The following is a 54,159-nucleotide window of genomic DNA, read 5'->3' on the forward strand; positions in this document are numbered from 1 at the left end:
GTTTTATGGCGGGTAGCTGCGCTACCCAGCGGGGATGAATCCCCTCGCCACGATTCAAAGCTCGTGGGTGCAGGTGTAATTCGGTTGTTTGCGTTGCTGGCAGGGTGCCACAATCGCGTTTTCCAGCGGCTTCACGATCAGGTGGATCACATGGATGGCCCAAGATCTCGCAATGGCATGGATTTTTGCATAGCCGGACAAGTGCGCACTGACCGACTGCAGCAACTGTTTCGCCAATCCGTTTCCGCGGTGTTTGGTAGTTACCTCGCGGCCATCATGTTGTGTTGGCTGTGTTGGGATCGCTTTGAGCACAGCACGGTTGTCTGGTGGCTGGCCATATTAAGCGGATCGACGCTGCTGCGGATCGCGATGTTCGTTGCCTATTTTCGCAGCGACGAGGTTCAGCGCACGCCTCAACGCTGGGAGCGCAGATACTGGTTCTCGCTGGTGTTGTCCGCGAGCATCTGGGGCGGTGGCGCGCTTGTTTTGATGCCGCAAGACGATCTCCTCTCGCAAGCTCTCGTCATGCTTTTTACCGTGGGAATGACTGTCAGCGCGGTGTCCTGTTATTCCGCCTACCGGGATATGACACTGGTCTCCATTGGCCTGGTGCTGTTTCCGTGCACGGTCTGGCTGCTGTTCCAACCATCGCCGATTCAGGTCGGCATGGCACTTTCGATCCTGGTGTTCGCGGCTTTTGCGGCCCGCGCTACCCACAAAATGTCCCAGGCACTGGAAACCGCCTTTCGACTTACTCGCGAGATGGAACAGGCGAACAGCATTTCAACCCGCGCCGCACAAACCGATGAACTGACCGGCCTGAAGAGTCGACGGGCTTTTTTCGAGCATGCCCAGCAGCTTTACGACGAATGCAAAACCAACCGATTGGGGTTGTGCGCCGTCATGTTGGACATGGATCACTTCAAGCACATCAACGATACCTACGGCCATCAGGTCGGGGATCAGGTTCTACGCCAGATGGGCGTGGTCATCAGCTCGTCATTTCGGGCCACGGATATCCACGGTCGGCTCGGTGGCGAAGAGTTCGCCATTTTGCTTCCGGATACGTCCATTGACGTTGCTACAGAAATCGCAGAAGAGCTTATCCAGAGTATCGCTGGCTTGATGATCGAGCCTGTCCATCGCATCACCGCCAGCCTTGGCGTGGCGTCGACGGAGGCGGGTCACAAGGATCTGCATGGCTTGATGAATAACGCTGACAAGGCGCTATATCGGGCGAAAGCGTTGGGGCGTAACCAGGTTGCCGTCGCTCACTAGGGTGGTTCGTTCCACCCCGTCATCCTACTTGTGAATTCCCTTTCTCCAGGGGCCCGCCATTGCGCTGGCTCGGCCAGCACCCCTGCCACCTTCGTTCCCTTGGCTCCCCCCTCAATGCGCGCGGGCTGGCACCGCTGCGTCGCTAAAAACTAAATTTCATTACTTATCAACGGGTTATAGAAATCTGAGAATATTTATGAAAACTTATCTTGCGCGCGAAGTATTTGGACGTTAACTTTAGCGCCACTGGTTAGCGCACAAACATTTAGCGTAAACAGAGCTCAATCAAACCCATCAGGAAAAAGGAAAACACACCATGAACGTTCTCTACACCGCAGTCGCAACCTCCACCGGTGGCCGTGATGGCCGTGCTGTTTCCAGCGACAAGATCCTTGACGTGAAACTGGCCACGCCAAAAGCCTTGGGCGGTGCCGGTGGTGAAGCCACCAACCCTGAGCAGTTGTTCGCAGCCGGCTATTCCGCCTGCTTCATCGGCGCACTGAAATTTGTCGCCAGCCAAAGCAAACGCAGCATTCCGGCTGACGCCTCGATCACCGCACACGTCGGCATCGGCCAGATCCCTGGCGGTTTCGGTCTGGACATCGACCTGCACATCAGCCTGCCAGGTCTGGATCAAGCCGATGCTCAAGCGTTGGTCGACGCGGCTCACCAGGTTTGCCCGTACTCCAACGCGACCCGCGGCAACGTCGACGTCCGTTTGCACGTCGCCGTCTAACTCACTCATCTACGAATAAATAAGGATCAGGACATGAACACTTTCAGCAAAACACTCGTTGGCTCGCTTCTGGCACTGTCGCTCGGCAATGCGTTTGCGACTTCTTTTGTTCAACCTACTTTCGCTGAGGGCGGTTCGGATCGTCTGATCGAAAAACGAATAGCCGAAGGTGGCTCCGATCGCCTGATCGAGAAACGTATAGCCGAAGGTGGCTCGGATCGGCTGATCGAGAAACGCGTAGCCGAAGGTGGTTCCGATCGCCTTATCGAGTTACGCGTAGCCGAAGTGGGCTCGGAGCGCCTGGGCGAGAACGGCTAGCTGAAGGGGCTCGGATCGCCTGCAAAGAGGGTGGGCTGAACAATCCTTTCAACGCTACGAAAGTTGGTCAAATCAACCAATGTTGCTTCCAAAAGAAAAAACGCCGCTTCTCTCGGATGAGGAAGCGGCGTTTTTTTGCAGGGTGTCATAACGATCCCGTGGCAGGGTATTTTGCTCATGCGTCTGATAACGCAGCTAAACGATGCTATCCACCACACCACCATCAACTCGCAGCGCCGCTCCGGTGGTGGCCGAGGCCTGTTCCGAGCTGGCGTAGATGATCATGTTGGCGACTTCCTCGACGCGCGCCGCGCGCTGGATGATCGAGGTGCTGCGGTGCTCGTTGACGAAATCTGCCGCGACCTTTTCCAGGCTTTCCCCGCTGCGCTCGACGTCCGCCTGGAGCATCTTGGCAACGCCTTCGGACAGTGTCGGACCAGGCAACACCGAGTTCACCGTCACGCCCGTGCCGGCGAGGCGTTTGGCCAGGCCGCGAGCAATTGAAAGCTGGGCGGTCTTGGTGAAGCCGTAGTGGATCATGTCGGCGGGAATGTTCACGCCCGACTCCGACGAGACAAACACGATCCGTCCCCAACCGCGCTCGACCATGCCTTGCGCGTAGGCCCTGGAAACACGTACACCCGACATCACATTGGTTTCGAAGAAACGCTGCCATTCGCTGTCCGGCGTCTCGAAGAAGTCCTCCTGTTTGAAAATGCCCAGGTTGTTGATGACGATATCGAAGCTCGGATGCCTGGCGATCAGCGCTTGGCAGCCAGCTTCGTTGCTGAGATCGCCAACAAAACCTGTAGCCCTGGAAGCAAGATTGCCCAGGCGCTGCAACGCGTCCTCCACGCTACTCTCGCTGCGCCCGTTGATGACGACCTGGGCACCGGCTTCCAGAAAGCCTTTGGCGGTCGCGAAACCGATACCGCTGGTGGAACCGGTGACCAATACGTTACGTCCGGTGAAGTCGATGTTCATGAGCGTGACTCCTTAATGGATGAATCAGGGGGTGCGGTACTGTTGGTTGGACGATTTTAACGACAAATAAATCTGTTGCCTTTACACATACCCTCACACCCTATCTAGCCCATCCGAATGATGGCCTTTTGATTTCATGCGAATCTCGCTAGAATTCGTGCCCTCTCCGTGAGCGGCATGTAGAAATTTACGCAAGGAAGTCGATATGCAATTTGCAAAAGTCATAGGCCTCACCTTGGCCTTGAGTCTCAGTGGATGCGCCAGTTTCACCAACGATGAAGTTGCACCTGTCGATATGCCTTCGATGGCGGGTTACTCGAACAAGCCAAACGTCTATGTCGACTTCGATTTCTATCAGGGCGACCCCGACAATGCCAAGGCCACTGAGGTACCGCAAGCTCGCGACATGCTCAAGCCCGAGCTGAAACGCACTTTCGATGAATCAGGGCTATTCGGACGCGTGGTCTTTGACGAGTTCCAGAAGCAACCAGGCGACTACAGTCTGCGGTTGAAGGTTTACAACCATGCGCCAGGTGGTGGGCAGATGGTCATGGCGTTCATCAGCGGCTTTACGTTCATGATCATTCCTGCGCTGGCAACCGACCAGTACACCATGAGCCTGGAAACGCTGGATGAGCATGGCCAACCATTGGGCAAGGCCAGCAATCACGATGCGGTCAATACGTGGATGGGCATCTGGTTCCTGCCGTTGGCAGGTAACACGCCCAAGGCTGCCGTCACCGACACTTTCAATCGGCAAGTCAATGCGCTGTTGAAGAACTGGGTCGACAACAACCGCATGAAATATTCAGCTGTCGGTACCCAAATCCCACGGGGCTGACACTCAGAAAAAAGAGCCGCAATTGCGGCTCTTTTTTTGCTCACTTCAATGCTTGAGTGAACTGTGGATCGCTGTACAGGCTCTTTAGCAAGTCCTGCAACATCGGGTTGTAGTTGTTCGCGGCAGCCGGAATGGCGATCGGACCGAAGAAACTGCTGTCCCAGTCACGCTGCACATCTTTAGTGGTTTCGTACACGACCTGATCACCTTTACGCAACGTGAACCGTGCAGCCAATTCGCCGTGGCCGCTACCCACACCTGCGGTGAGCTGGCTCTTGATCAATTGAACCTGCAGCTGACGGTCAGCACGGGCGTCGAGCAGGCCAGCTTGCCGGAGTTCATTGTTGATCGCTGCCTGGATGTGCAGCGGAACACTGCCTTCGGGCGAGGAAATCGGGTTCAAGCGCACCATCAAAGACCCCTGGCCCGAATCGGCATTCACCTGTGCTTCGCGCAGAGGCTGCATGGGTTCATTTTTCCTGAGCTGCTGAACGTTCTGAAAATTGGGTTCATAGCGGGTCATGGTCACGCCGCAACCTTGGAGCAGCAGCGCGCAGAGCGGTAGAGCCAGGTAGAGCTTCTTCACAGCAAATCCTTATGTGCTTTTTTGAAGAGGCATTATCCGATGGTAGCTTTTAGCCATCAACCGGTACGACGATCGCTGAGGGTTTTTCTGCTCGGTGGGGTCGGCGTTGTAGCTGGGGCGGGGTGTCTGGCGGAATGATTGGGGCTGCTGCGCAGCCCAGCGGGAGCAAGCTCCCTCGCCACAAGGTGGGGTGTAGTCAGGTGGTTTCGTGGTGCGCCGTCCAAAGCAGGTCGTCAGTACCACCGCGCCTCACCCGGCGGGCGTTTCTTGAAGCGTTTCATGCTCCACATGTACTGGCTCGGGTAGGCCCTTACGTAACGCTCGACCACTTTGCTCATGGCGGCGCAGGCGGTTTCGGTGTCGGTGCTGTACATCTCGTCCGGGGCGGCTTCGAGGATGACTTTGTAGCCGGAGCCGTCCGGCAGGCGCAGGGCGTGGAGGAAGACGCCGACCGCCTTGCCGCCGGCGAGCATGTTCGGCACGAACTTGCTGGTCAGGGCCTGGGTGGCGAAGAAGGGCACGAAGATGCCGGCGGATTCGGACGGCTCAGGATCGGCGGGGATCCCCACCTGGCCGCCCTTGCGCACTTCCTTGATGACGCTGAGGATGCCTTCCTTGGTGGATGCCGCGACCTTGTTGCCCAGTTGCACGCGTTGCTTTTGCAGTAATTCATCCACCGCCTTGAGCTTGGGCGGCCGGTAGAAAATGATCGGTTTGCACTGGCTGCAATAGAAGTGGTTGAGCACTTCCCAGTTGCCCAGGTGGCTGGTGATGCCGACCACGCCTTTGCCCGAGGCCAGCGCTTCCTTCAGTACTTCCAGGCCTTCGACTTCGCGCACCAGTTCGATGGAGCGCTGGGCCGGCCAGATCCAGGCACAGGCGCTTTCGGTCAGGGATTTACCGATGTCCTTGAGGCTCTGGCCCACCAGGCGTTCGCGCTCGGCCGGGTCCATCTCGGGAAAACACTTGGCGAGGTTGATCCGCACCACGTCGCGGGAACGGTTGGGTAATTTCCACATGAGCCAGCCAATGGCCGAGCCCACCGCCTGCACTGCTCGCCAAGGGAGCAGCGCAAACAACCGCAGAGCGCCGACCAGCAAGGCGCCTTTCAACTTATCCACAGGTCACTCCTGAATTCATGGGCCATGGTGCGAGCCGGCTATTCTAACCGCCGTTTACCAACTCGGCGTAGCGGTCGCAGTCCCGGGTGTGGTCCATGACCATGCCCGAGGCCTGCATCAAGGCGTAGCAGATGGTCGGGCCGACGAAGGTGAACCCGGCTTTTTTCAGGCCTTTGCTCATCGCCAGCGCCTCGGGGGTGATGGCCGGCACTTCGGTGCGGTCCTTGAAGTGGTTGATGATCGTTCGGTCACCCACGAACGACCAGAGAAACGCCACCGGATCTTCCAGCGCCAGCCAGGCCTGGGCATTGCGCCGGGCCGCCTTGAGCTTGAGGCGGTTGCGGATAATGCCGGGGTCGAGCATCAGCTCATCGATTTCGGCGTCGCTCATCTGCGCTACCCGTTGCACATCGAAGCCGTAGAGCACTTCCCGGTAACGTTCGCGTTTGCGCAAAACGGTGATCCAGGACAGACCGGCCTGGAACCCTTCGAGCAGAAGCAACTCGAACAAACCCTGCGCATCGCGCAGCGGCGTCCCCCACTCCTGATCGTGATAAGCCATGTACAACGGATCTTCGGAACACCAAAAGCAGCGTGGCATAAGGCTCCAGGGGGCGTGCGCACGAACGAATCGGGTATACTCCCGCTCTTTAAATCGCAGCCCAAGAAACAGGTGAATTTCGTGAGCCAGCCTACGCCAGCCGTGCGTACCTTCCAAGACTTGATCCTCGCCCTCCAGCAATACTGGGCCGAGCAAGGTTGCGTGGTACTTCAGCCCTACGATATGGAAGTAGGCGCCGGCACTTTCCACACTGCCACGTTTCTGCGTGCCATCGGCCCGGAAACCTGGAACGCCGCTTATGTGCAACCAAGCCGCCGCCCGACTGACGGCCGCTACGGCGAAAACCCGAACCGCCTGCAGCATTACTATCAATTTCAGGTCGTGCTGAAGCCGAACCCGGAAAACTTCCAGGAGCTGTACCTGGGCTCCCTCAAACACGTCGGCCTCGACCCGCTGGTGCACGACATCCGTTTCGTCGAAGACAACTGGGAATCGCCGACCCTGGGCGCCTGGGGCCTGGGCTGGGAAGTGTGGCTCAACGGCATGGAAGTGACCCAATTCACCTACTTCCAGCAAGCGGGCGGCATCGAATGCTACCCGGTGACCGGTGAGATCACCTACGGCCTGGAACGCCTGGCCATGTACCTGCAAGGCGTGGATTCGGTCTACGACCTGGTATGGGCCGACGGTCCGTTCGGCAAAGTGACCTACGGCGACGTGTTCCATCAAAACGAAGTGGAGCAATCGACCTACAACTTCGAACACGCCAACGTCGACAAGCTGTTCGAGTTGTTCGATTTCTATGAAAGCGAAGCCAAGCGCCTGATCGAACTGGACCAGCCGTTGCCGCTGCCGAGTTATGAAATGGTCTTGAAGGCATCCCATACCTTCAACCTGCTGGATGCACGCCGGGCGATTTCCGTCACCGCGCGCCAGCAATACATCCTGCGTGTGCGTACCCTGGCGCGTTCCGTCGCGCAAGCCTACCTGCTGGCCCGTGCCAAGCTGGGCTTCCCGATGGCGACCCCGGACCTGCGTGATGAAGTGTTGGCTAAGCTGGAGGCTGCACAATGAGTGCTCAAGATTTTCTGGTTGAACTGGGCACCGAAGAACTGCCACCCAAAGCCCTGAACACCCTGGCCGATGCATTCCTGGCCGGCATCGAGAAAGGCCTGCAAGCCGCTGGCCTGAACTTCGAAACCAAGCACGTCTACGCCGCGCCGCGCCGCCTGGCCGTGTTGATCACCGCCTTGGCGACGCAACAGCCGGACCGCAGCATCAACCTCGACGGCCCACCCGTGCAGGCTGCGTTCGATGCCGACGGCAACCCGACCCAGGCCGCCTTGGGCTTCGCCAAGAAGTGCGGCGTCGATCTGAGCGAAATCGACCAGAGCGGCCCGAAGCTGCGCTACAGCCAGAGCATCAAGGGCAAGCCGACCGCCAGCCTGTTGCCGACCATCGTCGAAGACTCCCTCAATGACTTGCCGATTCCCAAGCGCATGCGCTGGGCTGCGCGCAAGGAAGAGTTCGTGCGTCCGACCCAATGGCTGGTGATGCTGCTCGGTGACCAGGTCATCGATTGCACGATCCTCGCCCAGAAGGCCGGTCGTGATTCTCGCGGTCACCGTTTCCATCATCCGCAGAGCGTGCGCATCACATCGCCGGCCAATTACCTGGCCGACCTGCGCGCTGCCTATGTATTGGCCGATGCCAACGAGCGCCGCGAGCTGATCAGCAAGCGCACCGAAGAACTGGCGACCGCCCAGGAAGGCACGGCCATCGTGCCGGCCAGCCTGCTGGACGAAGTGACCGCCCTGGTGGAATGGCCAGTGCCACTGGTGTGCTCGTTCGAAGAACGTTTCCTTGAAGTGCCCCAGGAAGCGCTGATCACCACCATGCAGGACAACCAGAAATACTTCTGCCTGCTGGACGCCGAAGGCAAGTTGCTGCCGCGCTTCATCACGGTGGCCAACATCGAAAGCAAGGACCCGCAGCAGATCATCGCTGGTAACGAAAAAGTCGTACGCCCGCGTTTGACCGATGCCGAGTTCTTCTTCAAGCAAGACAAGAAGCAGCCCTTGGAAAGCTTCAACGAGCGCCTGCGCAACGTGGTGTTCCAGGAAAAACTCGGCAGCGTCTACGACAAGGCCGAGCGCGTATCGAAACTGGCAGCATTCATCGCTCCACGCATCGGCGGCGATGCCCAGCGTGCTGCACGTGCCGGCATCCTGTCCAAGTGCGACCTGTCCACCGAGATGGTCGGTGAGTTCCCGGAGATGCAAGGCATCGCCGGTTACTACTACGCTCTCAACGACGGCGAGCCGCAAGATGTTGCCCTGGCGCTGAACGAGCAGTACATGCCGCGTGGCGCCGGCGCTGAATTGCCGACCACCCTGACCGGTGCGGCCGTGGCGATCGCCGACAAGCTCGACACCCTGGTCGGCATCTTCGGTATCGGCATGCTGCCCACTGGCAGCAAGGACCCGTACGCACTGCGTCGCGCAGCGCTGGGCGTGCTGCGCATCCTCATCGACAAGCAACTGGACCTGGACCTGAACGACGCCGTGGCTTTCGCCGTGAATGCGTTCGGCAGCAAGGTCAAGGCTGCCGGCCTGGCCGACGCGGTGCTGGAATTCATTTTCGACCGCCTGCGTGCGCGTTATGAAGACGAAGGCGTCGACGTCGCGACCTACCTGTCGGTGCGCGCCCTGAAACCAGGTTCGGCCCTGGACTTCGACCAACGCGTACAAGCAGTGCAAGCCTTCCGCAAACTGCCGGAAGCAGCAGCGCTGGCGGCGGTGAACAAGCGTGTGTCGAACCTGCTGAGCAAGGCCGAAGGCAACATTGCGGCCGTCGTTGAAGCCAAGTACTTCGACAACGCCAATGAGTTCTCCCTGTACTCGGCGATCCAGCAGGCGGACCAGGCGGTCCAGCCGATGGCGGCGGCGCGTCAGTACAGCGAAACCCTGGCGCGTCTGGCGGCATTGCGTGAACCGGTGGATGCGTTTTTCGAGGCGGTGATGGTCAATGCCGAAGACGCCAATGTGCGAGCCAACCGCTATGCGCTGCTGGCGCGTCTGCGTGGGTTGTTCCTCGGTGTCGCCGATATTTCGCTGCTGGGGTAAGTCTTGAAACTGCTGATTCTCGATCGGGACGGAGTGATCAATCATGACTCCGACGCTTACATCAAGTCGGTGGAGGAGTGGTTGCCGATCCCCGGTTCCATCGAGGCCATCGCGCAGTTGAGCAAGGCCGGCTGGACGGTGGCGGTCGCCACCAACCAGTCGGGTATTGCCCGCGGTTACTACGAACTCGCCGTCCTCGACGCCATGCACGAGCACTTGCGTGAGCTGGTGGCCGGGCAGGGCGGCGACATCGGGCTGATCATTTATTGCCCACATGGGCCGGACGATGGCTGCGATTGCCGCAAGCCCAAGCCCGGCATGCTGAAAACCATCGCCGCTCACTATGACGTTGCGCTGTCGGGCGTGTGGTTTGTCGGCGACAGCCTCGGTGACCTGGAGGCGGCGAAGGCCGTCGATTGTCAGCCAGTTTTGGTCAAGACCGGAAAAGGCGAAAAGACTCTGGGCAAGACCCTACCGGTGGGCACCTTGATTTTTGACGACCTGGCGGCGGTTGCCGCTGAACTTATCCACAATTAGAGCTCCCAAGACATCCTGATCAAGGATTGTTCGGGAAGCGCTTGAACAGGCGGGCATTGCCCGCAATGGTAAACGCCGCTATGTCGATATTGCAGGCCATCAGAAGCTTTCTCTTTTACCTGCTGCTGGGCACCAGTTCCTTGTTGTGGTGCTCCTTGAGTTTTTTTATCGCGCCTTTTTTGTCGTTCCGGGCGCGCTACCGTTTCATCAACGTGTACTGGTGCCGCTGCGCACTGTGGCTGAGCAAGGTGTTCCTGGGCATTCGCTATGAAGTGAAGGGCGCGGAGAACGTGCCGGACCGGCCCTGCGTAATTCAGTCCAACCATCAGAGCACCTGGGAGACCTTTTTTCTCTCGGCTTATTTCGAACCGTTGAGTCAGGTTCTCAAGCGTGAACTGCTGTTCGTACCGTTCTTCGGCTGGGCCATGGCGATGCTGCGCCCGATTGCCATTGATCGCGACAACCCGAAGGTTGCCCTCAAGCAGGTAGCGCAAAAAGGCGATGTGCTGCTCAAGGACAACGTCTGGGTACTGATCTTTCCCGAGGGCACCCGCGTACCCTACGGGACGATCGGCAAGTTTTCCCGCAGTGGCTCCGCATTGGCGGTAAACGCCGGCCTGCCGGTGCTGCCGATTGCACACAATGCGGGCAAATTCTGGCCCAAGGCCGGCTGGATCAGAACACCAGGCGTTATCACCGTCGTCATCGGCGCCCCCATGTATGCAGAGGGCAGTGGACCACGCGCGATTGCCGAGTTGAACGACCGTGTACAAGCATGGAATGAGCAGACGCAACGGGAACTTGGCTCGCTTCCTCCGGCCCCCGCTGCGCCGGCGGCAACGGACAAGTTAGCTGTCTGAGAATTGTGGATAACCTGTGTACCGTTTTCTCGGATTTCGTCAGTTTTAGCGATTAACTCGCTGTTTTTAATACATATTTCTTAAACACCTAAAACCTCGTACGAGGTGCATAAGTTTTTATAGCGCACTGAAAAGGTCGCCGCCTGACCAAGGCCGCGATCTTTTTTATTCCTCCAGCAACGGAAAGCGCAGGCTGAACGTAGTGCCTTCGCCTACTACGCTACGGCAATCGATTTGCCCACCATGACGGTCCACGACCGCCTTGACCATCGACAGCCCCAGACCGATGCCATCCACGCCCTGGGCCGAAGAAAACCGTCGGTACTGGACGAACAGATCCGGCAGTTCCTGCGCGTCGATGCCTTTGCCTTGATCAACGACCTCACACGTCAACCAGCCCTGAGCACAACGCACCTGCAACGCTATACACGTGTCGGGCGCACTGTACTTGATGGCGTTCTCCAACAAGTTGAACAAGGCGCGGGTCAGCAGGGGTTGATCAGCGCTGATCAGCGCTTCTTCTTCGTCCAGTCGGTGCTCCAACCGAATACTCCGCGCTTGGGCAACAGGCAATGCCTGGTCGATCACGTCCAGGACCAGCATGGCGAATAGGGTCGGTTGGAACTGATAGGCCTCGGACTCGGCCTTGGCCAACTGCACAAACCCATCGGTCAGTTCCAGGGCGCGGCGCACCTGACGCTCGATCTGGTCGAATAGCGGCTTGTCGGCACCGGCCTGATCCCGCTGCACATCGAGCAGAGCCAGGATCGCCGAATGGGGCGCGCGCAAATCGTGGGAGAGAAAACGAAGCATGACGCTGCGTTGCTCTTCGGCTTCCCGTTCAGCACTCAGGTCGGTCAGGCTGAGCAACCAGCCAATGGGCACATCACCCTCTACCGGCAACAGCGCGGCACGTTCCAGTCGCAAGCTGCGCTCGCGGGTATCGCGAAATTCAACCAGCGGCAACGTGGACAAGCGATGTGCAGGGGAGTGTACCAATGCCGGGTAACCCAACCGCGCCAATTCCTCCAGCACATCACTGCCCGCCAAGGCGTGACCAAACAACTCGCGAGCCTTGCGATTACCCAGCAACAGGTTGCCCTGTGGATCACTGATCATCGTTGCTACCGGCAGGTACTCCAGGCCGTCGGCAATAAATCGGCGCGTGTCCCGGGTTCGGCTCATGGCTTGTTCCAAGGCCATGATCTGACCCTGCAGGCGATCACTGCCGGTGTAGGAAGCGCGCCGGCGCTCCGGGAAGACCTTGGGTTCCGCATCCAGACGCGCCAGCTCCCAGCCGAAATAAGCCAACACTACGCTCAGGCGCCGCCAGTTCCAGACCAGATAACCCAGCAGCATGCCCAACAGGCTGGCCACCGGCGACCACGCCCAACCCTGCGCCCCCAGCAGAGCGCTGAGTAGCAGGGCCAAGCCCATTCCGCCCAACGTCGCGCTCAATGCGAAGTGCGGGCGCAACAGCAGCAAACCCAATACACAGCCAACCAGACATATCGACAGCAATGCTGCGCCCGGCCCGTTGCGTGCCGACTGCAGGCTGAACGAAACCAGCGCGGTCAGCGGGAGCCACAACAGAGTTATCCACAATCCTTCGCGCCTCAATTGTCGAAACAATCGCTGCACCTGGGTCGGTTCACGGCTTTCACGGCGACGCGGAGGGTTCATAAGTACCTTGGCGGAAGATCGGGACGGTTTGTACATGCAGGGTAGCCTCAGCTCACAGCGGCCAAGACTATAACGGACTTGATGATGGCAATGCGGCTACCTTTCACTTCGCGCCGTGAGCCGGTATTGTCGCAGCCAGTGACAGCTCAACGACGACGACCAGCCACCGGCTGCTTTTCATTGCCAGCTGAGCATGTCCGTTACTCTTGAAACCAAGGAATCGCATTCCATGCGTGTCGCCATACTGGACGATGAACCGGCCGAGTTGCGCCGGGTGGAACAGACACTGCAGCAAATTCCCGGCAAGGCAGAGCCCGCCTGGACACTGCACAGTTTCGAACGGGGTGAAGACCTGTTGCGACAACTGCGCAGGGAAACGTTTGACCTGTTGATCCTGGACTGGCAATTACCTGACATCAGCGGCTTGTCCTTGCTGCGCTGGACGCGCGAGCACATGGACTCGCCACCCGCAGCCATCATGCTCACCAGCCGCGACGGCGAGCATGACATTGTCCAGGCCCTAAACGCCGGCGCCGATGATTACGTCAGCAAGCCCTTCCGTCCCAACGAGCTCAAGGCCCGGGTCACCGCAGTGCTACGCCGCCACAACCTGCACCGCACCCCGGCCGCTGAAGTGCTGGTGTTCAATGACCTGGAATTCGACGATGCCGAATTGACCGTCACCCGCGCCGGGATCCCCATCAATCTGACTGAACGAGAGTACCGCCTGGCCCGCTGCCTGTTCGCCAACCTGGGCCGGCCGCTGTCCCGGGAATACTTTTATGAGCGCTTCTGGACCCATGAAGAAATGACGTCGTCGCGCCCGCTCGACACCCACATCTATCGCCTGCGCAACAAGCTCGGGCTGACCACTGATCGCGGCTGGCAGTTGTTGACGATCTACGGGTATGGGTATCGGTTGGAGAGTGTGGCGGCGGGCAGTGAGGCTTCGGTAGCCAGTTAACATAAAAAAAGGCCAACGCATGAGCGTTGGCCTTTTCCGTTGGGGCAGGGCAAGCCGGATCAGAAATCCAGGTTGGACACCGCCAACGCATTGCTCTCGATGAAGTCACGACGAGGCTCGACCGCATCACCCATCAGGGTATTGAAGATCTGGTCCGCGCCAATGGCGTCTTCGATGGTGACTTTCAGCATGCGGCGCGAGCCCGGGTCCATGGTGGTTTCCCACAGCTGATCCGGGTTCATCTCACCCAGCCCTTTGTATCGCTGGATGGTGTGGCGCTTGGTGCTTTCGGCCATCAGCCATTCAAGGGCTTCCTTGAACTCGGTCACGGCTTTCTTGCGCTCACCACGTTGGATGTATGCGCCTTCGTCCAGCAGCGTGCTCAGTTGCGCGCCGAGGGATACGACAGTCTTGTAGTCGTTGCTGCCGAAGAAATCACGGTTGAAGGTGACGTAGTTCGACAGACCGTGGGAGATCAGTTCGACCTCCGGCAGCCAGACGTTACGTTCACGGTCCTCACGCAGGCTGGCTTTGTAGACCAGGCCGGATTTTTCCACGGTACGCAGGCGTACTTCGTACTGGGCCAACCAATCCTGCATCGCTGCGTGATCGGACAACTGCTCCAGGCTGACGGCCGGCAGATAGATGAAGTGCTCGGTCAGTTCCTGTGGGTACAGGCGTGACAGGCGCTTGAGGGTTTTCATCACCAGACGGAAGTCATTCACCAGGCGCTCAAGGGCCTCACCGGAGATGCCTGGAGCATCTTCGTTCAGGTGCAGGCTCGCGTCTTCCAGGGCCGACTGCGTCATGTACTCTTCCATGGCTTCGTCGTCTTTGATGTATTGCTCTTGCTTGCCTTTCTTGACCTTGTACAACGGCGGCTGGGCGATGTAGATGTAGCCGCGCTCGATCAGCTCCGGCAACTGACGGAAGAAGAACGTCAGCAGCAGGGTGCGGATGTGCGAACCGTCGACGTCGGCGTCAGTCATGATAATGATGTTGTGATAGCGCAGCTTGTCGATGTTGTACTCTTCGCGACCGATGCCACAGCCCAGCGCGGTGATCAGCGTACCGACCTCCTGGGAAGAGATCATCTTGTCGAAGCGCGCCTTCTCGACGTTGAGGATCTTGCCCTTGAGCGGCAGGATTGCCTGGGTACGACGGTTGCGGCCCTGCTTGGCGGAACCGCCAGCAGAGTCACCTTCCACGAGGTACAGTTCGGACAGGGCCGGGTCCTTTTCCTGGCAGTCAGCCAGTTTTCCCGGCAAGCCGGCGATGTCCAGAGCGCCTTTGCGGCGAGTCATCTCACGGGCCTTGCGCGCGGCTTCACGGGCACGGGCGGCGTCGATCATCTTGCCGACCACCAGCTTGGCTTCGTTCGGGTTCTCCAGCAGGAAGTCGGAGAAGTACTTGCCCATCTCCTGTTCGACTGCGGTCTTCACTTCGGAAGACACCAGCTTGTCCTTGGTCTGGGAACTGAACTTCGGATCCGGCACCTTCACCGAAATGATCGCGGTCAGACCTTCACGGGCGTCGTCACCGGTGGTGGCGACTTTGTGCTTCTTCGCCAGGCCTTCCTGTTCGATGTAGTTGTTCAGGTTACGCGTCAGCGCCGAACGGAAACCCACCAGGTGAGTACCGCCGTCGCGCTGCGGAATGTTGTTGGTGAAGCACAACAGGTTCTCGTTGAAGCTGTCGTTCCACTGCAAGGCGATTTCCACGCCGATGCCGTCTTCACGCTGGACGTTGAAGTGGAACACCTGGTTGACCGCAGTCTTGTTGGTGTTCAGGTATTCGACAAATGCCCGCAGGCCGCCTTCGTACTTGAACAGCTCTTCCTTGCCGCTGCGCTCGTCCTTGAGGACGATACCGACGCCGGAGTTCAGGAAGGACAGCTCACGGATCCGCTTGGCCAGGATATCCCAGCTGAAATGGATGTTCTTGAAGGTTTCGCTAGAGGCCTTGAAGTGGATCTGGGTCCCCGTGGTCTCGCTGTCGCCAACGACTGCCATCGGCGCCTGAGGCACGCCGTGGACGTAGGTCTGTTCCCAGATCTTGCCGCTGCGGCGAACAGTAAGGATCAGCTTCTCAGACAGCGCGTTCACAACCGACACACCTACACCGTGCAGACCGCCGGATACTTTGTAGGAGTTGTCGTCGAACTTACCGCCGGCGTGCAATACGGTCATGATGACCTCAGCCGCGGAAACGCCTTCTTCTTTGTGTACGTCTACCGGGATGCCACGGCCGTTGTCGCGAACGGTGATGGACTCATCCGGGTGGATGATGATGCTGATGTCGTCGCAATGACCGGCAAGGGCTTCGTCGATGGAGTTGTCGACCACCTCGAACACCATGTGGTGCAGACCGCTGCCATCGTCGGTGTCACCAATGTACATACCGGGACGTTTGCGTACGGCATCCAGGCCTTTAAGCACTTTAATGCTCGTTGAGTCGTACGTATTTTCTTCGCTCAATGCCTTCACTCCCGATGGTCGTGGGTCTGGGTGATACGGCCCTGTTCCACGTGGAACAGAGCGACTGGCGTTTCCGTCTGCCAGCCTTCCCTCAATAATTCGTGGTCTACACAGGTAATGAACACCTGGCAGCGTAAGTCTTCCAGCAAGCGGCAAAGCGCACGGCGGTGGGTCTCGTCCAGTTCGGACGGCAAGTCATCCACCAGATAAATACACTGACCGCGACGGGCCTGGCTGACCAAGTGACCCTGGGCGATACGCAAGGCGCACACCACCAACTTCTGCTGGCCGCGGGACAATATGTCCGCGGCGTTATGTGCGCCCAGTCTCAGGCGCAAGTCAGCGCGTTGTGGTCCGGCTTGGGTATGCCCCATCTGCTGATCTCGCTGCAGCGAGCCTGCCAGTACGGCACTTAACTCCCGGTCCTTGTCCCAACCTCGGTAATAGCTGAGCGTCAGTCCCTCAAGCTCAACCAGTTCGCTCAAGGTCTGTTCGAAGACCGGTTTCAAGGCTTTTATATAAGCGCGGCGGTATTCATCAATTTCGGCGCTGGCCTGGCACAGCTCCCTGTCCCAAACCGCTTGCGAAACGGCGTCAAGTGTACCATGTCGTAGCCAAGAGTTTCGCTGGCGCAGCGCCTTCTGCAAGCGCTGCCACGTGGCCATGAAACGTGGTTCCACGTGGAACACACCCCAGTCGAGAAACTGCCGACGGATCTTCGGTGCGCCTTCCAACAACCGGAAGCTGTCTGGGTTGATCAGCTGCAACGGGAGGATCTCCGCCAGCTGTGCTGCGCTACGAGCGTTTTGTCCATCGATGCGAATCTGGAACTCGCCCTGACGATCCCGTGAAATCCCCAATGCGCTGTGGCCACCTTCAGCCAGTTCAACCTGGCCAAACACCGTGCATGCCAATTGGTCGTACTGAATCACCGGCAATAGACGGGTGCTGCGAAACGAACGGGCAAGCCCAAGCAGGTGCACGGCTTCCAGGACGCTGGTCTTGCCGCTGCCGTTGGCGCCGTAAAGGATATTGATGCGGGGGGAGGGGGAGAAGGTCACCGGGTGCAGATTGCGCACCGCGGTGACCGAGACGCGACTTAAGGACATCTAGCTGATTCTGATTACAGACGCATCGGCATGACTACGTAAGCCGAATCGTCGTTGTCGGACTCCTGCACCAGCGCACTGCTGTTGGAGTCGGACAGGATCAGACGTACCTGCTCGGTGGTCATCACGCCCAGCACGTCCAGCAGATAGCTGACGTTGAAGCCGATTTCCAGGGAGCCGCCGTTGTACTCCACGCCTACTTCTTCTTCCGCTTCTTCCTGCTCCGGGTTGTTCGCCTGGATCTTCAGCTGACCGTTGGCCAGTTGCAGACGAATGCCGCGGTACTTCTCGTTGGACAGGATCGCGGTGCGGCTGAAGGCTTCGCGCAGCGCCTGGCGGTCGCCGAGTACCAGCTTGTCGCCACCCTTAGGCAGGACACGCTCGTAGTCAGGGAATTTGCCGTCCACCAGTTTCGAAGTGAAGGTGAACTCGCCCGTGGTCGCGCGGATGTGATGCTGGCCCAGGACGATGCTGACATTGCCGTCCGGCTCGGTCAGCAGGCGCGCCAGTTCCAGGATGCCTTTGCGCGGCACGATGACCTGGTGACGATCCGGCTGGCCGATATCGGCTTGCATGGAGCACATCGCCAGGCGGTGACCGTCGGTAGCCACGGCGCGGATGATGCCGGCCGAGACCTCCAGCAGCATGCCGTTGAGGTAATAACGCACGTCCTGCTGGGCCATGGCAAAACTGGTCCGCTCGATCAGGCGACGCAGCTTGCTTTGTTCCAGGCTGCAGGTCAGCGAGCCCGGGCCTTCTTCCACCGTCGGGAAATCGTTGGCTGGCAAGGTCGACAAGGTGAAGCGGCTACGACCGGCCTTGACCACGAGCTTCTGCTCATCGACCTTGATGTCGATCAGCGCGTCGTTTGGCAGGCTCTTGCAGATGTCCATCAGCTTGCGCGCCGGCACGGTGATGGAACCCGGATCGGCCGGCTCTTCAAGTTGGACACGACCGACCAGCTCGACTTCCAGGTCGGTACCGGTCAGCGACAATTGCTGGCCTTCGACAACCAGCAGCACGTTGGAAAGTACCGGCAAGGTCTGGCGGCGTTCGACGACGCCCGCGACCAGTTGCAGGGGTTTCAACAGGGCTTCGCGTTGAATGGTGAAATGCATGGTCTAGTCCCTTGCCTTAATAAGCTGCGCTGGTGGTCATCAAGTGGTCAGTGTACGCAGCAGGTTCTTGTAGTCCTCGCGGATGTCCGCGTCGGATTCCTTAAGTTCGTTGATCTTGCGGCAGGCGTGCAACACGGTGGTGTGGTCGCGTCCGCCAAACACATCGCCGATTTCCGGCAGGCTGTGGTTGGTCAGTTCCTTGGACAAGGCCATGGCCACCTGGCGCGGTCGTGCCACCGAACGCGAACGGCGTTTGGAAAGCAGATCGGAAATCTTGATTTTGTAGTATTCAGCAACGGTACGCTGAATGTTATCCACAGAGACAAGCTTGTCCTGCAGCGCCAGCAAGTCCTTCAAGGATTCGCGGATCAGCTCGATGGTGATATCGCGACCCATGAAGTGAGAGTGGGCAATCACCCGCTTGAGTGCACCTTCCAGCTCACGCACGTTGGAGCGAATACGCTGGGCAATGAAGAACGCTGCATCGTGAGGCAGCTCGACCTTGGCCTGGTCGGCCTTCTTCATCAGGATCGCGACGCGAGTTTCCAGTTCCGGCGGCTCTACGGCCACCGTCAGGCCCCAACCGAAACGTGACTTGAGGCGTTCTTCGAGGCCTTCGATCTCTTTCGGGTAGCGGTCGCTCGTGAGAATGACCTGCTGCCCACCTTCAAGCAATGCGTTGAAAGTGTGGAAAAACTCTTCCTGGGACCGTTCTTTGCGCGCGAAGAATTGAATGTCGTCGATCAGCAAGGCGTCCACCGAACGGTAGAAACGCTTGAACTCGTTGATCGCGTTCAGCTGCAACGCCTTGACCATGTCAGCCACGAAACGCTCGGAATGCAGGTAGACGACCTTGGCATTCGGATTCTTCTTTAATAGATGGTTGCCCACCGCGTGCATCAGGTGGGTCTTACCCAGGCCGACGCCGCCATAAAGGAAGAGCGGGTTGTAGCCGTGCTTGGGATTGTCCGCCACTTGCCAGGCGGCAGCCCGGGCCAGTTGGTTGGACTTGCCTTCGACAAAGTTCTCGAAAGTGAAGGTCCGGTTCAGGTAACTGGTGTGCTTGAGCGCGCCTTCGACCTGGACCGTACGTTGTTCAGCGCGTACCGGTGCCTGTTGGGAGCTTGCGCCGGCCATTGGATCGAAGCTGTCCCGGGAGGGCTCTTCGCTGACTTCGGCGACCTTCTGACCGTTGCGTTTGCTCGGGGCAGGCGCGGGCGTCGGTGCGGCATGGTTGTTGACCGGAGCTGTGGCGGTCTGCTGTGCCTGTGACGCAGCGGTGGCCAGCGGCGCATTGGGTGCTGCGCGTGGTGCCGAGCTGCGCTTGCTGCCTATTAACAAGGACAACGCAGGCGCCATGCCATTGCCATGCTCATCGAGCAGTTCCATGACCCGGCCCAGGTACTTTTCGTTGACCCAGTCGAGAACAAAACGGTTCGGTGCATAGACACGCAACTCGTCGCCTTCGGCTTCGACCTGTAGTGGACGGATCCAAGTGTTGAATTGTTGGGCAGGCAGCTCATCGCGCAAAAGCTCCACGCACTGCTGCCAAAGTTCCACTGACACGGATATCCCCTAAGTTGAAAGCCGGTGAGGCAAAAACAAGCGGCCATTGTAGCGACCGGACGTGCACTTATCCACACGCAGCTTGCTCATCGGCCATGATTTATCAGGACGTTAACTGACAGAAAGACGACCAGCGGTCGGTGGATAAGCTCTGTGGATAAGCGTGCCTGAGGTCGTTGCACAACTGGGGGCTAAACTCGGTGGATAACCGCCCTGTGGATAACCATGCATTCCACCCACAGCTTATCCGACAGCGCAGCACAGGCTGGCCACCGCTTTCCCGCCTAGTTGTCATTCTCTGTACATGGCGGACTACAAGGTCTGCGCATGGTTATCCACAGACAAGTGGCGGCGTAGCTTTTATAAGCTTTACAGAAAAGCTTTAAATAATTCCCTTCTTTATTTCTATATCTAGCGCTGTGTGATGAATCCGCCGAAAGCGGGCTGGATATCTATTTAAAGGAAACGCTGGTTGGAAATTGACCTAGAGGCTTGCTTTCTCTAGAATCCCCGGTCTCTTAAAACGGGGGCCATTCCGGCCCGTTGTGGACGAACCAGGTAACACGACATGAAACGTACTTTCCAACCAAGCACTATCAAACGCGCTCGTACCCACGGTTTCCGTGCTCGCATGGCTACCAAGAACGGTCGTGCCGTCCTGTCGCGTCGTCGCGCCAAAGGTCGTGCGCGTCTGGCAGTTTGATAATCCGGCACTGGAGGTGAGTCAGGACTTCAGTCGGGAAAAGCGTCTGCTTACACCCCGGCATTTCAAGGCAGTCTTTGACTCCCCTACCGGCAAGGTTCCGGGGAAAAATCTCCTGCTCCTTGCGCGCAGCAACGATCTCGATCACCCCCGCCTAGGGCTGGTTATCGGGAAAAAGAGCGTCAAGCTCTCCGTTCAGCGCAATCGCCTCAAACGTCTGATGCGCGAATCGTTTCGCCTGAACCAGGATTCACTGGTCGGCTGGGACATTGTTATCGTCGCGCGCAAAGGTTTGGGTGACGTAGAAAACCCCGAATTGATTCAGCATTTCGGCAAGCTCTGGAAACGCCTGGCTCGTAACAAGCCAGCACCGGTAGCCAACACCGAGACTGTAGGGGTAGACAGCACCGATGCGTAAACTGGCACTCGTTCCGATCCAGTTTTATCGCTATGCCATCAGCCCCCTGATGGCCAGCCACTGTCGTTTCTACCCCAGTTGTTCCTGCTACGCGTATGAAGCCATAGAAAATCATGGTCTTCTGCGCGGTGGCTGGCTGACCTTTCGTCGTTTAGGTCGCTGTCATCCGTGGAATCCCGGCGGTTATGACCCGGTTCCGCCTATCCCTACCTCCCGTTCTTCTTCGATGGCCGAGTAATCATGGATATCAAACGCACGATCCTGATCGTCGCCCTGGCAATCGTGTCCTACGTCATGGTCCTTAAATGGAACCAGGACTATGGCCAGGCTGCCCTGCCGACTCAGAATGTTGCAGCCAGCAATACCGCACCGAGTCTGCCGGATACAACAACTGGCAATAACACCGCCAGCAATGACGATGTTCCGCGCGCGGCGAGCGACACCAGCGCCCCAGCCGAAGCCCCTGTGGCTGCCAGCAAGGATCTGATCCAGATCAAGACGGATGTGCTCGAGCTGGCAATCGATCCACAAGGTGGCGATGTCGCTCAATTGAAGCTGCCGCTGTATCCGCGTCGCCAGGATCACCCGGAAATCCCGTTCCAGTTGTTCGACAACGGTAACGAGCGGACCTATCTGGCTCAAAGTGGCCTGATCGGTGCCAATGGCCCGGATGCAAATCCGGCCGGTCGTCCGGTTTATTCCGCCGAGAAGAAGGTCTATCAGCTGGCTGAGGGCCAGGACCAACTGGTCGTCGACCTGAAGTTCAGCAAGGACGGCGTCAATTACATCAAGCGTTTCACCCTGAAACGCGGCCTGTATGACGTAACTGTTTCCTATCTGGTAGACAACCAGAGCGCTCAGCCCTGGTCGGGTGCGATGTTCGCGCAGTTGAAGCGCGACGCCAGTGACGATCCTTCGTCCAGCACTGCCACCGGTACCGCGACTTACCTGGGCGCTGCCCTGTGGACAAGTTCGGAGCCGTACAAAAAAGTGTCCATGAAGGACATGGACAAGGCTCAGCTGAAAGAAACCGTTCAGGGTGGCTGGGTTGCCTGGTTGCAGCACTACTTCGTAACGGCATGGATTCCGCAGAAGGGCGAAAACAATGTCGTCCAGACGCGCAAGGACAGTAAAGGCAACTATATCGTCGGCTATACCGGCCCTGCATTGACTGCGGCGCCGGGTGCAAAAGTCGAGACCAGCGCAATTCTGTACGCCGGTCCGAAAAGCCAAGCCGTGCTGAAGCAGTTGTCCCCTGGCCTGGAATTGACCGTCGACTACGGTTTCCTGTGGTTCATTGCCCAGCCAATCTTCTGGTTGCTGCAACATATCCACAGCATCGTCGGCAACTGGGGCTGGTCGATCATCTTCCTGACCATGCTGATCAAGGGTATTTTCTTCCCGTTGTCGGCGGCCAGCTATAAATCGATGGCGCGCATGCGTGCAGTGGCACCGAAACTGGCTGCCTTGAAAGAACAGCATGGCGATGACCGGCAGAAAATGTCCCAGGCCATGATGGAGCTGTACAAAAAAGAGAAGATCAACCCGCTGGGTGGTTGCTTGCCGATTCTTGTACAAATGCCAGTATTCCTTGCGCTTTACTGGGTTCTGCTGGAAAGCGTGGAGATGCGCCAGGCACCGTTCATGCTGTGGATCACCGACCTGTCGATCAAGGATCCGTTCTTCATCCTGCCGATCATCATGGGCGCCACCATGTTCATCCAGCAGCAGCTGAACCCGACGCCTCCGGACCCGATGCAGGCGAAGGTCATGAAAATGATGCCGATCATCTTCACCTTCTTCTTCCTGTGGTTCCCGGCCGGTCTTGTGCTGTACTGGGTTGTGAACAACGTGTTGTCCATCACTCAGCAGTGGTACATCACGCGTAAGATCGAAGCGGCCACGAAAAAAGCCGAGGCGTAACTTGCCCTGTGGATAACCACACAAAACGCCCCCTAGTGGGGCGTTTTGCTATCTGCCATTTTTGTCTGGATACCGGTTTATGAGCGCACCGCGTGAAACCATCGCCGCCGTCGCCACCGCCCAAGGTCGCGGCGGGGTCGGCATCGTCCGTATTTCGGGGCCTTTGGCTGGCGTAGCGGCCAAGGCTATCAGCGGCCGCGAACTGAAACCGCGCTTCGCTCACTACGGACCTTTTCTTGACGCTGACAAACATGTCCTGGATGAAGGCCTGGCCTTGTATTTCCCTGGGCCGAACTCTTTCACCGGCGAGGATGTGCTGGAACTGCAGGGGCATGGTGGCCCAATCGTCCTGGACATGCTGCTCCAGCGTTGCCTCGAGTTAGGTTGCCGCCTGGCCCGGCCGGGTGAGTTCAGCGAGCGGGCCTTTCTCAATGACAAGCTTGATCTGGCTCAGGCCGAGGCGATTGCCGATCTGATCGAAGCCAGTTCCGCACAGGCTGCACGCAACGCGTTACGGTCATTACAGGGAGCGTTTTCACAGCGTGTGCATAACCTAACCGAACAACTGATCGGTCTGCGGATCTACGTCGAGGCGGCCATCGATTTCCCCGAAGAGGAAATCGATTTTCTTGCCGATGGCCACGTGTTGAGCATGCTCGACAAGGTGCGCGATGAATTATCCACAGTCTTGAGGGAAGCCGGGCAGGGGGCTTTGTTGCGCGACGGTATGACTGTGGTCATTGCCGGCCGCCCCAACGCCGGTAAGTCCAGCCTCTTGAACGCCCTGGCCGGGCGCGAGGCTGCCATCGTTACCGAGATTGCCGGCACCACCCGGGATATCCTGCGTGAACATATCCACATCGACGGCATGCCGCTGCACGTCGTGGACACCGCTGGCCTGCGCGATACCGACGACCAGGTCGAGAAAATCGGCGTGGAGCGGGCCCTCAAGGCTATTGGCGAGGCTGATCGTGTGTTGCTGGTAGTGGATGCCACTGCGCCAGAAGCAAGCGATCCTTTCGCTTTGTGGCCTGAATTCCTGGAGGTTCGTCCGGATCCGGCAAAAGTCACCTTGATTCGCAACAAGGCAGACCTGACGGGCGAAGCGATAGCCCTCGAAGTGAGCGACGATGGCCACGTCACTATCAGCCTGAGCGCGAAGGCGGGCGGTGAAGGCCTGGAGTTACTGCGCGATCATCTCAAGGCCTGCATGGGCTATGAGCAGACATCGGAAAGCAGCTTCAGCGCTCGCCGCCGGCATCTTGAAGCGTTGCGTCACGCCAGCGCCGCCCTGGAGCACGGTCGTGCGCAGCTGACCCTGGCAGGCGCCGGTGAGTTGCTGGCCGAAGATCTGCGCCAGGCGCAGCATTCCCTGGGTGAAATCACCGGAGCCTTCAGTTCCGATGACTTGCTGGGGCGGATCTTCTCCAGCTTCTGCATCGGCAAATAACGCCAATCCCGTCCAACCGGGCTGCTGCTGACAGCCAACCAAGCCCGGTTCCCCCTCTTCCTTCTCAATACGATTGCCCCTGCGGCGGCTTTGCCGTGGGCTATCGCCTGTGGATTAAGCCCTGTGAATAACTGCCGCTGAGGTCGGTTGATAAGCAGCCCTGAAAACTGGATATAACTGCCTCTGTGGATAACCGTCCCATTCATCCACAGGCTTACACCGGTTATCCAACGCTCTCATGGACAGATGAGCACAGGGTTTTGATTCTCTGTACAGCTTGAATATAAAGGCCTACAGCGTCTTATCCACAGAAACGTTGCTCAGTAAGAATAAACATAAAAACAAAGATTCTATAAATTTCTTTCTTTTTTATTTTTTTAACCGCGAGTTCTCCACAGCTGGTTAAATTTTGTGCAAAGGGTTCTTTAGAAAGGACGAAGTCCCTATACTTGCCGACCTGGCGCGAAAAACGCCCAGGGCCAGACTCAAAACCTATTTCCGAATTACCTGAATTAAGCAGGCACGAGGTGCGTGGTGGATTTCCCTTCCCGTTTTGAAGTGATCGTCATCGGCGGCGGTCATGCCGGTACCGAGGCAGCACTTGCATCAGCACGCATGGGGGCAAAAACCCTGTTGCTGACGCATAACGTGGAAACCCTCGGCGCCATGAGCTGCAACCCGGCCATTGGTGGTATCGGCAAAAGCCACCTGGTCAAGGAAATCGATGCCCTCGGCGGCGCGATGGCTATGGCCACTGACAAAGGTGGTATCCAGTTTCGCGTGTTGAACAGCCGCAAAGGTCCAGCGGTGCGCGCCACTCGCGCCCAGGCCGACCGAATCCTGTACAAGGCTGCTGTCCGTGAAATCCTGGAAAACCAGCCGAACCTGTGGATATTTCAGCAGGCGGCTGATGATCTGATCGTCGAGCAGGACCAAGTCCGCGGAGTCATCACGCAAATGGGCCTGCGTTTCTTCGGCGATTCCGTGGTACTGACCACCGGGACCTTTCTCGGTGGACTTATCCACATCGGGTTGCAGAACTTTTCCGGCGGTCGCGCTGGTGATCCGCCCTCAATTGCCCTGGCTCAACGCCTGCGTGAATTACCGCTGCGCGTTGGTCGGCTGAAAACCGGTACGCCACCGCGTATCGACGGCAAGTCCGTGGACTTCTCGGTCATGACCGAGCAGCCTGGCGATACGCCGATCCCGGTGATGTCGTTCATGGGCAACAAGGAACAGCATCCACGGCAAGTCAGTTGCTGGATCACCCACACCAATGCCCGCACCCACGAAATCATCGCGGCGAACCTCGATCGTTCGCCGATGTATTCCGCTGCCGGTGAAATCGAAGGCGTCGGCCCGCGTTATTGCCCCTCGATCGAAGACAAGATCCATCGCTTTGCCGACAAGGAAAGCCATCAGGTGTTCATCGAGCCCGAAGGCCTGACGACCCATGAGCTTTATCCGAACGGGATCTCCACCTCGCTGCCGTTCGATGTGCAGTTGCAGATCGTCCAGTCGATCCGTGGCATGGAGAACGCTCACATCGTGCGTCCGGGTTATGCGATCGAGTACGACTACTTCGATCCGCGCGATCTGAAGTACAGCCTGGAAACCAAGGTTATCGGCGGTCTGTTCTTCGCCGGGCAAATCAACGGCACCACCGGTTACGAAGAGGCCGGCGCCCAGGGATTGTTGGCCGGAGCCAACGCGGCATTGCGCGCCCAGGGCAAAGACAGCTGGTGCCCGCGTCGCGATGAGGCGTACATCGGTGTGCTGGTGGACGACCTGATCACGCTGGGCACCCAGGAACCGTATCGGATGTTCACCTCCCGCGCCGAATATCGCCTGATCCTGCGTGAGGACAACGCCGACCTGCGCCTGACCGAGAAAGGTCGCGAGCTGGGGCTGGTGGATGACGTGCGTTGGGCTGCGTTCTGCAAGAAACGCGAGAGTATCGAGCTGGAAGAGCAGCGCCTGAAGAGCACCTGGGTTCGTCCCGGTACCGAGCAGGGCGATGCCATCGCGGCGAAATTCGGCACTCCGCTGACGCACGAATACAACTTGCTCAACCTGTTGAGCCGGCCGGAAATCGATTACGTCGGTCTGGTGGAAGTCACTGGCCAGGGCGCGGAAGATCCGCAGGTGGCCGAACAGGTCGAGATCAAGACCAAATACGCCGGCTACATCGACCGTCAGCAGGACGAAATTGCCCGTCTACGCGCCAGTGAAGACACCAGGCTGCCTGTGGATATCGACTACACGAACATTTCGGGTCTGTCGAAAGAAATCCAGAGCAAGCTCGGTGCGACACGTCCCGAGACCCTCGGCCAGGCGTCGCGTATCCCCGGCGTCACCCCGGCGGCGATTTCGCTGTTGATGATTCATTTGAAAAAACGCGGCGCGGGCCGCCAGTTGGAGCAAAGCGCTTGAGTTCGATGGTCACCTCGCAACACGCTGAAGAATTATCCACAGGTGCCCGTCAGCTCGGCGTCAGCCTCACCGAAGCCCAGCACGCGCAGTTGCTGGGTTACCTGGCGTTGTTGATCAAATGGAACAAGGCCTACAACCTGACCGCCGTGCGCGATCCGGATGAAATGGTCTCGCGGCACTTGCTCGACAGTCTCAGTGCCATGTCCTTCATCGAAAACGGTCGCTGGCTGGATGTCGGCAGTGGCGGCGGCATGCCGGGGATCCCGCTGGCAATCCTGTTTCCCGACTCACAAGTGACCTGTTTGGACAGCAACGGCAAGAAAACCCGCTTCCTGACCCAGGTCAAACTCGAACTGAAACTGGATAACCTGCAAGTTATCCACAGCCGCGTTGAAGCGTTCCAGCCCGCCGAGCCGTTCAATGGGATCATCTCCCGGGCGTTCAGCAGCATGGATAACTTCAGCAACTGGACTCGCCACCTGGGCGATGCCAATACGCGCTGGCTGGCAATGAAGGGCGTTCATCCGGCCGATGAGCTGGTAGCATTGCCGGCAGACTTCCACCTCGATAGCGAACACGCCTTGGCTGTACCCGGTTGCCAAGGCCAACGCCATCTGCTGATACTGCGCCGCACGGCATGATTGGGAACACAAGCAAGAATGGCTAAGGTATTCGCGATAGCGAACCAGAAAGGTGGTGTGGGCAAGACCACCACCTGCATCAACCTCGCAGCATCCCTGGTCGCGACCAAGCGCCGGGTGCTGTTGATCGATCTCGATCCACAGGGCAACGCCACCATGGGCAGCGGTGTGGATAAACATGGTCTGGAAAACTCCATCTATGACGTGCTCATCGGTGAATGCGACCTGGGCCAGGCCATGCATTTCTCCGAGCACGGTGGTTATCAACTGCTGCCGGCCAACCGTGACCTGACGGCGGCAGAAGTGGTGCTGCTGGAAATGCAGATGAAGGAGAGTCGCCTGCGCAGCGCGTTGGCGCCGGTTCGTGAAAATTACGACTACATCCTGATCGACTGCCCACCGTCACTGTCGATGCTGACCCTCAATGCGTTGGTTGCCGCCGATGGGGTGATTATCCCCATGCAGTGTGAATACTTCGCCCTCGAGGGGTTGAGCGACCTTGTGGATAACATCAAGCGCATCGCTGAACTGCTGAATCCGGAGCTGAAAGTCGAAGGCCTGTTGCGCACGATGTACGACCCGCGCCTGAGCCTGATGAACGACGTGTCGGCCCAGCTCAAGGAGCATTTCGGCGAGCAGCTCTACGATACGGTCATTCCGCGGAACATCCGCCTGGCCGAAGCGCCGAGCTACGGCATGCCGGCCCTGGCCTATGACAAACAATCGCGTGGCGCGCTGGCCTACCTGGCCCTGGCGGGCGAGATGGTTCGCCGTCAACGCCGCCAGCCACGCATCGCTGCAGCCCAGCCAACTTAAGGAAACCCCATGGCCGTCAAGAAACGAGGTCTCGGACGTGGACTGGATGCGCTGCTCAGCGGTCCGACTGTCAGTTCGCTGGAAGAACAGGCAGTCCAGGTCGATCAGCGCGAATTGCAGCATTTGCCGTTGGACCTGATCCAGCGTGGCAAATACCAGCCGCGTCGGGACATGGACCCGCAAGCGCTGGAAGAACTGTCCCAGTCGATCAAGACCCAGGGCGTGATGCAGCCTATCGTGGTCCGCCCGATCGCCAATGGGCGGTTCGAGATCATTGCCGGCGAACGCCGCTGGCGCGCGAGCCAGCAAGCCGGCCAGGAAACCATCCCGGCGATGGTCCGCGACGTCCCGGATGAAACCGCGATCGCCATGGCGCTGATCGAGAACATCCAGCGCGAGGACCTCAATCCGATCGAGGAAGCGGTAGCCTTGCAGCGTTTGCAGCAGGAGTTCCAGCTGACCCAGCAACAGGTCGCCGAAGCGGTGGGTAAGTCCCGGGTGACCGTGGCCAACCTGCTGCGACTGATCGCCTTGCCGGAAGTCATCAAGACCATGCTGTCCCACGGCGACCTGGAGATGGGGCATGCCCGGGCTTTGCTCGGTTTGCCGGAAAATCAACAAGTTGAAGGGGCGCGACATGTTGTCGCACGCGGCCTGACCGTGCGCCAAACCGAGGCACTGGTTCGTCAATGGCTGAGCGGCAAACCCGCCCCTGTCGAAGCACCAAAACCCGATCCGGACATCGCTCGCCTGGAGCAGCGCCTGGCCGAGCGCCTGGGCTCTGCGGTGCAGATTCGCCACGGAAAGAAGGGCAAAGGGCAACTGGTGATCGGTTATAACTCCCTCGATGAGCTGCAAGGTGTTCTTGCGCACATTCGCTGAAACAATTGCCCTTGTAGCGCGCAGTCGGAAATCACTACCTTGAGGTTGAATAGGGGCAGAACCGCCCCTATACTCTGCGCGCATTTTGTCGGCACAAATTATGCCAAGTTATTGAATTCCGGCAGCCGACCATTGGAGAGCAAAAGCGATGGAAACACGCACGCCAAACCGCTTGCCGTTCCATCGTCTGGCTGTTTTCCCGGTGTTATTGACCCAGTTCGTCGTTGTACTGATCGCCGCGTTGGCGCTCTGGCAATGGAAAGGAGTCGTCGCCGGATACTCGGGTCTTTGCGGAGGCCTGATAGCCTTGCTTCCCAATATTTACTTCGCTCACAGGGCATTTCGGTTTTCCGGCGCCCGAGCAGCCCAAGCCATCGTCCGGTCTTTTTATGCCGGCGAGGCGGGGAAACTGATTTTGACGGCAGTGCTGTTTGCACTGACGTTCGCAGGTGTGAAGCCATTGGCGCCGCTGGCTGTATTCGGCGTGTTCCTGCTGACCCAGATGGTCAGCTGGTTCGCTCCCCTGCTAATGAGAACAAGACTTTCGAGACCTTAGGGCGTTTGAGGCAACCATGGCAGAGACAACCGCTTCGGGCTATATCCAGCACCACTTGCAGAACCTGACCTTCGGTCAGCTACCCAATGGCAGCTGGGGCTTTGCTCACACCGCAGCAGAAGCTAAAGAAATGGGCTTCTGGGCCTTCCACGTCGATACCCTCGGCTGGTCGGTCGCGTTGGGTCTGATCTTCGTTTTTCTTTTCCGCATGGCGGCAAAAAAAGCGACTTCCGGTCAGCCTGGTGCACTGCAGAACTTCGTTGAAGTACTGGTCGAATTCGTCGATGGCAGCGTGAAAGACAGCTTCCATGGCCGTAGCCCGGTGATCGCACCGCTGGCACTGACCATCTTCGTCTGGGTGTTCCTGATGAACGCCATCGACCTGGTACCGGTCGACTGGATTCCTCAACTGGCCATCCTGATCTCCGGCGATGCCCATATCCCGTTCCGCGCCGTGTCGACCACCGACCCGAACGCGACCCTGGGCATGGCGTTCTCGGTGTTCGCACTGATCATTTTCTACAGCATCAAGGTCAAGGGCATCGGCGGTTTCATCGGCGAACTGACCCTGCATCCGTTCGGCAGCAAGAACATCCTTGTTCAGGCACTGCTGATCCCGGTGAACTTCCTTCTGGAATTCGTGACCCTGATCGCCAAGCCAATCTCTCTGGCCCTGCGTCTGTTCGGCAACATGTATGCCGGCGAGCTGGTGTTCATCCTGATCGCTGTGATGTTCGGCAGCGGCCTGCTCTGGCTCAGTGGCCTGGGCGTGGTGCTGCAATGGGCGTGGGCAGTGTTCCACATCCTGATCATCACCTTGCAGGCGTTCATCTTCATGATGCTGACCATCGTCTATCTGTCGATGGCGCACGAAGAAAACCATTAAGGCCAGTCTCGACTAGTCTGATGTCCTTCCCGGTCAAACGGGAAGGGGCCCGAACGGGCTTGATGAAACGATTTGTTTTACCGCTTTAATCTAAAAAACCTAAACCATACGACGTAAAAGTCGGGAGGAAAGATGGAAACTGTAGTTGGTCTAACCGCTATCGCTGTTGCACTGTTGATCGGCCTGGGCGCACTGGGTACCGCAATTGGTTTCGGCCTGCTGGGCGGCAAATTCCTGGAAGGCGCTGCGCGTCAACCGGAAATGGTTCCGATGCTGCAAGTGAAAATGTTCATCGTTGCCGGTCTGCTCGACGCCGTAACCATGATCGGTGTTGGTATCGCTCTGTTCTTCACCTTTGCGAACCCGTTCGTTGGTCAGATCGCTGGCTGATTATTCGGATCTTCCGAGTAATCTGGTGTGATGGACAACGTAACTGCGAGGTGTTGGCGTGAACATTAATGCGACCCTGATTGGCCAGTCCGTTGCGTTCCTGATTTTTGTACTGTTCTGCATGAAGTTCGTATGGCCTCCGGTCATTGCGGCATTGCACGAACGTCAAAAGAAGATCGCTGATGGTCTGGACGCTGCCAGCCGAGCAGCTCGCGACCTGGAGTTGGCCCATGAGAAAGTGGGTCAGCAACTGCGCGAAGCGAAAGCTCAGGCAGCTGAAATCATCGAGCAAGCCAAGAAACGCGGTACGCAGATTGTCGACGAAGCCCGTGAACAGGCTCGCGTCGAAGCTGACCGTGTGAAGGCTCAGGCTCAAGCCGAGATCGAACAGGAACTCAACAGTGTCAAAGACGCGCTGCGTGCCCAAGTGGGTGCCCTGGCCGTTGGCGGTGCTTCGAAGATCCTGGGTGCCACAATCGATCAAAACGCGCACGCAGAGCTGGTAAACAAACTGGCTGCTGAAATCTAAGCGAGGGCGATCATGGCAGAACTGACCACGTTGGCCCGACCTTACGCTAAGGCGGCCTTCGAGCACGCTCAGGCCCACCAGCAACTGGCCAATTGGTCAGCCATGCTCGGCCTGGCAGCAGCGGTGTCGCAAGACGACACCATGCAGCGCGTGCTCAAGGCCCCGCGACTGACGAGCGCAGAAAAGGCCGCCACGTTCATTGACGTGTGCGGCGAAAAGTTCGATGCCAAGGCACAGAATTTCATCCACGTTGTAGCCGAAAACGACCGTCTCCCGCTTCTGCCGGAGATCGCCGCTCTTTTCGACCTGTACAAGGCCGAGCAAGAGAAATCGGTAGACGTGGAAGTGACCAGTGCTTTCGCATTGAACCAAGAACAGCAAGACAAACTCGCCAAGGTTCTCAGTGCACGACTCAACCGGGAAGTGCGCCTGCAAGTCGAGGAAGACAAATCCCTGATAGGGGGCGTTGTCATCCGCGCCGGCGACCTGGTTATCGATGGCTCGATTCGCGGCAAAATCGCGAAACTTGCCGAAGCATTGAAATCTTGAGTTTGAAGGGGCAGCAGAGCAATGCAGCAACTCAATCCTTCCGAAATAAGTGAAATTATCAAGGGCCGCATCGACAAGCTCGATGTGACCTCCCAAGCCCGTAACGAAGGCACTGTCGTCAGCGTATCTGACGGCATCGTGCGGATTCACGGTCTGGCCGACGTCATGTACGGCGAGATGATCGAGTTTCCGGGCGGCGTCTACGGTATGGCCCTCAACCTGGAGCAAGACTCTGTAGGTGCCGTGGTATTGGGCGCGTACACGACGCTGGCTGAAGGCATGAGCGCCAAGTGCACCGGCCGCATCCTCGAGGTTCCAGTCGGTAAGGAACTGCTGGGTCGCGTAGTCGACGCACTGGGTAACCCTGTCGACGGCAAAGGTCCGCTGAACAACACCGAGACCGATGCGGTCGAGAAAGTTGCTCCTGGCGTGATCTGGCGTAAGTCGGTAGACCAGCCTGTACAGACTGGCTACAAGGCTGTCGATGCCATGATCCCGGTCGGCCGTGGCCAGCGTGAGCTGATCATCGGTGACCGTCAGATCGGTAAAACCGCTCTGGCGATCGACGCGATCATCAACCAGAAAGACAGCGGCATTTTCTGCGTCTACGTGGCAATCGGTCAGAAGCAATCGACCATCGCCAACGTGGTTCGCAAGCTGGAAGAAAACGGTGCACTGGCCAACACCATCATCGTTGCCGCCAGCGCCTCTGAATCGGCCGCGCTGCAATTCCTGGCACCGTACTCCGGTTGCACCATGGGCGAATACTTCCGCGACCGCGGTGAAGACGCGCTGATCGTTTATGACGATCTGTCCAAGCAAGCAGTGGCTTACCGCCAGATTTCCCTGCTGCTGCGCCGTCCACCAGGCCGTGAAGCCTACCCAGGCGACGTGTTCTATCTCCACTCCCGTCTGCTGGAGCGCGCATCGCGCGTTTCGGAAGAATACGTAGAGAAGTTCACCAACGGCGCAGTGACTGGCAAGACCGGTTCCCTGACTGCCCTGCCGATCATCGAAACCCAGGCTGGCGACGTTTCCGCGTTCGTTCCGACCAACGTGATTTCCATCACCGACGGTCAGATCTTCCTGGAATCGGCCATGTTCAACTCGGGCATCCGTCCTGCTGTGAACGCCGGTGTTTCGGTATCCCGTGTAGGTGGTGCCGCTCAGACCAAGATCATCAAGAAGCTCTCCGGTGGTATCCGTACCGCCCTGGCTCAGTACCGTGAACTGGCGGCATTCGCCCAGTTCGCTTCTGACCTGGACGAAGCGACCCGTAAGCAACTTGAGCATGGTCAGCGCGTAACCGAGCTGATGAAGCAGAAGCAATACGCGCCAATGTCGATCGCTGACATGTCGCTGTCGCTGTATGCCGCTGAGCGTGGGTTCCTGACTGACATTGAAATCGCCAAAGTCGGCAGCTTCGAGCAAGCGCTGATTGCTTACTTCAACCGCGATCACGCCGATTTGATGGCCAAGATCAACGTGAAGGGTGACTTCAATGACGAAATCGACGCTGGCCTCAAAGCCGGTATCGAGAAGTTCAAGGCCACCCAAACCTGGTAAGCCGCAGCGGGAGCCGCAAGGCTCCCGCTTGCTAACCTGATAGGTGTTACATGGCAGGCGCAAAAGAGATTCGCAGTAAGATTGCGAGCATCAAAAGCACGCAAAAGATTACCAGCGCCATGGAAAAAGTGGCGGTCAGCAAAATGCGCAAGGCACAAATGCGCATGGCTGCTAGCCGTCCTTATGCGGAGCGCATCCGCCAGGTGATTGGTCATCTGGCCAACGCCAACCCGGAGTATCGCCACCCGTTCATGATCGAGCGCGCCATCAAGCGCGTCGGTTACGTTGTGGTGAGCAGTGACCGTGGTCTGTGCGGTGGCTTGAACACCAACCTGTTCAAGGCCCTGGTCAAGGACATGGCGGTAAACCGCGAACAAGGCGTCGAGATCGATCTGTGCGTGGTCGGTAGCAAGGGTGCGGCTTTCTTCCGCAACTTCGGCGGTAACGTCGTCGCTGCTATCAGCCACCTGGGTGAAGAACCGTCGATCAATGACCTGATCGGCAGCGTCAAGGTGATGCTGGATGCTTACCTGGAAGGCCGGATCGACCGCCTGTCCGTGGTATCCAACAAGTTCATCAACACCATGACGCAACAGCCGACCGTGGAGCAGTTGATTCCACTGGTGGCGACCCCGGAACAGGAACTCAAGCACCACTGGGACTATCTCTACGAACCGGATGCCAAGGAGCTGCTCGACGGCTTGATGGTCCGCTACGTGGAGTCGCAGGTGTACCAGGCGGTGGTCGAGAACAACGCAGCTGAACAAGCGGCGCGGATGATCGCGATGAAGAACGCTACCGACAACGCCGGTGATCTGATCAGCGATTTGCAGCTGATCTACAACAAGGCGCGTCAGGCTGCGATCACCCAAGAGATCTCGGAAATCGTCGGCGGCGCTGCCGCGGTTTAACGGTTCAAATATTCAGAGGATCCAGCTATGAGTAGCGGACGTATCGTTCAAATCATCGGCGCCGTTATCGACGTGGAATTCCCACGCGACAGCGTACCGAGCATCTACGACGCCTTGAAGGTTCAAGGCGCCGAAACCACCCTGGAAGTTCAGCAGCAGCTGGGCGACGGCGTGGTTCGTACCATTGCGATGGGCTCCACCGAAGGCTTGAAGCGCGGTCTGGACGTCAACAACACTGGCGCAGCCATCTCCGTACCGGTCGGTAAAGCGACTCTGGGCCGGATCATGGACGTACTGGGCAACCCGATCGACGAAGCTGGCCCGATCGACACCGAAGAGCGCTGGGGCATTCACCGTCCTGCGCCAACCTTCGCTGAGCAAGCGGGTGGCAACGAGCTCCTGGAAACTGGCATCAAGGTTATCGACCTGGTCTGCCCGTTCGCCAAGGGCGGTAAAGTCGGTCTGTTCGGTGGTGCCGGTGTAGGCAAGACCGTAAACATGATGGAACTGATCCGTAACATCGCCATCGAGCACAGCGGTTATTCCGTGTTCGCCGGTGTGGGTGAGCGTACTCGTGAGGGTAACGACTTCTACCACGAGATGAAGGATTCCAACGTTCTGGACAAAGTGGCACTGGTCTACGGCCAGATGAACGAGCCGCCGGGAAACCGTCTGCGCGTAGCCCTGACCGGCCTGACCATGGCCGAGAAGTTCCGTGACGAAGGTAACGACGTTCTGCTGTTCGTCGACAACATCTACCGTTACACCCTGGCCGGTACTGAAGTATCCGCACTGCTGGGCCGTATGCCTTCGGCAGTAGGTTACCAGCCGACCCTGGCTGAAGAGATGGGCGTGCTGCAAGAGCGCATCACTTCGACCAAGCAAGGCTCGATCACCTCGATCCAGGCGGTATACGTACCGGCGGACGACTTGACCGACCCGTCGCCAGCGACCACCTTCGCCCACTTGGACGCCACCGTCGTTCTGTCCCGTGACATCGCTTCCCTGGGTATCTACCCAGCGGTAGACCCACTGGACTCGACTTCGCGCCAACTGGACCCGAACGTGATCGGCCAGGAGCACTACGACACCGCTCGCGGCGTCCAGTACGTGCTGCAGCGTTACAAGGAACTGAAGGACATCATCGCGATCCTGGGTATGGACGAGCTGTCGGAAGCCGACAAGCAGTTGGTAAACCGTGCTCGTAAGATCCAGCGCTTCTTGTCGCAGCCGTTCTTCGTGGCTGAAGTCTTCACCGGTGCCTCGGGTAAATATGTTTCCCTGAAGGACACCATTGCTGGCTTCAAAGGCATCCTCAACGGTGACTACGACCACCTGCCAGAACAAGCGTTCTACATGGTCGGCGGCATCGAAGAAGCGATCGAGAAAGCCAAGAAACTGTAATCCCGGCGCCCGGCAACGGGCGCTAATTTAGGTTGAGGCAATCAGATGGCTATGACAGTCCATTGCGATATCGTCAGTGCGGAAGGGGAAATCTTCTCCGGTCTGGTCGAGTTTGTGGTTGCGCACGGTGATCTGGGTGATCTTGGTATCACCATGGGCCACGCACCGCTGATCACCAGCTTGAAGCCAGGTCCGATTACTCTGACCAAGCAGGGCGGGGACAAGGAGGTGTTCTACATCTCCGGTGGTTTCCTCGAGGTTCAGCCGAACATGGTCAAGGTCCTTGCCGACACCGTGCAACGTGCTGCCGACCTGGACGAAGCCTCCGCTCAGGAAGCCGTCAAGGCTGCCGAGAAGGCCCTGAACGAAAAAGGCGCAGACTTCGACTACGGTTCTGCTGCTGCACGTCTGGCCGAGGCTGCAGCCCAGCTGCGCACCGTCCAGCAGATCCGCAAGAAGTTCGGCGGCTAAGCCGTCCGCTTCGTGTGCGATTGATTAAAAAGGGTAGCCTCGGCTACCCTTTTTTCTTTTCCCGACATCATCATCATCTGGTCGCAGCCGCTGACCACCCAGGATTGGTAGCCAGTCATGTCTCTCGAAATTGTTATTCTTGCCGCCGGTCAAGGCACTCGCATGCGCTCGGCGCTGCCCAAGGTGCTGCACCCGGTAGCCGGCAACTCCATGCTCGGCCATGTTATCCACAGCGCGCGACAACTTGATCCACAGCGCATCCATGTGGTGATCGGCCACGGTGCCGATGCGGTACGTGAGCGCCTGGCGGCGGATGACCTGAATTTCGTGCTGCAGGACAAGCAACTCGGTACAGGTCACGCAGTGGCCCAGGCCGTGCCATTCATCACCGCCGATACCGTGTTGATTCTCTACGGCGATGTGCCGCTGATCGAAGTCGATACGCTGCAACGCCTGCTCAAGCATGTCGGGCCGCAGCAATTGGGCCTGCTCACCGTCGAGTTGGATGACCCGACCGGCTACGGCCGCATCGTACGCAACGCCGAAGGCCAGGTGACTGCCATCGTCGAGCAGAAAGATGCCAATGAAGCCCAGCGCGCGATCACTGAAGGCAACACCGGGATTCTTGCCGTTCCCGCCGAGCGCCTGGGGGATTGGATGAGCCGCTTGTCCAACCACAACGCCCAAGGCGAGTATTACCTCACCGACGTGATCGCCATGGCCGTTGCCGATGGACTGGTGGTCGCCACCGAACAGCCCCTGGACGCGATGGAAGTGCAGGGCGCCAACGATCGCCGGCAACTGGCCGAACTCGAACGCCATTACCAGCTGCGCACCGCCCGCCGCTTGATGGCCCAAGGCGTGACCCTGCGCGACCCGGCCCGTTTTGACGTCCGTGGTGAAGTCAGCGTCGGCCGCGACGTAGTCATCGACATAAACGTCATCCTCGAAGGCAAAGTCGTCATCGAAGACGACGTGGTCATTGGCCCGAACTGCGTCATCAAGGACAGCACCCTGCGCAAAGGCGTGGTGATTAAAGCCAACAGTCATCTCGACGGCGCGGTGATGGGCGAGGGCAGCGACGCCGGCCCGTTTGCTCGCCTGCGCCCGGGCACGGTGCTGGAAGCCCGCGCTCATGTGGGTAACTTTGTCGAGTTGAAGAATGCCCATATGGGCGAAGGCGCCAAGGCCGGGCACCTGACGTACCTGGGCGACGCTGAGATCGGCGCGCGCACCAATATCGGCGCGGGAACCATCACCTGCAACTACGATGGCGCCAACAAGTGGAAAACCGTTCTAGGCGAAGATGTTTTTATCGGTTCCAACAACTCCTTGGTAGCGCCTGTGGATATCTCCAATGGTGCAACTACTGCCGCCGGGTCTACCCTGACCCAGAATGTGGATAACGGCCAATTGGCAGTTGGACGCGCCCGCCAGCGCAACATCGACGGCTGGAAGCGACCAGAGAAAATCAAGAAATCGTAAAAGTTATCCACAGTCCATTCTGTGGGAGCGGGGCTGCTCGCGAACACGGTGTGTCAGACAAATACTGCTTTACTGGCTCACCGCTTTCGCGAGCAGGCTCGCTCCCACATGTTTATTAGGGGATTTCTGAATTTTTCTATCGGCGTCTTGACGATATCGCCTCAATAGGTTTTGATTGCTTACGTTATCTTTCGAATCGAAACTTAAGCGGCCATGTCCAAGCGCAATACACCACAACGCCGCCACAATATTCTCGCTTTGCTCCAGGAGCAGGGCGAGGTGAGCGTGGATGAGCTGGCCAAGCGCTTCGAAACCTCGGAAGTTACGATTCGCAAGGATCTCGCCGCGTTGGAAACCAATGGCCTGTTGCTGCGCCGCTACGGTGGCGCGGTGCCGATGCCGCAGGAACTGGTCGCCGACAGTGGACAAAGCGTTTCCAAATACAAACAGGCCATCGCCCGAGCCGCCGTGAAGCGGATCCGTGAGCATGCGCGCATCATCATCGACAGCGGCAGTACCACGGCGGCTATGATTCCCGAACTCGGCCAGCAACCGGGGCTGGTGGTCATGACCAATTCCCTGCACGTGGCCAATGCGCTGAGCGAACTGGAGCATGAGCCCGTGCTGTTGATGACCGGCGGTACCTGGGACCCTCACTCCGAGTCGTTCCAGGGCCAGGTCGCCGAGCAGGTGCTGCGCTCCTATGACTTCGACCAGCTGTTCATCGGCGCCGACGGCATCGATCTGGTTCGAGGTACCACCACCTTCAACGAACTGTTGGGCCTGAGCCGTGTGATGGCCGAGGTTGCGCGCGAAGTGATCGTGATGGTGGAGGCCGACAAGATCGGCCGCAAGATCCCCAATCTGGAACTGCCGTGGAGCAGCGTCCATACCCTCATTACCGATGATCGCCTGCCCGTGGAGGCACGCGACCAGATTCAGGCCCGCGGCATCAATCTGATCTGCGCACCTGTCAGCCAGGAGAAATAACATGTGTGGAATTGTCGGCGCCGTTGCTGAGCGCAACATCACGGCCATTTTGCTTGAAGGCCTCAAGCGTCTGGAATATCGCGGCTACGACAGTGCTGGCGTGGCGGTCTTCACCAACGACGAGAAGCTTGAGCGCATGCGGCGTCCGGGCAAGGTCAGTGAACTGGAACGGGCCTTGGATGCCGAGCCGCTGATCGGTCGCCTGGGCATCGCCCATACCCGTTGGGCCACCCATGGTGCGCCGTGCGAGCGTAACGCCCATCCGCACTTCTCCGGCGACCTGGCCGTGGTGCACAACGGCATCATCGAAAACTATGAGGCGTTGCGCGAACAGCTGAAGGCGCTTGGTTATGTCTTTACTTCGGACACCGACACCGAAGTCATTGCCCATTTGCTCACCCACAAACTCAAGGACCTGGCGGACCTGACCGTAGCGCTCAAGGCCACGGTCAAGGAACTGCATGGCGCTTATGGCCTGGCGGTCATCAGCGCGAAACAACCGGATCGCCTGGTGGCGGCCCGCAGTGGCAGCCCGCTGGTGATCGGCCTGGGCCTGGGGGAAAATTTCCTGGCATCCGACCAATTGGCGCTGCGTCAGGTGACTGACCGCTTCATGTACCTGGAAGAGGGCGATATTGCCGAGATTCACCGCGATAGCGTGCAGATCTGGAACCTTGAGGGTAAGGAAGTCGAGCGCGAGGTCGTCCAGTACCGCGACGGTGCCGAAGCAGCCGACAAAGGTGAGTTCCGCCATTACATGCTCAAGGAAATCCACGAGCAACCGGCCGTCGTGCAGCGCACCCTTGAAGGCCGCCTGAGTCACGAGCAGGTGCTGGTCCAGGCCTTTGGTCCGCAGGCCGCCGAGCTGTTCGCCAAGGTGCGCAACGTGCAGATCGTGGCGTGCGGCACCAGCTATCACGCCGGCATGGTCGCCCGTTACTGGCTTGAGGAGCTGGCGGGTATCCCTTGCCAGGTTGAAGTCGCCAGCGAGTTCCGCTATCGCAAGGTGGTCGTGCAGCCAGACACTCTGTTCGTGACCATTTCCCAGTCCGGCGAAACCGCCGATACCCTGGCAGCGCTGCGTAACGCCAAGGAACTGGGCTTCCTCGCCAGTCTGGCGATCTGCAACGTCGGCATCAGCTCGCTGGTGCGCGAATCCGACCTGACCCTGCTGACCCAGGCCGGTCGCGAGATCGGCGTGGCGTCGACCAAAGCGTTCACCACCCAACTGGTCGGCCTGCTGCTGTTGACCCTGTCCCTGGGCCAGGTACGCGGCACGCTCCAACAGGGCGTCGAGGCCAAGCTGGTCGAAGAACTGCGCCGCCTGCCGGCCCGCCTGGGGGAGGCCTTGGCAATGGACAGCACCGTGGAAAAAATCGCCGAGCTGTTTGCCGAGAAGAATCACACCCTGTTCCTGGGCCGTGGTGCGCAATTCCCAGTGGCGATGGAAGGAGCCTTGAAGCTCAAAGAGATTTCCTACATCCACGCCGAAGCCTACCCGGCCGGCGAACTCAAGCATGGCCCGCTGGCGCTTGTGGATAACGACATGCCAGTGGTCACCGTGGCGCCGAACAACGAACTGCTGGAAAAGCTCAAGTCCAACCTGCAGGAAGTACGCGCCCGTGGTGGCCAGTTGATTGTCTTCGCCGATGAGAAGGCTGGCATGACCAACGGCGAGGGCACCCACGTGGTGCATATGCCGCACATCCACGACATCCTTTCGCCGATTCTCTACACGATTCCGCTGCAGTTGTTGTCGTATTACGTGGCAGTGCTCAAGGGCACTGATGTGGACCAGCCGCGTAACCTGGCGAAATCGGTCACGGTCGAGTAAGGCTGGAGCGCGGGTAAAGGGGTCGGCCGGTCGGCTCTGATCCGATAAGAAAAGACCAACCCCCTGAAATTCAGGGGGTTTTTTTATTGGGGGCAACTAAATATCAATCCGGATTCATGCGGGGAAAGCGATTCGACCACATCGGAGTCATCCGCCCTGTTCGTCGTATTCAAGCTAAGCCCCTGAACAACTGCGTTGACAACGTGCAGCATAGGTGGTGATATCCAGTCATACGACAACGTATGACATCAAAATAATAAAAACGAAAGGCGCAACCATGTTTTCTACATTTGCCGCCCAGCGAACTTGCAATCCATCGGTCCCACGCGTTATCGCCGTGCGCCAGTTACCTTTCCGAAAAGCTCTTTTCGCACTCGCCAGTGCAATCGAATTCCCCGATCTCAACGTCCAGGCAGTCTTGCCTTCCCGCCAGGCATCAGCGCTGGGCGTGTGCGTTTCTCGCTCAACCTCAATCCCACAATGAATGGCAGCACCCGGAGAACAATAATGAAGAAAACACTCTGCGCCTCTTTGATCGCCTCGTTTCTGAGCTTGACCGCTGGTACCGCGATGGCTGCCGACGCCAGCGATTGGCCCAGCCGTCCGGTACAGGTCGTGGTGATCGCCAATGCCGGTGGTGACACCGATTTCAACGCACGGATGATGGCCAAGTACTTCACCAAGGTCACTGGCAAGACCATGGTTGTCACCAACATGGCCGGCGGGGGCGGGACGATTGCCGCCGATGCGGTCAAGAGCGCAGCGCCGGATGGCAATACCATCCTCTTCACGCACACCGGCCAGTTGATCGTCAACGAAGTCGCAGGGCTGTCGGAGGACCGCTTTGATGCGTACGATATTTCCTGCATCGCTGGCGTCGACAAAGGGGCGGTGTTCGTCTCGGCGAAAAGCTCGGGCATCGACAGCCTTGACCAACTGATTGAAAAAGCCAAGGTCAAGCCCGGCACCATCACTTACGGCACCGAGATGGGCAACTTCTCGCACCTGCAAGGCTTGATGTTCGAGAAGCTCGCCGGGGTGAAACTGAAAATGGTCGACAGCGGCACCGTCTCGGAAAAAATCGTCGCCTTGCTCGGCAAGCGCATCGACCTCGGCGCCATCAGCTATGGCTCGGTCCAGGATTACATTTCCAGCGGCAAGATGACTGCCCTGGGCCAGCCCAATGCTGAGCGCAACGCGCTGCTGGGGGACGTCAAGACCTTCAAGGAACAAGGCGTGGACCTGGTCCTGGACAAGCCTTACGTCGTCGCCTTCCCGAAAGGCACCGACCCGGCCATCGTCAAGAAAATGGCCGACACCATGAAAAAAATCACCGAAGAGCCGGAATATGCCGAGGAGCTGAAGAAGTCCTTCAAGCAGCCGGTCAGCTTCCAGGGCCCCGAAGAAGCTGTCGCCACATTGAATAAAACCCGCGACAGCTTCATGCAGTTCAAGGACGAGATGCGTAAAGCGAAATAATTTTGCGTAACGGCTCGGGTGTGAACCGCGTTGGCCAACACCCGAGAACCAGTCCTTCCCTGCGAGAGGAGCCTGTATGGATTCCTATAAAAGAAACGAGCTGATCGCCGGCCTGGCGATGCTCGGCGCTGGCATCGCTTACCTGGTTTTGACCATGAATCTGCCGCGTCGCGGCACGATCGATGCCGCGTTTGTCCCTTGGGTACTCGCCGTCGCGTTGTGCCTGTTGGGCGCGTTGCAATTGTGGGTGTGGCGCAAGCTGCCGGATAAAAGTGCCGAGCCTGTGGAAAAGCCCGAGGCGATCGATTACCCAACCGTCATCAAATCCATGGCATTGGTGCTGCTTTACACGGCGCTGATGCAGCCGCTGGGTTTCGTGATCACGACCGTGCTTTATCTCTATGCCCAGTTCATCGTATTGACCCCGGCGGACGAAAAGGTCAAGCACCTGCAATACGTGCTGATCGCGGTCGTTTCGGCTGTTCTGATCTTTTACATCTTTCGCCATGGCTTCGACTTGCTTCTGCCGGTCGGCCTATTGGATTTCTAGGGGACGGCCATGATTGAACTCATGCAAACAGGCTTCGCAGCCGTACTTACACCCTACGCTTTCCTGATAATCACCCTCGGCGTGGTGGTAGGAATTATCTTCGGTGCGATCCCCGGACTTTCGGCCACGATGGCGATCGCTCTGTTTCTCCCGCTGACTTACTCGATGGGGCCTGGTACTGGCCTGGCGCTGCTGGTGGCGCTTTTCGTTGGCGCCACCTCGGGAGGGCTGATATCGGCGATATTGCTCAACATACCGGGAACGCCGGCCTCCATCGCGACGACGTTCGATGGCTGGCCGCTGATGAAACAAGGCCATGGCGTGAAGGCCCTTGGGATTGGCGTGGTGTTCTCGTTTCTCGGCACGATCTTCAGTATCGCCGCGCTGATGTTCATCGCTCCGATCCTGGCGGAACTGGCCCTGAGCTTTGGCCCGCACGAATATTTTTCCATCGCGATCTTTTCGCTGACATTGATCGCCACGTTGTCCACCGGCTCGCTGGTCAAAGGCTTGTTTGCCGGTGCCTTGGGCTTTGCGTTTTCCACGGTGGGGATCGCCCCGGTCGAGGCGATCCGCCGGTTTACCTTTGACCTGCCGAGCCTCAATGGCGGCTTCGCCATGCTCACGGTCATGATCGGTATGTTCGCGGTTGCCGAGGTGCTGAAGTTCGCCGAAAGCGCACGCCTGAGCCACCGGGCCAAGCCACAGCACGTCAGCATGAAGGGCGTGAAGGGTTTTGGCTTTTCGATGAAGGAATTTGTCGGCCAGTTGCCCAATGCGACCCGTTCATCCCTGATCGGCCTGGGCATCGGCATCTTGCCTGGCATCGGTGCCGGTACGTCGAATATCGTCTCCTACATCGTGGCGAAGAAACGCTCGAAGACACCGGAGGAGTTCGGCAAGGGCAAGATTGACGGCGTGGTCGCCAGCGAGACGGCAAACAACGCCGGCATCGGCGGCGCGATGATTCCCCTGCTGACGCTCGGCATTCCCGGCGATACCACCACGGCGGTCATGCTCGGTGGTTTCATGATCCACGGCATCCAGCCCGGACCGTTGCTGTTCATCAGCCAGGCACCGTTGGTCTATACGATCTTCGCCGCGCTGATCCTCGCTTCCGTGCTGATGCTGGTACTGGAATTCTACGGCCTGCGCATGTTCATCAAGTTGTTGGCGGTGCCCAAGCACATTCTGCTGCCGATCATCCTGGTGCTTTGCGTCGTCGGCGCCTTTGGCTTGAACAGCCGGATCTTCGACGTCTGGGCGGTGTTGCTGTTTGGCTTGCTGGGGTATGGGTTCGTCAAGGCCGGTTTGCCGATTGCACCGTTCATCATCGGTTTCATCCTCGGTCCGATGGCTGAAACCAACTTGCGTCGCGGCTTGATGCTGTCCGATGGCAATTTCGGCGGCTTCCTGACCAATCCCATCTCGGCGGGCTTCCTCATCCTGGCCGCCGCGTCCATCTCCTGGCACCTGGTGACGGTCATTCGCAACCGCAAAAGTGCGGCCATTGAATTGATGCGCAGCTAGCCCATTGCATTCGCTGCTGTAACACGACGCAGTGTTGCGGCAGCCGAACCCAAACGTTCGGAGCATAGCCATGCAAGACACGCCTCAACTGTCTTCCGCCGATGACGACCGCATTGCCTGGGTGCGCGTGGCCTCGGTATTCCTGCCGCTGGCCAACCCCATCAGCGACGCCAAGGTGCTGACCGGTCGGCAAAAACCAATGACCGAAATCGCCATGCTGTTCGTCGAAATCGAAACCAGGGACGGCCACCGAGGCCTGGGGTTCAGCTATTCGAAGCGCGCCGGCGGCCCTGGGCAGTTTGCCCACGCCAGGGAACTCGCCCCCAGCCTCATCGACGAAAACCCCAGCGACATTTCCAAGTTGTGGGACAAGCTCTGCTGGGCCGGCGCCTCGGTGGGGCGCAGCGGCTTGGCGACCCAGGCGATCGGTGCATTCGATGTCGCCCTCTGGGACTTGAAAGCCAAGCGGGCCAATCTTTCCCTGGCGCGTTTGCTGGGCGCTCATCGCGATTCCGTCCAGTGCTACAACACGTCGGGGGGATTCCTGCACACGCCGCTTGATCAATTGATGACCAATACTGACAGCTCCCGGGAAAAGGGTATCGGCGGGATCAAGCTCAAAGTCGGCCAGCCTGACCAGGCGCTGGATCTGCACCGGGTCAGCACCATTCGCAAACACCTGGGGGATAGCTTCCCCTTGATGGTCGATGCCAATCAGCAATGGGACCGACCCACCGCCCAGCGCATGTGCCGTCAGTTGGAAGAATACAACCTGGTCTGGATCGAGGAGCCGCTGGATTGTTATGACGCCGAAGGCCACGCCGCGCTGGCGCAGCAATTCGACACGCCGATCGCCACCGGCGAAATGCTCACCAGCGTTGCCGAGCACTGGGAATTCATCAAGTTGCGCGCTGCCGATTACCTGATGCCTGATGCGCCGCGTGTCGGCGGCATCACGCCTTACCTGAAAGTCCAGGCAGCAGCCGAACAAGCAGGGCTGATGATCGCGCCGCACTTTGCCATGGAACTGCACATCCATCTGGCCGCCACTTACAGCCGCGAGCCGTGGGTGGAACATTTCGAATGGCTGGAGCCATTGTTCAATGAACGCATGGAAACCCGTGACGGAAGAATGCTGGTGCCGACCCGGCCTGGCCTTGGATTGTCCTTGAGCGAACGGGTGGCGGGGTGGACGGCGGACCAGGTCGAGATCGGGCGGCGTCCGTGATCAGGTCAATGAGGAGCACGCCATGGCGTTGAGCCCTGAGTTTATCCACAGCATCGAGCAAGTCGTGGGCGCTGCGGGCGTGGTACGGGATCCGGCGCTCATGGCCAGCTATCTGACAGACTGGCGTAACGCCTATCAAGGCCAGGCCGCGCTCGTGGTCAGGCCCGCGACCACCGAGGAGGTCGCGGCAGTGGTGCAGCTTTGCCACGACGCCAGGGTGGCGCTGGTGCCCCAGGGCGGCAATACCGGTTTGTGCGGTGGCTCGATTCCGGATGCTTCCGGCAGGCAGGTGGTGCTGTCTTTAACCCGGATGAAGCGTATCCGTGAAATCGACCTCGCCAATGAAACCATCACGGTCGAGGCCGGGGTGATCCTGCAGCAACTCCAGGAGGCCGCCAGCCAGGCGGGGCGCTTGTTCCCGCTATCGCTCGGGGCGGAGGGCAGTTGCACGGTGGGTGGCAATCTGGCGACCAACGCTGGCGGCACGGCGGTGCTGCGCTACGGCAACATGCGTGAGCTGACGCTCGGGCTTGAGGTGGTATTGCCGGACGGACGAATCTGGAACGGTTTGCGGGGGTTGCGCAAGGACAACACCGGTTACGATCTCAAGCATCTGTTTATCGGCTCGGAAGGCACGTTGGGCATCATCACTGCGGCGGTGCTGAAACTGTTTCCGGCAACCTGCAGCACGGCGACAGCCTGGGTTGCGCTGCCTTCGCCGCAAGCGGCGGTAGATTTGATTGGCCATGTCCGCAGCCTGTGCGCCGACCGCCTGACGGGCTTCGAGATGATGTCGCGCCAGAGCCTGGATTTTGTCCTCGACCATGTGGCGGGTTGCAGCGATCCCTTGGAGACGAAACATCCCTGGTACGCGTTGATTGAATTGCGCGACACGGTGCCCGATGCTCCTTTGACGCTGCTGCTCGAAAACGGCCTGGCCCACGCTTTCGAGCAAGGTTGGGTCATTGATGCGGTATTGGCCAGCAGCCAGGCGCAGGCCGCCGCGCTGTGGGCGCTGCGCGAAGGGATTTCCGAGGCGCAGAATCACGAAGGCCCCAGCCTCAAGCATGACATCAGCGTGCCTGTCAGCCGGATTCCAGAGTTCATCGAGCGTACCGATAAAGCCCTGCAACAGGACTTTCCAGGCGTGCGCATCGTTTCCTATGGCCACATGGGCGACGGCAATCTGCACTACAACATCAGCAAGCCGCTCGGCGATGCGGACGCTTCGTTCAAGGCCCGAGAGCAAGCGATCATGCAGGCTATCTACCGGATGACGAGCGCCTTCAATGGCAGCATCAGTGCTGAACATGGGCTGGGGCAAGCCAAGCCCGACGCGGCGGTCCGCTTCAAGGACCCTCTGGAGATGGAGCTGATGCGCGCCATCAAACTCACGCTTGACCCGGCCGGGCTAATGAATCCCGGCAAGGTCTTCACTTCCCATGGCCCTTGATACCTGCATCAGGAAGTTGTGCTGGGCGTACGCACAAGTCACTCCAGAAAACACCGATCAAAAAGATAAACGCTGGCCGGTTTGAGATTTTCCACCGTGCGTTGCGGGCGGCCGCCGTCGCCGGCTTTTTTGCGGCCGGTTTCCTGCAGGTAACCGGCCTCGGTCATCTTCAGCAGACGCTGGCGCATGCTGGTCTTGAGCACCGGACGACCGAGCACCACGGAGAAAATATCCACCGCTTCCGGCGCGCTGAATTCCGGGCCCAGGAACATCAGCGGCAGGCTGCTGTAGAGAGCTTTGGACAACAACCGCTCCTGGACCGCCGCCACCAGGCTGTTGTGATCGAAAGGAAGTTTAATGGAGGCATCAGCGACGTCCTTGAGGGGAAAAAATCCCTGATGCCCGGCGAGCTGAACCGCCTCGTTGGCAATTGCCAGGTAGAACGTCGAGGATGACCAGCAGCGTGGGTCGCGGAACGCGTCGCCGACGGTCCCGACCTGTTCGATCCAGGCCAGCGGCATGCCGACCTTGTTTGAATTGCGCAGGCGCTCCACCGCGTCGTTCAGCGTGAGGTCTTCGACATCCCCATTGACCACGATCCCGGGCAATGCCCAATGGCCGGCGAACGGTTCGGCTTCCCGTCGGTTCAGGAGAATTTCCAGCGCCTGGGTCTCCCGGCAGAAGCGCAGCACGCAGAGGTCGATGGTGTGCAGATAACCGCGCGCGGGGGCTGTGCTAGTGGGCATGTCGATTTCCGTGGTTAGCGTAAAGGTCATAGTTTAACGGGTTCATGCCGGGAGCTATCCAGTGGCTGGGCAGCGGCTTGCCCGAGGCCAGTCGTTCGCGCACCACCGTGCTGCGCACGTGAATTTTTTCGCTTACGCGAAGAATGGAAAAACGCTCAAGCAGTTCCTGGCCGCGATAGAAAGTCGGCAGCAAATCCGCGACATCCTCGCCCACCACCAACGCGATCCGCTTGCCATCCAGGGCCAGGCTGTCGGCGAGGTGGGCGAGCAGGGTGTAGCTGTAGATGGCGCCTTCAACGCCACGGGCCACGACCTGCTCAACCCGGCTTGCGCGCACTTCGGCGTAGCACAGGGGCTGGACGTGTTCGACGATGGATTCCAGCCAGTTCAGGCGAACGTCATAGTCGACCATCTGTTTGCCGTAGGGATGTCGGAAGCTAGGGGCGACCAACACGCGCCTGGCCCGGTTCGAGGCCTCGATCATCACCTGGGCGTGACCGGCATGAGGTGGGTTGAAAGCACCACCATAAACGGCTATTTCGAACATGGTTCATCCTCTTTGGTACGCGACATGTACTTTATCGTAAAAATCATTCATGTAAACCTGATTGGCTTTCAATAGCTGATCGACAGAGAAACCAACCTGATAAAAATTATCTTTCGAGAAGGGCTTGTCATGAAAGTACATCATGTGTACTCTCGTGACCATTGAAGAGGAGAAACCCAGCATGAACAGCCTGACCCGGAAAACAGCTTCCTTCGATGTCGATGCGCAAAGGAGCTTTACGCCGCTGTGCCCTGATGAGCTTCCGGTGCCGGGCGGTGATGAGATTGCCGGAGAGCTGAATTTCATCGCGTCCCTGGCCAGCCTTCGCATCGGCAGCAAGGATGCCCATTCGCCCCTGGCTCCGTGGGTGGTCTCCGATCATTCGCAGATGTTCGTGCCGACCGGGCTCGAGCACGCCGATATCACTTGGGTCAGCCACTGCGTTCCCGGCACCGAAGGTTTCGCCCTGCTGGATCAACTGCCGGCCCCATACGATTACGACTATTTCGTCTGGAAGGGCGTCGAGCCGGATCTGCACCCCTATGGCGCCTGCTACCACGACTTGAACGGCAAGCTCTCCACTGGCGTGATCGAGTACCTGAAAGGTCTGGAAGTGGAGCAGGTGATTGTCGGCGGGTTGGCGCTGGATTTCTGCGTCAAGACCACCGCTCTGCAACTGGCCGCCGCTGGCTTCAAGGTAATCGTCCACCTCCCGGCCTGCCGGGCCATCAGTGAAACGGGGGCCAACCAAGCCATTCAAGCGCTCCAGCAAGCGGGCGTCGCGGTTACCGCCACTCGTGAAGAAACCATCCGCTCGGCAAACGCATAAGGAAAAGCCATGGACAGCGCATTCGATTCAAGCAGCGGCACTATCCAGAGTCTTCTGGACACCGACTACTACACCTTCACCATGATGCAGGCGGTGTTGCACCAGCACCCGAATGTCGAGGTGGAATACCAGTTCATCGTGCGCTCCAAGGAGCGGCTCGCTCACTTGATTCCAGACATTCGTGTCGAACTGGAGAAGCTCGCCGGGTTGCAACTACGCGAAGGGGAGCAGCGGTTTCTGTTCAACAAGCGTTTCCGTGAATACCTGACACCGGATTTTGAACAGTTTCTCGGGCTGTTTCGCTTCAACCTGCGCTACATCCACGTTTCGGAAGTCGACGGCCAACTGCACATTCGCGTCCGTGGGCCGATGCTGCACTGCATCATGTTCGAACAACCGGTATTGGCGATGGTCAGCGAGCTGCGCAATCGTGAGAAGTACCCGGAAGTCGAGTTGGCCGACGTGACTCGCAAGCTGTACCAGAAGTTTGAATGGCTGGAGAAAAATGCCAGTCGTGAAGAACTCGCCGAGTTTCGTGTTTCGGACTTCTCCACCCGCCGGCGGCTGTCATTCAGGGCCCAGCGTGAAGTAGTGAATGTCATGCGCAGCGATTTCCCCGGGGTCTTTGTCGGTACCAGTAACGCTCACCTGGCGTACGAATTCGATCTCCCCCTGATCGGCACAATGGCGCACCAATGGCTGATGGTGCACCAGCAACTTGGCCGGTTGCGTGAAAGCCAGAACGCGGCATTGGAGAACTGGGTGCACGAGTATCGCGGCCGGCTCGGTATCGCGCTGACGGACTGCATCAGTACGGATTTCTTCCTCAAGGATTTCGACCTGTACTTTGCCAAGCTCTATGACGGTCTGCGGCAGGACTCCGGTGACCCGATCGTCTGGGCTGACAAGGTGCTGGGGCGTTATCAGGAGCTGGGCGTCGATGCGCGCACCAAGGACCTGATGTTCTCCGATGGCCTCAATTTCGAAAAATGCCTGCCGATCCTGCGCCATGTTCGCGGCAAGGCGAAATTCGGCTTCGGCATGGGCACCAGCCTGGCCTGCGACGTCGACGGCGTCGAACCGCTGAGCATCGTCATGAAACTGGTGCGGGTGCATGGCGAGCCGGTCGTCAAGTTTTCCGACGATCCGATCAAGAACGTTTGTGAAGACGCCTCATTTTTGCGCTACGCCGCTCAAGTGTTCAATGTCGCCCTGGTCAATCCACAGATGGGAGCCTGATATGACTTCGCTTCAGCAAGAGAGCATTGCCCGGGAGCTGGGCATCGACCGTCAACTGCAACAGGGCGGCGAAGCCGCCGAGATTGCTCGCCGCGTCGAGTTTATAAAGCAGGTGCTGCGTGAGTCGGGTTGCAAGTCTCTGGTGCTGGGAATCAGCGGCGGCGTCGACTCCCTCACAGCCGGCCGTCTTTGCCAGTTGGCGGTGGAGCAATTGCGCGATGATGACTACACGGCGCGGTTTATTGCGGTCCGGTTGCCGTACAAGGCCCAGGCGGACGAGCGAGACGCCCAAGCGTCCCTGGACTTCATCCGGCCGGACTCGATCACCACCAGCAACATCGCTGCTTGTGTTGACGGACTGATGGCGCATATCGCTGTCGACGGCTTGCAGCCTTCGGGCGAACTCATCGACTTCGCCAAGGGCAATGCCAAGGCCCGGGCACGGATGCTGGCCCAATATGCCATTGCCAATCTCAGCAACGGGCTGGTGGTTGGCACCGATCATGGGGCAGAGGCGGTGATGGGATTTTTCACCAAGTTCGGCGACGGTGCCTGCGATCTGGCACCGCTGTCCGGGTTGACCAAAACCCAGGTGCGATTGTTGGCCGACGCGATGGGTGCCCCCGGTTACCTGGTGCGCAAGGCACCGACCGCCGATCTGGAAGACCTGGCACCCGGCAAGTTGGATGAAGTGGCATACGGATGCAGCTACGAGGAAATCGATGCGTACCTGATGGGTGATGCGGTGTCTCCCAAGGCCCGGGAAATTATTGAACGCGCTTACCAGAAAACGGCTCATAAACGCGCATTGCCACGCGTCCCGGCATCACGTTGAATGAGCCGGGTATCGAAGTGAGTTTTCTGGTCCCGAACGGAGTGGGTCAATGACACAGCCAATCAGCACGCAAGACCGTGTATGCATCAAGAATGTCGAAGTCCTCTCGGACAACTGGTACATCCTGCGCAAGACTACCTACGATTACCTCGGCCGCAACGGCCAATGGCGCGAGCTGACGCGCGAAACCTATGACCGTGGCAACGGTGCGACCATCCTGCTTTACAGCAAGGCCAAGCAAACCGTAGTGCTGACCCGGCAATTCCGTTTCCCGGCGTTCGTCAACGGGCACGACGGCCTGTTGATCGAAACCTGCGCCGGCCTGTTGGACAACGACGATCCGCACACCTGTATCCGCAAGGAAACCCAGGAGGAAACCGGCTATATCGTGCGGGACGTGCGCAAGGTGTTCGAGGCGTTCATGAGCCCAGGGTCGGTGACCGAACGTGTGCATTTTTTCGTCGGTGAGTATTCCGACGAGGACAAGCAGCACGAAGGTGGCGGGCTTGAGGCCGAGGGCGAGGAAATCGAGGTGCTGGAAATGCCTCTCGATCAAGCCTTGGGCATGATCGAAACCGGCGAGATCTGCGACGGCAAGACCATCATGTTGCTGCAGTACGCCAAATTGCATCGGTTGCTGGATTGATCCGGTTGGCCCGCGCGGCGCCGAATCGCCCGCGACAGGCGTCGATTTATCCACAAGCGCCACGTTTGCCCGTTGCTGTTCAGCTGGACTGGGCCTCGCTGTCGTCCTGCATATCGTCCAGGTACTCCGGCTGGTCCGTCTGTTCCAGCAGTTCGGTGACGACACTGAAGTCGCTGATTTCGATCGCGCCCGTGCCATGGCCGAGCAAGTGGAAGGAAAACGCCTTGCGCGGTTGCGGGTTGTCGAAATGGATGTCCATCACCAGCGGTTGATCGGCGGTTACCGTCACGTCGGTGGGCAAGTCCATTGTCACGTCCTGCTCGAACTCCTTGGCCTTGAGGGAAATGTAGGCGGCGTGATGGTTTTCCACGGCGCGAATCGTCAGGCTGACACGGGTGCGCGTGCCCTTGGGCATTTCCAGGTATTGGGCGCCGATCAGGTTGTCGGTCCAGTCGTTGGAGACCTGGGCGGGAAGGGTGATTTTCTCCGCGCTGCCGAACTGATAATGCTGGTTCACCGATGAACTCAGCAGCGTCTGGTCCAGGGCGGTAGCCCGGGCGCTGATCAGCCTTGCGCGTTGGCCGCTGTATTGTCCCTGGTACGTGGCGCGGTCGGCGATGAAGCCTGCGCTGGCGTAATACCGGCAGCGCTGCTGGAAATCGCATTCGGTAAAGGTGCCCTTGCCATCGTGGTAGCGCAGCTTGCCGTTGGTGAACGACATGATTTCCCGGCCCGTCGCATAGTCCCTGAACAGGGAGCGGCCGGATAAAGACGTGGGCACCGCGAACCCGAAGTAATCGAGGATCGATGCGCTCAGGTCGACATGGCCATGGACGCCTTGCTTGATTCGCGGCAAGGGCTCCGGCGCCAGCGTCAGGTTGAAGCCCCAGGACGATGCCAGGCGCACATCGTCGATGCCATGGGATTCGTCCGAGGTGATGACCACCAGGGTATTTTCCAGGATGCCCTGGTGTTCCAGGCTCGTCAGGAAGCTGTCCAGCGCGTCGTCCAGATAACCGACGGCGGCCTGTTTGGCGGTGTCGTAGCGCTCCAGGTAGTCATCTGGCGCCGAGTACGGCTGATGCGTGCCCACGGTCAGCAGGGTGAGCATCCAGGGTTTGTCTGCCTGTTGCAGTTGTCCGACGTAGTCCAGCGCGCCTTCGAAAAAGGTCTTGTCGTCCTTGCCCCAGGGAAACTCGAGGTAGGCCGGTCGGGTGAACCACTCCATGCCCAGGGTCGTGTCGAAGCCGATATGCGGCATGATCCGGTCCTTGGCCATGAACCGCAGGCCGGCACCCTGCAGGAAATGAGTCGAGAAGCCGTGCTTGCGCAATTGGGCCGGCAGGCAGGCCTGGTTGCGTTGGCGCTGGTTGAGCATTTCGACGCCCTTGGGCGTGCCGTCGTCGAGCTTGTCGTAGTCACCGCAGAGCATTGCGTACAGGCCACGGATGGTCTGGTGGCTGTGCAGCACGTAGTCGGGGGTGTTCATGCCGCGCTCGGCCCAGGTGCTGAGGCGTGGCATCAGGTTTTCCTGATAACTGCTTTTCAGCGCTTGGCGGTTGGTTTCCAGATAGGCACCGGGAATACCCTCCAGGGCGATGATCAGCACATTGCGCGCGCTACCCGGCTCGGTGAGCAGTTTCTGCCCATCCAGATCGAGCCGGGTAAGCCCTTGCATCGGTGACGCCGGGTCCGGCGTATCACCTGCGAGCCATTGTTCGAAGTGCTCCTGGCCGGCGGCGATGCCGGCCGTCATCAACTGATGAGGCAGGTTGAACAGATTCCACTGGTCTGCCTCGCTGGGCCGCCAGGTTTGCGCCGTGCCGTGGGCCAGGAAAAACACCATGGGGATCGCCCAGGCGTGGCGGGGCAAGGGAGGTGCCTGGCGGCTCCGATTGGCCCATCGGCTGGCCAGCCAGAGCGTCAGGGCCGCCAGCATGATCGCGGCGAGCCAAGGATGCGCGAAGCCACCGCTGGTGGAATTCTCGACGAATTGCGGATCGACCAGGTACTGGATATCCGCGGGCGTGGGCATCCTTCCGACGGCATTGACCAATTCGACACTGGCCAGGGTCAGCGCACACCAGGCCAGCAAAACCGGCAATGCCAGCCACCAGGGGCGTTGATGCAAGAGCACGATCAACAAAGTGCCGATGGCCATGTCCGACAGATAGCCCAGCGGGTCGGACCAGCCGAGCAGGAGGCGCAGGCCCAGTGGCACCAGGAGCACGTATCCGGCCAGGGCGCAGATGGCAGCGTGGGGGTGGGTCAGAGCTCGGTAAAAAAAATTCACGGAAACGGGCCTTTCGGTTAAATCAATCCATCTAACATCGCGCAACTCTGGTGGGAGCGAGCCTGCTCGCGAACATTGGTTG

51 protein-coding genes are annotated in these 54,159 nt (G+C 58.8%); 39 read left to right on the forward strand and 12 right to left on the reverse strand.

The annotated features are described in order from the left end of the window. Nucleotides 1–150: 150 nt before the first annotated feature. The 3 genes from ACE04F_RS09705 to ACE04F_RS09715 all read left to right on the forward strand — a co-directional run bounded on the left by ACE04F_RS09705 (nucleotide 151) and on the right by ACE04F_RS09715 (nucleotide 2,332). Nucleotides 151–1,278, forward strand: coding sequence for a GGDEF domain-containing protein (locus ACE04F_RS09705; RefSeq protein WP_486106336.1), 1,128 nt, complete (start codon nucleotides 151–153; stop codon nucleotides 1,276–1,278). A gap of 316 nt (nucleotides 1,279–1,594) precedes the next feature. Further along, nucleotides 1,595–2,014, forward strand: coding sequence for an organic hydroperoxide resistance protein (locus ACE04F_RS09710; RefSeq protein ID WP_434559736.1), 420 nt, complete (start codon nucleotides 1,595–1,597; stop codon nucleotides 2,012–2,014). Between the two features lie 33 nt (nucleotides 2,015–2,047). After that, nucleotides 2,048–2,332: a hypothetical protein gene (locus ACE04F_RS09715; RefSeq protein ID WP_486106226.1), complete on the forward strand. Its 285-nt coding sequence runs from the start codon at nucleotides 2,048–2,050 to the stop codon at nucleotides 2,330–2,332. Between the two features lie 195 nt (nucleotides 2,333–2,527). On the opposite strand, the gene ACE04F_RS09720 is transcribed toward ACE04F_RS09715, so the two are convergent. Further along, nucleotides 2,528–3,316, reverse strand: coding sequence for an SDR family NAD(P)-dependent oxidoreductase (locus ACE04F_RS09720; RefSeq protein WP_486106228.1), 789 nt, complete (start codon nucleotides 3,314–3,316; stop codon nucleotides 2,528–2,530). Between the two features lie 205 nt (nucleotides 3,317–3,521). Between ACE04F_RS09720 and ACE04F_RS09725 the strand changes: the two genes are divergently transcribed. Beyond that, nucleotides 3,522–4,157 carry a hypothetical protein gene (locus ACE04F_RS09725; RefSeq protein ID WP_486106230.1) on the forward strand — a complete coding sequence of 212 codons (636 nt, stop codon included), beginning with the start codon at nucleotides 3,522–3,524 and terminating at the stop codon, nucleotides 4,155–4,157. 40 nt (nucleotides 4,158–4,197) lie between these two features. Here ACE04F_RS09725 and ACE04F_RS09730 read toward each other — a convergent pair whose 3' ends face one another. The 3 genes from ACE04F_RS09730 to ACE04F_RS09740 all read right to left on the reverse strand — a co-directional run bounded on the left by ACE04F_RS09730 (nucleotide 4,198) and on the right by ACE04F_RS09740 (nucleotide 6,465). After that, entirely contained in the window at nucleotides 4,198–4,743 is a 546-nt protein-coding gene (locus ACE04F_RS09730) for a hypothetical protein (protein WP_486106232.1), read from the reverse strand. Between the two features lie 233 nt (nucleotides 4,744–4,976). Next, complete coding sequence (locus ACE04F_RS09735) at nucleotides 4,977–5,864, reverse strand: lysophospholipid acyltransferase (protein ID WP_198796133.1); 888 nt, start codon at nucleotides 5,862–5,864, stop codon at nucleotides 4,977–4,979. A 43-nt stretch (nucleotides 5,865–5,907) separates the two neighbouring features. Continuing rightward, a complete protein-coding gene (locus tag ACE04F_RS09740) occupies nucleotides 5,908–6,465 on the reverse strand; it encodes a DNA-3-methyladenine glycosylase I (RefSeq protein ID WP_486106234.1) in 558 nt (185 codons plus the stop codon). Nucleotides 6,466–6,546: 81 nt separating this feature from the next. Here ACE04F_RS09740 and glyQ point away from each other — a divergent pair, with 81 nt between their 5' ends. The 4 genes from glyQ to ACE04F_RS09760 all read left to right on the forward strand — a co-directional run bounded on the left by glyQ (nucleotide 6,547) and on the right by ACE04F_RS09760 (nucleotide 10,948). Continuing rightward, nucleotides 6,547–7,500, forward strand: coding sequence for a glycine--tRNA ligase subunit alpha (glyQ, locus tag ACE04F_RS09745; protein ID WP_022641565.1), 954 nt, complete (start codon nucleotides 6,547–6,549; stop codon nucleotides 7,498–7,500). After that, complete coding sequence (glyS, locus tag ACE04F_RS09750) at nucleotides 7,497–9,551, forward strand: glycine--tRNA ligase subunit beta (RefSeq protein ID WP_486106237.1); 2,055 nt, start codon at nucleotides 7,497–7,499, stop codon at nucleotides 9,549–9,551. The genes glyQ and glyS overlap by 4 nt, the downstream gene beginning before the upstream one ends. Nucleotides 9,552–9,554: 3 nt before the next feature. Further along, nucleotides 9,555–10,088 (forward strand): D-glycero-beta-D-manno-heptose 1,7-bisphosphate 7-phosphatase, encoded by a 534-nt coding sequence (gene gmhB, locus ACE04F_RS09755; protein ID WP_486106239.1) that lies wholly within the window; start codon nucleotides 9,555–9,557, stop codon nucleotides 10,086–10,088. Nucleotides 10,089–10,168: 80 nt separating this feature from the next. Continuing rightward, complete coding sequence (locus ACE04F_RS09760; protein WP_486106241.1) at nucleotides 10,169–10,948, forward strand: lysophospholipid acyltransferase family protein; 780 nt, start codon at nucleotides 10,169–10,171, stop codon at nucleotides 10,946–10,948. A gap of 165 nt (nucleotides 10,949–11,113) precedes the next feature. Here ACE04F_RS09760 and ACE04F_RS09765 read toward each other — a convergent pair whose 3' ends face one another. After that, a complete protein-coding gene (locus ACE04F_RS09765) occupies nucleotides 11,114–12,631 on the reverse strand; it encodes a sensor histidine kinase (protein WP_486106242.1) in 1,518 nt (505 codons plus the stop codon). Nucleotides 12,632–12,860: 229 nt separating this feature from the next. Here ACE04F_RS09765 and ACE04F_RS09770 point away from each other — a divergent pair, with 229 nt between their 5' ends. Beyond that, nucleotides 12,861–13,595, forward strand: coding sequence for a response regulator transcription factor (locus ACE04F_RS09770; protein WP_486106244.1), 735 nt, complete (start codon nucleotides 12,861–12,863; stop codon nucleotides 13,593–13,595). 59 nt (nucleotides 13,596–13,654) lie between these two features. Here ACE04F_RS09770 and gyrB read toward each other — a convergent pair whose 3' ends face one another. From gyrB to dnaA, 4 genes are read right to left on the reverse strand one after another with little or no spacing between them, the layout of a single operon-like run. After that, nucleotides 13,655–16,072 carry a DNA topoisomerase (ATP-hydrolyzing) subunit B gene (gene gyrB, locus ACE04F_RS09775; protein WP_486106246.1) on the reverse strand — a complete coding sequence of 806 codons (2,418 nt, stop codon included), beginning with the start codon at nucleotides 16,070–16,072 and terminating at the stop codon, nucleotides 13,655–13,657. A 5-nt stretch (nucleotides 16,073–16,077) separates the two neighbouring features. Next, nucleotides 16,078–17,181, reverse strand: coding sequence for a DNA replication/repair protein RecF (gene recF, locus ACE04F_RS09780; RefSeq protein WP_305497751.1), 1,104 nt, complete (start codon nucleotides 17,179–17,181; stop codon nucleotides 16,078–16,080). A gap of 14 nt (nucleotides 17,182–17,195) precedes the next feature. Next, nucleotides 17,196–18,299, reverse strand: coding sequence for a DNA polymerase III subunit beta (gene dnaN / locus ACE04F_RS09785; RefSeq protein ID WP_007903001.1), 1,104 nt, complete (start codon nucleotides 18,297–18,299; stop codon nucleotides 17,196–17,198). A gap of 39 nt (nucleotides 18,300–18,338) precedes the next feature. Then, complete coding sequence (gene dnaA, locus ACE04F_RS09790) at nucleotides 18,339–19,865, reverse strand: chromosomal replication initiator protein DnaA (protein ID WP_486106249.1); 1,527 nt, start codon at nucleotides 19,863–19,865, stop codon at nucleotides 18,339–18,341. A gap of 568 nt (nucleotides 19,866–20,433) precedes the next feature. Between dnaA and rpmH the strand changes: the two genes are divergently transcribed. The 26 genes from rpmH (at nucleotide 20,434) to ACE04F_RS09920 (ending at nucleotide 46,942) form a co-directional block, all read left to right on the forward strand. Further along, nucleotides 20,434–20,568 (forward strand): 50S ribosomal protein L34, encoded by a 135-nt coding sequence (gene rpmH, locus ACE04F_RS09795; protein WP_003213577.1) that lies wholly within the window; start codon nucleotides 20,434–20,436, stop codon nucleotides 20,566–20,568. A 16-nt stretch (nucleotides 20,569–20,584) separates the two neighbouring features. Then, a complete protein-coding gene (rnpA, locus tag ACE04F_RS09800) occupies nucleotides 20,585–20,986 on the forward strand; it encodes a ribonuclease P protein component (protein ID WP_305501422.1) in 402 nt (133 codons plus the stop codon). Beyond that, on the forward strand, nucleotides 20,979–21,224 hold the full coding sequence (gene yidD / locus ACE04F_RS09805; protein ID WP_010465488.1) for a membrane protein insertion efficiency factor YidD: 246 nt from the start codon (nucleotides 20,979–20,981) through the stop codon (nucleotides 21,222–21,224). The genes rnpA and yidD overlap by 8 nt, the downstream gene beginning before the upstream one ends. Before the next feature lie 2 nt (nucleotides 21,225–21,226). Further along, nucleotides 21,227–22,909 carry a membrane protein insertase YidC gene (gene yidC / locus ACE04F_RS09810; RefSeq protein ID WP_486106252.1) on the forward strand — a complete coding sequence of 561 codons (1,683 nt, stop codon included), beginning with the start codon at nucleotides 21,227–21,229 and terminating at the stop codon, nucleotides 22,907–22,909. A gap of 79 nt (nucleotides 22,910–22,988) precedes the next feature. Continuing rightward, the gene (mnmE, locus tag ACE04F_RS09815; RefSeq protein ID WP_486106254.1) at nucleotides 22,989–24,359 is read left to right on the forward strand and encodes a tRNA uridine-5-carboxymethylaminomethyl(34) synthesis GTPase MnmE; all 1,371 of its coding nucleotides are present in this window, start codon (nucleotides 22,989–22,991) and stop codon (nucleotides 24,357–24,359) included. A gap of 534 nt (nucleotides 24,360–24,893) precedes the next feature. After that, nucleotides 24,894–26,792 carry a tRNA uridine-5-carboxymethylaminomethyl(34) synthesis enzyme MnmG gene (gene mnmG, locus ACE04F_RS09820; RefSeq protein ID WP_486106256.1) on the forward strand — a complete coding sequence of 633 codons (1,899 nt, stop codon included), beginning with the start codon at nucleotides 24,894–24,896 and terminating at the stop codon, nucleotides 26,790–26,792. A 5-nt stretch (nucleotides 26,793–26,797) separates the two neighbouring features. Further along, nucleotides 26,798–27,433, forward strand: coding sequence for a 16S rRNA (guanine(527)-N(7))-methyltransferase RsmG (rsmG, locus tag ACE04F_RS09825; protein WP_486106338.1), 636 nt, complete (start codon nucleotides 26,798–26,800; stop codon nucleotides 27,431–27,433). Nucleotides 27,434–27,451: 18 nt separating this feature from the next. Beyond that, nucleotides 27,452–28,249: a ParA family protein gene (locus tag ACE04F_RS09830; RefSeq protein WP_030139029.1), complete on the forward strand. Its 798-nt coding sequence runs from the start codon at nucleotides 27,452–27,454 to the stop codon at nucleotides 28,247–28,249. A gap of 9 nt (nucleotides 28,250–28,258) precedes the next feature. Next, nucleotides 28,259–29,131 carry a ParB/RepB/Spo0J family partition protein gene (locus ACE04F_RS09835; protein ID WP_486106258.1) on the forward strand — a complete coding sequence of 291 codons (873 nt, stop codon included), beginning with the start codon at nucleotides 28,259–28,261 and terminating at the stop codon, nucleotides 29,129–29,131. A gap of 148 nt (nucleotides 29,132–29,279) precedes the next feature. After that, the gene (locus ACE04F_RS09840) at nucleotides 29,280–29,687 is read left to right on the forward strand and encodes a F0F1 ATP synthase subunit I (RefSeq protein ID WP_305497745.1); all 408 of its coding nucleotides are present in this window, start codon (nucleotides 29,280–29,282) and stop codon (nucleotides 29,685–29,687) included. A gap of 16 nt (nucleotides 29,688–29,703) precedes the next feature. Beyond that, on the forward strand, nucleotides 29,704–30,573 hold the full coding sequence (gene atpB, locus ACE04F_RS09845) for a F0F1 ATP synthase subunit A (RefSeq protein WP_305497744.1): 870 nt from the start codon (nucleotides 29,704–29,706) through the stop codon (nucleotides 30,571–30,573). A 132-nt stretch (nucleotides 30,574–30,705) separates the two neighbouring features. Continuing rightward, entirely contained in the window at nucleotides 30,706–30,963 is a 258-nt protein-coding gene (atpE, locus tag ACE04F_RS09850) for a F0F1 ATP synthase subunit C (protein WP_003097235.1), read from the forward strand. 58 nt (nucleotides 30,964–31,021) lie between these two features. Further along, on the forward strand, nucleotides 31,022–31,492 hold the full coding sequence (locus tag ACE04F_RS09855) for a F0F1 ATP synthase subunit B (protein ID WP_047230097.1): 471 nt from the start codon (nucleotides 31,022–31,024) through the stop codon (nucleotides 31,490–31,492). Between the two features lie 12 nt (nucleotides 31,493–31,504). Continuing rightward, a complete protein-coding gene (locus ACE04F_RS09860) occupies nucleotides 31,505–32,041 on the forward strand; it encodes a F0F1 ATP synthase subunit delta (RefSeq protein ID WP_265065375.1) in 537 nt (178 codons plus the stop codon). Between the two features lie 21 nt (nucleotides 32,042–32,062). Next, nucleotides 32,063–33,607, forward strand: a complete 1,545-nt coding sequence (atpA, locus tag ACE04F_RS09865; protein WP_305497743.1) for a F0F1 ATP synthase subunit alpha — start codon at nucleotides 32,063–32,065, stop codon at nucleotides 33,605–33,607. 50 nt (nucleotides 33,608–33,657) lie between these two features. Beyond that, nucleotides 33,658–34,518 (forward strand): F0F1 ATP synthase subunit gamma, encoded by an 861-nt coding sequence (atpG, locus tag ACE04F_RS09870; RefSeq protein ID WP_072397487.1) that lies wholly within the window; start codon nucleotides 33,658–33,660, stop codon nucleotides 34,516–34,518. A 27-nt stretch (nucleotides 34,519–34,545) separates the two neighbouring features. After that, a complete protein-coding gene (gene atpD, locus ACE04F_RS09875) occupies nucleotides 34,546–35,922 on the forward strand; it encodes a F0F1 ATP synthase subunit beta (protein WP_003187186.1) in 1,377 nt (458 codons plus the stop codon). Nucleotides 35,923–35,967: 45 nt separating this feature from the next. Next, a complete protein-coding gene (locus ACE04F_RS09880) occupies nucleotides 35,968–36,393 on the forward strand; it encodes a F0F1 ATP synthase subunit epsilon (RefSeq protein WP_434626886.1) in 426 nt (141 codons plus the stop codon). Between the two features lie 117 nt (nucleotides 36,394–36,510). Beyond that, on the forward strand, nucleotides 36,511–37,878 hold the full coding sequence (gene glmU, locus ACE04F_RS09885) for a bifunctional UDP-N-acetylglucosamine diphosphorylase/glucosamine-1-phosphate N-acetyltransferase GlmU (protein ID WP_486106263.1): 1,368 nt from the start codon (nucleotides 36,511–36,513) through the stop codon (nucleotides 37,876–37,878). Between the two features lie 213 nt (nucleotides 37,879–38,091). Then, nucleotides 38,092–38,868 (forward strand): DeoR/GlpR family DNA-binding transcription regulator, encoded by a 777-nt coding sequence (locus tag ACE04F_RS09890; protein ID WP_434673184.1) that lies wholly within the window; start codon nucleotides 38,092–38,094, stop codon nucleotides 38,866–38,868. 1 nt (nucleotide 38,869) lies between these two features. Further along, nucleotides 38,870–40,702, forward strand: coding sequence for a glutamine--fructose-6-phosphate transaminase (isomerizing) (glmS, locus tag ACE04F_RS09895; RefSeq protein WP_486106266.1), 1,833 nt, complete (start codon nucleotides 38,870–38,872; stop codon nucleotides 40,700–40,702). Nucleotides 40,703–41,209: 507 nt separating this feature from the next. Next, on the forward strand, nucleotides 41,210–42,181 hold the full coding sequence (locus ACE04F_RS09900; RefSeq protein ID WP_486106268.1) for a tripartite tricarboxylate transporter substrate binding protein: 972 nt from the start codon (nucleotides 41,210–41,212) through the stop codon (nucleotides 42,179–42,181). A gap of 76 nt (nucleotides 42,182–42,257) precedes the next feature. Further along, nucleotides 42,258–42,731 carry a tripartite tricarboxylate transporter TctB family protein gene (locus tag ACE04F_RS09905; protein ID WP_486106270.1) on the forward strand — a complete coding sequence of 158 codons (474 nt, stop codon included), beginning with the start codon at nucleotides 42,258–42,260 and terminating at the stop codon, nucleotides 42,729–42,731. A gap of 9 nt (nucleotides 42,732–42,740) precedes the next feature. Then, nucleotides 42,741–44,261 carry a tripartite tricarboxylate transporter permease gene (locus ACE04F_RS09910; protein ID WP_046063370.1) on the forward strand — a complete coding sequence of 507 codons (1,521 nt, stop codon included), beginning with the start codon at nucleotides 42,741–42,743 and terminating at the stop codon, nucleotides 44,259–44,261. Nucleotides 44,262–44,331: 70 nt separating this feature from the next. Beyond that, nucleotides 44,332–45,489 carry an L-talarate/galactarate dehydratase gene (locus tag ACE04F_RS09915; RefSeq protein WP_486106272.1) on the forward strand — a complete coding sequence of 386 codons (1,158 nt, stop codon included), beginning with the start codon at nucleotides 44,332–44,334 and terminating at the stop codon, nucleotides 45,487–45,489. Between the two features lie 22 nt (nucleotides 45,490–45,511). Beyond that, the gene (locus ACE04F_RS09920; RefSeq protein ID WP_486106274.1) at nucleotides 45,512–46,942 is read left to right on the forward strand and encodes an FAD-binding oxidoreductase; all 1,431 of its coding nucleotides are present in this window, start codon (nucleotides 45,512–45,514) and stop codon (nucleotides 46,940–46,942) included. 38 nt (nucleotides 46,943–46,980) lie between these two features. Here the strand turns inward: ACE04F_RS09920 and ACE04F_RS09925 are convergent, their stop codons facing one another. After that, a complete protein-coding gene (locus ACE04F_RS09925; protein ID WP_486106276.1) occupies nucleotides 46,981–47,688 on the reverse strand; it encodes an NUDIX hydrolase in 708 nt (235 codons plus the stop codon). Further along, nucleotides 47,678–48,235: an adenylyltransferase/cytidyltransferase family protein gene (locus ACE04F_RS09930; protein WP_486106278.1), complete on the reverse strand. Its 558-nt coding sequence runs from the start codon at nucleotides 48,233–48,235 to the stop codon at nucleotides 47,678–47,680. Before ACE04F_RS09930 ends, ACE04F_RS09925 begins: the two co-directional genes overlap by 11 nt. 181 nt (nucleotides 48,236–48,416) lie before the next feature. On the opposite strand from ACE04F_RS09930, the gene ACE04F_RS09935 reads away from it, so the two are divergent. The 4 genes from ACE04F_RS09935 to nudK are packed head-to-tail and all read left to right on the forward strand — an operon-like array spanning nucleotide 48,417 to nucleotide 51,784. Further along, nucleotides 48,417–49,064, forward strand: coding sequence for a nicotinamidase (locus tag ACE04F_RS09935; protein WP_486106280.1), 648 nt, complete (start codon nucleotides 48,417–48,419; stop codon nucleotides 49,062–49,064). A gap of 9 nt (nucleotides 49,065–49,073) precedes the next feature. Beyond that, nucleotides 49,074–50,303 carry a nicotinate phosphoribosyltransferase gene (gene pncB, locus ACE04F_RS09940; protein WP_434654497.1) on the forward strand — a complete coding sequence of 410 codons (1,230 nt, stop codon included), beginning with the start codon at nucleotides 49,074–49,076 and terminating at the stop codon, nucleotides 50,301–50,303. Between the two features lies 1 nt (nucleotide 50,304). Continuing rightward, nucleotides 50,305–51,138 carry an ammonia-dependent NAD(+) synthetase gene (nadE, locus tag ACE04F_RS09945; protein ID WP_486106283.1) on the forward strand — a complete coding sequence of 278 codons (834 nt, stop codon included), beginning with the start codon at nucleotides 50,305–50,307 and terminating at the stop codon, nucleotides 51,136–51,138. Between the two features lie 49 nt (nucleotides 51,139–51,187). After that, entirely contained in the window at nucleotides 51,188–51,784 is a 597-nt protein-coding gene (nudK, locus tag ACE04F_RS09950; RefSeq protein ID WP_486106285.1) for a GDP-mannose pyrophosphatase NudK, read from the forward strand. Between the two features lie 79 nt (nucleotides 51,785–51,863). Here nudK and ACE04F_RS09955 read toward each other — a convergent pair whose 3' ends face one another. Then, nucleotides 51,864–54,077 (reverse strand): LTA synthase family protein, encoded by a 2,214-nt coding sequence (locus ACE04F_RS09955; protein WP_486106287.1) that lies wholly within the window; start codon nucleotides 54,075–54,077, stop codon nucleotides 51,864–51,866. Nucleotides 54,078–54,159 lie beyond the last annotated feature (82 nt).

It is taken from the genome of Pseudomonas sp. AGC41 (genome assembly GCF_057334555.1).

Coding starts and splice junctions, on each gene's coding strand:
- ACE04F_RS09930 (WP_486106278.1), bottom strand. CDS start 48,235: ATGTTCGAAATAGCCGTTTATGGTGGTGCTTTCAACCCACCTCATGCC.
- ACE04F_RS09920 (WP_486106274.1), top strand. CDS start 45,512: ATGGCGTTGAGCCCTGAGTTTATCCACAGCATCGAGCAAGTCGTGGGC.
- atpA (WP_305497743.1), top strand. CDS start 32,063: ATGCAGCAACTCAATCCTTCCGAAATAAGTGAAATTATCAAGGGCCGC.
- ACE04F_RS09760 (WP_486106241.1), top strand. CDS start 10,169: ATGTCGATATTGCAGGCCATCAGAAGCTTTCTCTTTTACCTGCTGCTG.
- atpB (WP_305497744.1), top strand. CDS start 29,704: ATGGCAGAGACAACCGCTTCGGGCTATATCCAGCACCACTTGCAGAAC.
- ACE04F_RS09765 (WP_486106242.1), bottom strand. CDS start 12,631: ATGAACCCTCCGCGTCGCCGTGAAAGCCGTGAACCGACCCAGGTGCAG.
- dnaN (WP_007903001.1), bottom strand. CDS start 18,299: ATGCATTTCACCATTCAACGCGAAGCCCTGTTGAAACCCCTGCAACTG.
- rpmH (WP_003213577.1), top strand. CDS start 20,434: ATGAAACGTACTTTCCAACCAAGCACTATCAAACGCGCTCGTACCCAC.
- nadE (WP_486106283.1), top strand. CDS start 50,305: ATGACTTCGCTTCAGCAAGAGAGCATTGCCCGGGAGCTGGGCATCGAC.
- ACE04F_RS09935 (WP_486106280.1), top strand. CDS start 48,417: ATGAACAGCCTGACCCGGAAAACAGCTTCCTTCGATGTCGATGCGCAA.
- ACE04F_RS09835 (WP_486106258.1), top strand. CDS start 28,259: ATGGCCGTCAAGAAACGAGGTCTCGGACGTGGACTGGATGCGCTGCTC.
- atpD (WP_003187186.1), top strand. CDS start 34,546: ATGAGTAGCGGACGTATCGTTCAAATCATCGGCGCCGTTATCGACGTG.
- ACE04F_RS09840 (WP_305497745.1), top strand. CDS start 29,280: ATGGAAACACGCACGCCAAACCGCTTGCCGTTCCATCGTCTGGCTGTT.
- ACE04F_RS09830 (WP_030139029.1), top strand. CDS start 27,452: ATGGCTAAGGTATTCGCGATAGCGAACCAGAAAGGTGGTGTGGGCAAG.
- pncB (WP_434654497.1), top strand. CDS start 49,074: ATGGACAGCGCATTCGATTCAAGCAGCGGCACTATCCAGAGTCTTCTG.
- atpE (WP_003097235.1), top strand. CDS start 30,706: ATGGAAACTGTAGTTGGTCTAACCGCTATCGCTGTTGCACTGTTGATC.
- glmU (WP_486106263.1), top strand. CDS start 36,511: ATGTCTCTCGAAATTGTTATTCTTGCCGCCGGTCAAGGCACTCGCATG.
- ACE04F_RS09925 (WP_486106276.1), bottom strand. CDS start 47,688: ATGCCCACTAGCACAGCCCCCGCGCGCGGTTATCTGCACACCATCGAC.
- ACE04F_RS09910 (WP_046063370.1), top strand. CDS start 42,741: ATGATTGAACTCATGCAAACAGGCTTCGCAGCCGTACTTACACCCTAC.
- ACE04F_RS09915 (WP_486106272.1), top strand. CDS start 44,332: ATGCAAGACACGCCTCAACTGTCTTCCGCCGATGACGACCGCATTGCC.
- ACE04F_RS09890 (WP_434673184.1), top strand. CDS start 38,092: ATGTCCAAGCGCAATACACCACAACGCCGCCACAATATTCTCGCTTTG.
- ACE04F_RS09720 (WP_486106228.1), bottom strand. CDS start 3,316: ATGAACATCGACTTCACCGGACGTAACGTATTGGTCACCGGTTCCACC.
- ACE04F_RS09710 (WP_434559736.1), top strand. CDS start 1,595: ATGAACGTTCTCTACACCGCAGTCGCAACCTCCACCGGTGGCCGTGAT.
- ACE04F_RS09715 (WP_486106226.1), top strand. CDS start 2,048: ATGAACACTTTCAGCAAAACACTCGTTGGCTCGCTTCTGGCACTGTCG.
- ACE04F_RS09880 (WP_434626886.1), top strand. CDS start 35,968: ATGGCTATGACAGTCCATTGCGATATCGTCAGTGCGGAAGGGGAAATC.
- ACE04F_RS09905 (WP_486106270.1), top strand. CDS start 42,258: ATGGATTCCTATAAAAGAAACGAGCTGATCGCCGGCCTGGCGATGCTC.
- ACE04F_RS09770 (WP_486106244.1), top strand. CDS start 12,861: ATGCGTGTCGCCATACTGGACGATGAACCGGCCGAGTTGCGCCGGGTG.
- recF (WP_305497751.1), bottom strand. CDS start 17,181: ATGTCCTTAAGTCGCGTCTCGGTCACCGCGGTGCGCAATCTGCACCCG.
- rsmG (WP_486106338.1), top strand. CDS start 26,798: ATGGTCACCTCGCAACACGCTGAAGAATTATCCACAGGTGCCCGTCAG.
- ACE04F_RS09740 (WP_486106234.1), bottom strand. CDS start 6,465: ATGCCACGCTGCTTTTGGTGTTCCGAAGATCCGTTGTACATGGCTTAT.
- nudK (WP_486106285.1), top strand. CDS start 51,188: ATGACACAGCCAATCAGCACGCAAGACCGTGTATGCATCAAGAATGTC.
- yidC (WP_486106252.1), top strand. CDS start 21,227: ATGGATATCAAACGCACGATCCTGATCGTCGCCCTGGCAATCGTGTCC.
- mnmE (WP_486106254.1), top strand. CDS start 22,989: ATGAGCGCACCGCGTGAAACCATCGCCGCCGTCGCCACCGCCCAAGGT.
- ACE04F_RS09705 (WP_486106336.1), top strand. CDS start 151: ATGGATGGCCCAAGATCTCGCAATGGCATGGATTTTTGCATAGCCGGA.
- ACE04F_RS09725 (WP_486106230.1), top strand. CDS start 3,522: ATGCAATTTGCAAAAGTCATAGGCCTCACCTTGGCCTTGAGTCTCAGT.
- glyS (WP_486106237.1), top strand. CDS start 7,497: ATGAGTGCTCAAGATTTTCTGGTTGAACTGGGCACCGAAGAACTGCCA.
- ACE04F_RS09900 (WP_486106268.1), top strand. CDS start 41,210: ATGAAGAAAACACTCTGCGCCTCTTTGATCGCCTCGTTTCTGAGCTTG.
- yidD (WP_010465488.1), top strand. CDS start 20,979: ATGCGTAAACTGGCACTCGTTCCGATCCAGTTTTATCGCTATGCCATC.
- atpG (WP_072397487.1), top strand. CDS start 33,658: ATGGCAGGCGCAAAAGAGATTCGCAGTAAGATTGCGAGCATCAAAAGC.
- glmS (WP_486106266.1), top strand. CDS start 38,870: ATGTGTGGAATTGTCGGCGCCGTTGCTGAGCGCAACATCACGGCCATT.
- ACE04F_RS09860 (WP_265065375.1), top strand. CDS start 31,505: ATGGCAGAACTGACCACGTTGGCCCGACCTTACGCTAAGGCGGCCTTC.